The organism is Xanthomonas cissicola, from assembly GCF_008801575.1.
Taxonomy (GTDB): Bacteria; Pseudomonadota; Gammaproteobacteria; order Xanthomonadales; family Xanthomonadaceae; genus Xanthomonas; species Xanthomonas cissicola.
The window spans coordinates 1-49,711 of the sequence record NZ_VZPL01000033.1 but is presented as its reverse complement, the minus strand read 5'-3'; the positions used below and the strand labels follow the sequence as shown (position 1 = coordinate 49,711).

Annotated in this window: 36 protein-coding genes, 1 tRNA gene and 5 pseudogenes; 18 read left to right on the top strand and 24 right to left on the bottom strand. The window is 64.9% G+C overall.

Annotated features, from left to right (window positions below; translation table 11 throughout):
* Window positions 1-260 precede the first annotated feature (260 nt).
* From F7R02_RS14715 to F7R02_RS14675, 8 genes and pseudogenes are all read right to left on the bottom strand, one after another.
* The gene (locus tag F7R02_RS14715) at window positions 261-1,679 is read right to left on the bottom strand and encodes a cryptochrome/photolyase family protein (protein ID WP_167521038.1); all 1,419 of its coding nucleotides are present in this window, start codon (window positions 1,677-1,679) and stop codon (window positions 261-263) included.
* A 105-nt stretch (window positions 1,680-1,784) separates the two neighbouring features.
* Entirely contained in the window at window positions 1,785-3,215 is a 1,431-nt protein-coding gene (locus F7R02_RS14710) for a replicative DNA helicase (RefSeq protein WP_078589876.1), read from the bottom strand.
* Between the two features lie 221 nt (window positions 3,216-3,436).
* Window positions 3,437-3,991, bottom strand: coding sequence for an NADPH-dependent FMN reductase (locus F7R02_RS14705; protein ID WP_003483584.1), 555 nt, complete (start codon window positions 3,989-3,991; stop codon window positions 3,437-3,439).
* A gap of 170 nt (window positions 3,992-4,161) precedes the next feature.
* Window positions 4,162-6,083 (bottom strand): annotated as a pseudogene (gene asnB, locus F7R02_RS14700) (asparagine synthase (glutamine-hydrolyzing)).
* Between the two features lie 184 nt (window positions 6,084-6,267).
* Window positions 6,268-6,906, bottom strand: coding sequence for a glutathione S-transferase family protein (locus F7R02_RS14690; protein WP_005925696.1), 639 nt, complete (start codon window positions 6,904-6,906; stop codon window positions 6,268-6,270).
* Between the two features lie 125 nt (window positions 6,907-7,031).
* Window positions 7,032-9,593, bottom strand: a complete 2,562-nt coding sequence (locus tag F7R02_RS14685) for a DUF3857 domain-containing transglutaminase family protein (protein ID WP_078589878.1) — start codon at window positions 9,591-9,593, stop codon at window positions 7,032-7,034.
* Between the two features lie 62 nt (window positions 9,594-9,655).
* Entirely contained in the window at window positions 9,656-10,819 is a 1,164-nt protein-coding gene (locus F7R02_RS14680; protein WP_078538741.1) for an acyl-CoA dehydrogenase family protein, read from the bottom strand.
* A gap of 156 nt (window positions 10,820-10,975) precedes the next feature.
* On the bottom strand, window positions 10,976-11,767 hold the full coding sequence (locus tag F7R02_RS14675; protein ID WP_015472338.1) for a glycine zipper 2TM domain-containing protein: 792 nt from the start codon (window positions 11,765-11,767) through the stop codon (window positions 10,976-10,978).
* Window positions 11,768-11,912: 145 nt separating this feature from the next.
* Between F7R02_RS14675 and F7R02_RS14670 the strand changes: the two genes are divergently transcribed.
* A complete protein-coding gene (locus F7R02_RS14670; protein WP_005925711.1) occupies window positions 11,913-12,128 on the top strand; it encodes a DUF6116 family protein in 216 nt (71 codons plus the stop codon).
* Window positions 12,128-12,895 (top strand): TatD family hydrolase, encoded by a 768-nt coding sequence (locus F7R02_RS14665; RefSeq protein ID WP_003483568.1) that lies wholly within the window; start codon window positions 12,128-12,130, stop codon window positions 12,893-12,895. Before F7R02_RS14670 ends, F7R02_RS14665 begins: the two co-directional genes overlap by 1 nt.
* Window positions 12,896-12,945: 50 nt before the next feature.
* Here F7R02_RS14665 and F7R02_RS14660 read toward each other — a convergent pair whose 3' ends face one another.
* On the bottom strand, window positions 12,946-13,776 hold the full coding sequence (locus F7R02_RS14660) for a tRNA threonylcarbamoyladenosine dehydratase (RefSeq protein ID WP_005925718.1): 831 nt from the start codon (window positions 13,774-13,776) through the stop codon (window positions 12,946-12,948).
* A 74-nt stretch (window positions 13,777-13,850) separates the two neighbouring features.
* Here F7R02_RS14660 and F7R02_RS14655 point away from each other — a divergent pair, with 74 nt between their 5' ends.
* Together F7R02_RS14655 and F7R02_RS14650 are read left to right on the top strand one after the other, a co-directional pair.
* Window positions 13,851-14,264, top strand: a complete 414-nt coding sequence (locus F7R02_RS14655; protein WP_078591361.1) for a hypothetical protein — start codon at window positions 13,851-13,853, stop codon at window positions 14,262-14,264.
* A 132-nt stretch (window positions 14,265-14,396) separates the two neighbouring features.
* Entirely contained in the window at window positions 14,397-14,876 is a 480-nt protein-coding gene (locus F7R02_RS14650) for a glycine zipper 2TM domain-containing protein (protein WP_005911807.1), read from the top strand.
* A gap of 138 nt (window positions 14,877-15,014) precedes the next feature.
* Here the strand turns inward: F7R02_RS14650 and F7R02_RS14645 are convergent, their stop codons facing one another.
* The gene (locus F7R02_RS14645; protein ID WP_003483561.1) at window positions 15,015-15,230 is read right to left on the bottom strand and encodes a cold-shock protein; all 216 of its coding nucleotides are present in this window, start codon (window positions 15,228-15,230) and stop codon (window positions 15,015-15,017) included.
* Window positions 15,231-15,457: 227 nt separating this feature from the next.
* Here F7R02_RS14645 and F7R02_RS14640 point away from each other — a divergent pair, with 227 nt between their 5' ends.
* Together F7R02_RS14640 and F7R02_RS14635 are read left to right on the top strand one after the other, a co-directional pair.
* Complete coding sequence (locus F7R02_RS14640) at window positions 15,458-15,943, top strand: DUF456 domain-containing protein (RefSeq protein ID WP_078591362.1); 486 nt, start codon at window positions 15,458-15,460, stop codon at window positions 15,941-15,943.
* Between the two features lie 256 nt (window positions 15,944-16,199).
* On the top strand, window positions 16,200-17,333 hold the full coding sequence (locus F7R02_RS14635; protein ID WP_078591374.1) for a phospholipase A: 1,134 nt from the start codon (window positions 16,200-16,202) through the stop codon (window positions 17,331-17,333).
* 362 nt (window positions 17,334-17,695) lie between these two features.
* On the opposite strand, the gene F7R02_RS14630 is transcribed toward F7R02_RS14635, so the two are convergent.
* From F7R02_RS14630 to F7R02_RS14620, 3 genes are all read right to left on the bottom strand, one after another.
* A complete protein-coding gene (locus F7R02_RS14630) occupies window positions 17,696-18,334 on the bottom strand; it encodes a carbonic anhydrase (protein WP_172397300.1) in 639 nt (212 codons plus the stop codon).
* A gap of 194 nt (window positions 18,335-18,528) precedes the next feature.
* The gene (locus tag F7R02_RS14625) at window positions 18,529-19,164 is read right to left on the bottom strand and encodes a glutathione S-transferase family protein (RefSeq protein ID WP_078591363.1); all 636 of its coding nucleotides are present in this window, start codon (window positions 19,162-19,164) and stop codon (window positions 18,529-18,531) included.
* 241 nt (window positions 19,165-19,405) lie between these two features.
* On the bottom strand, window positions 19,406-20,923 hold the full coding sequence (locus F7R02_RS14620) for a fumarate hydratase (protein WP_167521035.1): 1,518 nt from the start codon (window positions 20,921-20,923) through the stop codon (window positions 19,406-19,408).
* A gap of 298 nt (window positions 20,924-21,221) precedes the next feature.
* On the opposite strand from F7R02_RS14620, the gene F7R02_RS14615 reads away from it, so the two are divergent.
* Both F7R02_RS14615 and F7R02_RS14610 read left to right on the top strand, forming a co-directional pair.
* Window positions 21,222-23,102, top strand: a complete 1,881-nt coding sequence (locus tag F7R02_RS14615) for an ABC transporter ATP-binding protein (RefSeq protein ID WP_033484176.1) — start codon at window positions 21,222-21,224, stop codon at window positions 23,100-23,102.
* Between the two features lie 222 nt (window positions 23,103-23,324).
* Window positions 23,325-24,104, top strand: coding sequence for a ferredoxin--NADP reductase (locus F7R02_RS14610; RefSeq protein ID WP_078586434.1), 780 nt, complete (start codon window positions 23,325-23,327; stop codon window positions 24,102-24,104).
* A gap of 150 nt (window positions 24,105-24,254) precedes the next feature.
* Here the strand turns inward: F7R02_RS14610 and F7R02_RS14605 are convergent, their stop codons facing one another.
* Window positions 24,255-24,740 (bottom strand): glutathione peroxidase, encoded by a 486-nt coding sequence (locus F7R02_RS14605; protein WP_078591365.1) that lies wholly within the window; start codon window positions 24,738-24,740, stop codon window positions 24,255-24,257.
* 372 nt (window positions 24,741-25,112) lie between these two features.
* On the opposite strand from F7R02_RS14605, the gene F7R02_RS14595 reads away from it, so the two are divergent.
* Window positions 25,113-27,311 (top strand): M3 family metallopeptidase, encoded by a 2,199-nt coding sequence (locus tag F7R02_RS14595; RefSeq protein ID WP_172397299.1) that lies wholly within the window; start codon window positions 25,113-25,115, stop codon window positions 27,309-27,311.
* Between the two features lie 232 nt (window positions 27,312-27,543).
* On the opposite strand, the gene F7R02_RS14590 is transcribed toward F7R02_RS14595, so the two are convergent.
* The 3 genes from F7R02_RS14590 to F7R02_RS14580 all read right to left on the bottom strand — a co-directional run bounded on the left by F7R02_RS14590 (window position 27,544) and on the right by F7R02_RS14580 (window position 29,274).
* Entirely contained in the window at window positions 27,544-28,044 is a 501-nt protein-coding gene (locus F7R02_RS14590) for a MarR family winged helix-turn-helix transcriptional regulator (RefSeq protein ID WP_011050926.1), read from the bottom strand.
* Window positions 28,045-28,109: 65 nt separating this feature from the next.
* The gene (locus tag F7R02_RS14585; RefSeq protein WP_078591367.1) at window positions 28,110-28,955 is read right to left on the bottom strand and encodes a DUF3298 and DUF4163 domain-containing protein; all 846 of its coding nucleotides are present in this window, start codon (window positions 28,953-28,955) and stop codon (window positions 28,110-28,112) included.
* A 49-nt stretch (window positions 28,956-29,004) separates the two neighbouring features.
* Window positions 29,005-29,274, bottom strand: coding sequence for a GNAT family N-acetyltransferase (locus tag F7R02_RS14580; protein ID WP_172397301.1), 270 nt, complete (start codon window positions 29,272-29,274; stop codon window positions 29,005-29,007).
* A 227-nt stretch (window positions 29,275-29,501) separates the two neighbouring features.
* On the opposite strand from F7R02_RS14580, the gene F7R02_RS14575 reads away from it, so the two are divergent.
* Window positions 29,502-29,690, top strand: coding sequence for a hypothetical protein (locus F7R02_RS14575; RefSeq protein WP_003483521.1), 189 nt, complete (start codon window positions 29,502-29,504; stop codon window positions 29,688-29,690).
* A 306-nt stretch (window positions 29,691-29,996) separates the two neighbouring features.
* Here the strand turns inward: F7R02_RS14575 and F7R02_RS14570 are convergent, their stop codons facing one another.
* Both F7R02_RS14570 and F7R02_RS14565 read right to left on the bottom strand, forming a co-directional pair.
* Entirely contained in the window at window positions 29,997-30,605 is a 609-nt protein-coding gene (locus tag F7R02_RS14570) for a rhomboid family intramembrane serine protease (protein WP_078591368.1), read from the bottom strand.
* A 7-nt stretch (window positions 30,606-30,612) separates the two neighbouring features.
* On the bottom strand, window positions 30,613-32,193 hold the full coding sequence (locus F7R02_RS14565) for a POT-type proton-dependent oligopeptide transporter (protein ID WP_005911772.1): 1,581 nt from the start codon (window positions 32,191-32,193) through the stop codon (window positions 30,613-30,615).
* Window positions 32,194-32,541: 348 nt separating this feature from the next.
* Here F7R02_RS14565 and F7R02_RS14560 point away from each other — a divergent pair.
* From F7R02_RS14560 to F7R02_RS14550, 3 genes and pseudogenes are all read left to right on the top strand, one after another.
* A pseudogene (locus tag F7R02_RS14560) lies at window positions 32,542-34,306 on the top strand (M14 family metallopeptidase).
* A gap of 178 nt (window positions 34,307-34,484) precedes the next feature.
* Window positions 34,485-36,674, top strand: coding sequence for a beta-glucosidase family protein (locus tag F7R02_RS14555; RefSeq protein WP_139371115.1), 2,190 nt, complete (start codon window positions 34,485-34,487; stop codon window positions 36,672-36,674).
* A gap of 141 nt (window positions 36,675-36,815) precedes the next feature.
* Window positions 36,816-36,902 (top strand) — tRNA-Leu (locus F7R02_RS14550).
* A 213-nt stretch (window positions 36,903-37,115) separates the two neighbouring features.
* Here F7R02_RS14550 and F7R02_RS14545 read toward each other — a convergent pair.
* The 4 genes and pseudogenes from F7R02_RS14545 to F7R02_RS14530 all read right to left on the bottom strand — a co-directional run bounded on the left by F7R02_RS14545 (window position 37,116) and on the right by F7R02_RS14530 (window position 41,869).
* Window positions 37,116-38,704: pseudogene (locus tag F7R02_RS14545) on the bottom strand (DHA2 family efflux MFS transporter permease subunit).
* 6 nt (window positions 38,705-38,710) lie between these two features.
* Complete coding sequence (locus F7R02_RS14540; protein WP_078591370.1) at window positions 38,711-39,904, bottom strand: HlyD family secretion protein; 1,194 nt, start codon at window positions 39,902-39,904, stop codon at window positions 38,711-38,713.
* Window positions 39,905-39,914: 10 nt separating this feature from the next.
* Window positions 39,915-41,405, bottom strand: a complete 1,491-nt coding sequence (locus F7R02_RS14535; RefSeq protein ID WP_167521039.1) for an AdeC/AdeK/OprM family multidrug efflux complex outer membrane factor — start codon at window positions 41,403-41,405, stop codon at window positions 39,915-39,917.
* A gap of 23 nt (window positions 41,406-41,428) precedes the next feature.
* Complete coding sequence (locus F7R02_RS14530; protein WP_003483498.1) at window positions 41,429-41,869, bottom strand: MarR family winged helix-turn-helix transcriptional regulator; 441 nt, start codon at window positions 41,867-41,869, stop codon at window positions 41,429-41,431.
* A 122-nt stretch (window positions 41,870-41,991) separates the two neighbouring features.
* Here F7R02_RS14530 and F7R02_RS14525 point away from each other — a divergent pair, with 122 nt between their 5' ends.
* From F7R02_RS14525 to F7R02_RS14510, 3 genes and pseudogenes are all read left to right on the top strand, one after another.
* Window positions 41,992-42,843 carry an AraC family transcriptional regulator gene (locus F7R02_RS14525; protein ID WP_078591372.1) on the top strand — a complete coding sequence of 284 codons (852 nt, stop codon included), beginning with the start codon at window positions 41,992-41,994 and terminating at the stop codon, window positions 42,841-42,843.
* 61 nt (window positions 42,844-42,904) lie between these two features.
* Complete coding sequence (parC, locus tag F7R02_RS14520) at window positions 42,905-45,148, top strand: DNA topoisomerase IV subunit A (protein WP_015472346.1); 2,244 nt, start codon at window positions 42,905-42,907, stop codon at window positions 45,146-45,148.
* Window positions 45,149-45,479: 331 nt separating this feature from the next.
* Window positions 45,480-46,135, top strand: a pseudogene (locus F7R02_RS14510) (thiopurine S-methyltransferase).
* A 275-nt stretch (window positions 46,136-46,410) separates the two neighbouring features.
* Here the strand turns inward: F7R02_RS14510 and bfr are convergent.
* Window positions 46,411-46,896 (bottom strand): bacterioferritin, encoded by a 486-nt coding sequence (gene bfr / locus F7R02_RS14505; protein WP_003485327.1) that lies wholly within the window; start codon window positions 46,894-46,896, stop codon window positions 46,411-46,413.
* A 147-nt stretch (window positions 46,897-47,043) separates the two neighbouring features.
* Here bfr and F7R02_RS14500 point away from each other — a divergent pair, with 147 nt between their 5' ends.
* Window positions 47,044-49,461, top strand: a complete 2,418-nt coding sequence (locus F7R02_RS14500) for a penicillin acylase family protein (protein WP_167521034.1) — start codon at window positions 47,044-47,046, stop codon at window positions 49,459-49,461.
* Window positions 49,462-49,643: 182 nt separating this feature from the next.
* Window positions 49,644-49,711, top strand: a pseudogene (locus F7R02_RS27550) (transposase); the annotation flags it as partial.

Below are 49,711 nucleotides of genomic sequence, written 5' to 3'. Positions count from 1 at the left end.
ATCTCGCGCCGGGTCTGCTTGCGCTTGCCCAGGCCCTCAGCGTCACCGAACGTCAGCTGCATAGATGATCCTCTACATGATGAGGCGGGTAGTGTCGCGTATCTGTGGTGCGTTGTTCAGAGCTTCCCTAATGCACTGACTGATGCATGAAACAGGCGTAGCAGCACATGCGTGCAACGCCTCAGCCTTGCAAAAGAAAACACGCAGAAGCGAGCATCAGCTGACCACGCAATCAGGAGCTCGCTCGCCCTGCCGCGCGCCTAGCTGCGCGTTTTCGCATACGCCGCCAGCGCCGCATCGCGCCCTTCGGCCAGGCCGATGATCGGCGTGCGCGGATACTCCGGTGCCAGCCGCGCCAGCGACAACGGATGCAGCCACGGCGCGAAGCGTTCCTTCACCGCAAGCTTGCCGAGCTCAGGTACCCAGCGCGTGATGTAGGCGGCCTGCGGATCGAACTTCTCCGCCTGCGTGACCGGATTGAACACACGGAAATACGGCGCCGCATCGGCGCCGGTGCCGGCCACCCACTGCCAGCCCAGGGTGTTGTTGGCCAGGTCCGCATCCACCAGCGTGTCCCAGAACCAGCGCGCGCCTTCGATCCAGTGGATGCGCAGATGCTTGCACAAAAAACTGGCGACGATCATGCGCACGCGATTGTGCATCCAACCGGTATGCCAGAGCTGGCGCATGCCGGCATCGACGATCGGAATGCCAGTGCGGCCCCGCTGCCAGGCCTGCAATGCAACCGGATCGACCGTTGCCCAATCGAATCCTGCAAAGCGTGGATTGAGATTCTGGTTGGTGGTGTCCGGGAAGTGATGCAGCAAGTGATAGGCAAAGTCGCGCCAGCCAAGCTGCCGGATATAGGCATCGATTTCTGCGCCATTGCGCGCAGTGCGATGCGTCTCCAGGGTGCTGGCGATCCGCCACGGCGCAATTTCGCCGAAGTGCAGATGCGGCGACAGTTGCGAGGTCCCGACGCGATCGGGGCGATCGCGGTTTTCGCGATATCCAGACAACGCGCCGTCGATAAAGATCTCCAGCATTTCGTGCGCGCCGGCTTCGCCGGGCTGCCAGTGCTCCCAGAAACCCTGGTCCCACTGCAGGCCCGGCACCAACTGCAGCGTGTCGAGCGCATCGGTCTTCAAGCTTGCAGGCAATGGCGGCAGACTGCGCGGCGCACCTATCGCGGCGGGCAATTGCAACTGCGTCAGCGCGTTGCGCCAGAATGGGGTAAACACCTTGTAGGGGCCGCCCTGCTGCGTGGACAACTGCCACGGTTCGAACAGCAATGCGCAATTGCAGCTTTGCACCTCGATGCCGCGCTCGCGCAAATCGCGCTTGATCTGCGCATCGCGCGGCTGGGTGGCCGGCTCGTACTTGCGGTTCCAGTACACCGCCACCGCACCGGTCTGCGCGATCACCTCATCCAGCACCTGCGCGCTGTTGCCGACGCGAATGACCAGCCCGCTGCCGAGCGCGCGCAAGGCACCGTCCAGCGCTGCAAGCGAGCGATGCCGCCAGGTGCGCGATGCGGCGCCAGGCGTCCATTCGCCCTCTTCGTGCGGCGCGTCGATGTACAACGGAATCGGGTGATGCCCCGCATCGAGTGCGGCGCGCAAGGCCGGGTTGTCTTCCAGACGCAGATCGCGACGGAACCAGACGATGGCGTATGACATACGAACTCGGCAGCAAACAATGAGGCTGCGCAGCATAAGCCAGCGGGCGCCACGATGGCGCGATGCCGGGCGGCGGATGACCACCCGGCCGTTCCACGACAGCGCTTACTCGAAACTGCCCACCGAGTCGTGCGCCAGGTTGTCGAAGCGGGTGTATTCGCCGAAGAACTTCAGCTTGCACGAGCCGGTCGGTCCACCGCGGTGCTTGCCGATGATGATTTCGGCCAGGCCCTTGTCCGGCGAATTTTCCTTGTTGTAGTAGTCGTCGCGGTAGATGAAGACGATCATGTCCGCGTCCTGCTCGATCGCGCCCGACTCGCGCAAGTCCGCCATCACCGGGCGCTTGTCGGTGCGCGTTTCCAGCGAGCGGTTGAGCTGGGACAACGCAATCACCGGCACGTTGAGCTCCTTGGCCAAGCCTTTCAGCGAGCGCGAGATTTCCGAAATTTCGGTCGCGCGGTTTTCGCTGTTGCCCGGCACCGACATCAGCTGCAGGTAGTCGATGACGATCAGGCCCAGGTCGTGCTCGCGCTTGAGCCGGCGGCACTTGGAACGCAGTACTTCCGGCGCCACGCCAGGTGTGTCGTCGATGAAGATCTTGGTTTCCTTGAGCATCTTGATCGCGCCGGTCACGCGCGCCCAATCCTCGTCTTCCAGCGCACCGGTACGCAGGCGCTGCGCATTGATGCGGCCATTGGAGGAGATCAGGCGCATGGCCAACTGCGAGGCCGACATTTCCATCGAAAACACCGCCACGCCCTTCTTGGACTTGATCGCCGCATATTCGGCAATGTTCAGCGCAAAGGTGGTTTTGCCCATCGCCGGACGCGCCGCCAGGATGATCAGGTCGGTCGGCTGCAGGCCGGCGGTCATCGCATCGAAATCGGTGTAGCCGGTCGGCAGACCCGTAATGTTGCCGCCGTTTTCGAAGCGGTTGCGCAGCTCTTCGAAGGCATCCTTCAATGCCCCGGGCATGGCCACGAAATCGGTGCGCCCCCGCGCGCCGGCTTCGGCGATCTTGAACACGGCCTTTTCGGCCGAGGACAGCAACTCGACGCTGTCGCGCCCTTCCGGCTGAAAGCCGTCGTTGACGATGGTGGTGCCCACTTCGATCAACTGCCGCAGCACCGCCTTGTCGCGCACGATTTCCGCATACGCGGCGATGTTGGCCGCCGACGGCGTGGTGCTGGCCAGCTCGATCAGGTACGCGCCATCGCCCACCTGCTCCAGCTTGCCCTGCGACTCGAACCATTCGCCCAGGGTCACTGCATCGAACGGGCGGTCTTTCTCGTTGAGTTCGCGAATCGCGCGGTAGATCAGCCGATGGTCGCGCCGGTAAAAGTCGTTTTCGGTGAGCTGGTCGTTGACCCGGTCGAACGCGTCCGGCGCCAGCATCAAGCCACCCAGCACCGCCTGCTCGGCCTCGACCGAATGCGGCGGTACCCGAAGCTGGTCCAGACGCGGCTCGGGACGATCGTAATCGTCGTCGTCGCGATCGCGACTGCGCTTGGAACGGAAACCAGGACGAGCGGACATGGACAAACAAACCTGACGCGAGGAGACGAGGGCAGGAAGCATAGTCATCGGCGCAGCCGGCGACCATGCACAACTCTGTGGATAACTGGTGTATAGCCAGTGCACCAGCGTTCTACGCGCCGGCCGTCGCAAGTACCGAGACCCTTGCGCCGTTTGGGTTTCCGCCCTCACTCAGGTCCCAACGTGGCGCCGCACGTGCGCACGGCGCCGCTGTGGTCAACTCAGCGCTTGAGGTGCCCGATCAGGCCCAGGAACTGGTCGATGAAGCCCTGCAGGAACTTGCGGCTGTCGGCGTTGGCGACCTGGTCGTCGGGCCCGAACAGGCCGTCCTTGTATTGCAGGAACACTTCCGGCTGACCGAGCACATGCATGTCCAGATACGCCAACACGTTACGCAGGTGCTGCTGCGCGGTGGCAGTGCCGATCGCGCCGACCGAGACGCCCACCACCGCCGCCGGCTTGCCGGCAAACGCGCTATCGCCATAGGGGCGCGAGCCGGTGTCGATGGCGTTCTTGAGCACGCCGGGAATGGAGCGGTTGTATTCGGGAGTGACGAACAGCACCGCATCGGCAGCGCGGATCTGCTGCTTCAGGCGCGTGCCTTCGGCGGGATAATCGCCATCGCGGTCCTGGTTGTACAACGGGATATCGCCGATCTCCAGGTACTCGAACACGGCCCTGTCGCCGGCCAGATGCTCCAGCGCGCGCGCCAGCTGGCGGTTATACGACTCGGCGCGCAGGCTGCCGACCAGTACGGCAATGGTGAGCTTGCTCATGGGAATGCTCCGTGGAAAACAGAGCCCCACCCTACCCAGCCGGATGCTCAGGGCTGGTGAAACGCCGCCGGCATCTGTGGCGCAAGAGGCGGTGCATACACGCGAGCGCGGCAACGTTCGCAGGAGGTTTCGCCCACTGCCGACCAGCGTCCACACCGCAGCGCCAGGCGTCAGCGCACCACAGCCGCCCGCTGTTCGCGCCAGTGTGCCTGCCAGGCCTGGAACATCAGCACCGTCCATAGATGCGTATGCCATTTGCGCTCGCCACCGTTGAAGTCGCGCCACAGGCGGGCCACGCTGTCGGCGGCGAACACGCCCTCGCGCTGCAGGGCGCCGTGCGCCAGCAGATCGTCTGCCCAGCCGTGCAGATCGCCGCGCAGCCATGCGCTGACCGGTGCGCCGAAGCCGCGCTTGCCGCGGTAGACCATCGCGTCCGGCAGGTAGCGGCACAGCACGCGCTTGAGCAGATACTTGCTCACTCCATCGCGATACTTCAGCGACAGCGGCAGCGACCAGGCGAATTCGGCCACGCGCCAATCCAGCAGCGGCGCACGCGCTTCCAGCCCCACCGCCATGGTGGTGCGGTCCACCTTGCACAGCAGATCGTCCGGCAAGTAGGCGGCAAAATCGGCCAGCATCATCGCGTCGGCCGGCGTACCGGACCCATGCAGCGGGTCGGCCAGGCTATAGAAACTGTCGGGCTCGGTGGCGCCCAGCACCACCGCGGCCGGATCGCGCCAGCGCGAAATGCGGTTGCGGTAGATATCGCCGATGCCGCGTGCGCCGGCCTCGGCCACCAGCGCGGCCAGGCCGCCGGTGCGCGAGGACTCGCCGTTGCGGCGCGCCGCCACCGCCATCAACCGCCGCAGCGGGCCCGGCACCAGGCCGTGCATGCGCCAATTGCGCAGTGCGCGCTGATACCGACCATAGCCGAAGAACAATTCGTCGCCACCATCGCCGGACAGCGCCACCGTGACTCCGCCGCGCGCCAGCCGTGCGACCAACGCCGTCGGCACTTGCGACGCATCGGCGAAGGGTTCGTCGAACATGTCCGGCAGGTTCGGCACCACCGCCAGCGCATCGGCGCCGCTGACATACAGTTCGGTGTGGTCGGTGCACAGATGCGTGGCCACTTCGCGCGCCAGCGGCGCTTCGTCGTGATGCGAACCTTCGAAGCCGATGCTGAAGGTGTGCACCGGCTGCGCGCTCTGCGCCTGCATCATCGCAGTGACGATGGACGAGTCGGTGCCGCCGGAGAGAAACACGCCAACCGGCACATCGGCCACCATGCGCAAGGCCACCGCATCGCGTAGCACGCGATCCAATTGCTCTTCGGCCTGCGCGTCGGTACCGGTGAACGGCGTCGCCAGCGCGCGTTCCAGAACGGTTGCTGCGCCTGATCGGGACGATGCGCGGCCGCGCCGGCTGCGACGGCTTGTGCATCGATGCGCAGCACGCGGCCGGGCATCAGCTTGAAGGTGTGCTCGTGGATGCAGGCCGGCGCCGGGATATAGCCCAGCCGCAGCAGCAGGGTGAGCGCATCGCGATCCACGCCGTTGTCGAAATCCGGGTGCTGCCACAAGGCCTTGAGTTCGGAACCGAACACCAAGGTGTCGCCGGCCCACCCGTAGTACAGCGGCTTCTTGCCGACGCGGTCGCGGGCCAGGAACAGGCAGTTGTCGCGCTCGTCCCACAACGCGATGGCGAACATGCCGTTGCAGCGGGTCAACGTCTCGTCCAGCCCCCACTCCACCACGGCCGCCAGCAGCACTTCAGTATCGGAGTGGCCGCGGAAGCGATGCCCGAGCGCGGAAAGCGCTGCGCGCAACTGCGCGAAGTTATAGACCTCGCCGTTATAGGCCAGCACGTAGCGGCCATCAGCCGAGCGCATCGGCTGATGGCCGAGCGGCGACAGATCCAAAATGCTCAAGCGCTGATGCGCCAGCGCTACGCCGGCCTGCGCATCGCACCAGGTGCCGGCATCGTCGGGGCCGCGGTGGCGCAAGGCGGCCCCCATCGGCCGCACCAGCGCATCGAGCTGTTCGCCATGCAGGCGCGGCGAGGCCAGCAACATTCCTGCCAATCCGCACATCGTCAGCGCTCCTGCGGGCCGGCCGCGACTAACCGGGCGGCGCCGGCACGCACGACGCGTCGTACGCGCCCGAACAGGCGCACGGCGAATGCCGATGCCGATGCTGATGCCGGAGAGTAAAGACAGCTGTCCGCCGAGCACGCAGCGCTGACGCAGCGCACCACGTGCAGATCGCGCAGACGGCTCATGCCGCCACCGATGCAGCTGCCGGCATCGGCACATAACGCGGCAGCGCCTGCACGCGTTGTAACCAGGCGGTGATCGCCGGCCAGCGCTCCAGATCGAAACCGCCGTCTTCGGCGCAATGGGTGTAAGCGAACAGTGCGATATCGGCGATGCCGTAGTCGCTACCGGTGAACCAGGTGTGCTGCTGCAGGTGCTGCTCCATCACCGCCAGCGCCTGCTCGCCGCGTGCGCGCAGCTGTGGTAACTCGGCGCGGCGTGCGGCATCGCGCGGCGTCCACAGGCTGATGAACCGCGCCACTGCCACATAAGGTTCATGGCTGTATTGCTCGAAGAACATCCAGCTCAATGCCTGCGCACGCTGCCACGCATCGGTGGGCAGATACGGCGTGCCTTCGGCCAGCCAGAACAGGATCGCGTTGGATTCGGTCAATACGCGGCCATCGTCGCGCTCGACCATTGGCACCTTGCCGTTAGGGTTCTTGGCCAGATAGTCGGGCGTGCGGGTCTGCCCGGCCACGCTATCCACCTCGACCCAGTGATAGCGGCTGCCCAGTTGTTCCAGCAGCAGGCGCACCTTGTAGCAATTGCCGGAACCGGACATGCCATGCACGGTCAACGGGGGACGCACGGTCGACATCTGGCTGGCTCCGCGGCAGCAACGAGGGGCTGGCAGTGTCACAGCCCCGCGTGCCTTTGCAAAGCCCTCCACGCAGCAGCGGCGCACCGATGCCAGCTTTGCGTGTACTGCCGCGCCGACCTGCGTCAGGCCAGGACCACTACCGCCACCGGCACACTCAATACCGCGATCAGGATGCCCAGTGCCGCCACCGTCAGCGCCCAGGCGCCGAACGCACGCGTGCGCGCACAGCCGGCGGCGGCGGCGGCGGCCTGTACCGAACAGACCGACCACCACAGCGCCCCCAGCATCAGCAGCAGGATGCATGTCGCCAGTTGCGCCATGCCGGCCGGATCGGTCGCGCCGGTGCGCAGCAATGCGACCTGGCCCTTGAGCGCGACCACGGCCGCCAGCAGGCACACCAGCCACGGCAACGCACAGCCGGCCATTGCCGGCAACACCGTCCCAAACCGGGCGCTGCTGCCCATCCAACGCAGGATCTGCTTCAGCAACACGCATCCCAGCAAGGCGATTGCAACCACAACACTGACGCCACCGGCCTTGGCCCAGAGCGGCAGCGCATGCAGCCACACCCACGCCGACAGCAGCGTGGTGGCCGCAAACACCGCCCAGGCACTCCTGCGCATCCGAGCATGCTGCGGCATCCGCGTCACCGTGGCATGTGGATCGAACACGATTCCGCCCAGGCCACCGCCGCGCCACCAGAAAAAGCATGCCACCAGCAACAACACCAAGGCCGCCAAGCCGGCCACCGGGTAGCCGAGCGCACGCCAGTCAGGAGGCTGCGTGCGCCGCCGCGGCGCGAGATCGTGATTGAAATACAGCAGGTCGCGCGCGCGTTCCATGTCGGCAGCCGCACGCGCCACGCCGCTGGCCGGAATACGGTCGGTGAAGCGCTGCCACTCGCCCACGATGACCAGCTTTCCGTCGCGCATCGCGATGCTGCGCGAGAAGCGGAACCACGGATTGGCGACCACTTGGGTGTCTGCTGCCACCTGGGTCGCCGGGTCGCTTTGCACGCTTACGGTCTGCCGCGCCAGCCGCGGCCCGCCCAGCGCCAGCGGGCTCTTGCGCGCCTCTTTCGGTAACGCATCCATCCACTCGCCAAGCTGGAACAACGGGAAACCCAGCTCATCGCCCTCCTTCGCTGGCCACTCCAGCCGGTAGGCCTCGTGCGTGCGCACATTCAGCGGGTCGGCAGCGTCGATGCTTGGCACGCTCACCTGGGTCAGTGCGGTGTAGTACTGCTGCATGAATTCCAGATAGTGCTCGCCCACCGTCTGCGCACCATCGTCGTCGAAGCTGCTGGCGACACGCTCGCCGCGGCCCTGGCGATAGATGGTGTCCACCGTGAAGCTTGCCCAGCGCTGCGGCGTGCGCAGCGAAATGGAGATTTCTTCGTTCACTTCGATCTGTGGCAACGCGGGCATCGGCGCAGGCACTTCAACCAACGTGTCCTGCCCTGCAATCACGGGCAATCCGCGCACGAACGGCAGTGGCCGCCGCTGTGCCAACGGGCCTTCTTCGCGATCGCGCGTGGCATCCACCCACACCTCGCCCTGCGGCAGATGCGCACGCACCACCACATGATCGAAGGCGTACGGACTGGGCAGCCGCTTTTCCAGCCCATGCCCCTTGTCGCTGTTGACCAGCACCGGCTCGGCGCGGATGCCGGCCAGTTGCAGCAGTGCGATCAGCAGCGTCGCCTTGTCCTTGCAGTCGCCATAGCGGTTGCGCAGCGTCACTTCGGGCGCGTGCGGGGCGTGCGAGTTTTCGCCCATGTCCAGCCCGACGTAACGGATCTCGCCCTGCACGAACGCCACGGCGCGCAGCAACGCCCCTTGCGGGTCGTCGCTGCGCAACGTCAGGCTCTGCGCCATCCTGGCGGCCACCTGCGTCTGGTTGAATGCACGCGGATACAGCTGCGACGCCCAGGCCGCCACCGCGCCCCAACTGCCGGCGGTGGACACTTCGATCGCGCCATACGGGTCCACATCGTCCGGCGCGTCTTTTTCTTCCTGCACCGCCGCGATGTCGCGGGCGCCGATGTCCAACTGCGTCACCCCATCGAGCGTACGCACGTTCCGGCCGAACCCCGGGGCGCTGATGCGCCACTGCAGCGGCATGTCGGCCCGATAGCGCACACGTACCCGGCGCTCGCCCAGCGGCACGCCGTAGCGCGCTTCGAACACGTCGTAATAGCCTTTACCGAACACCGGATTGCTGCCGCTGATGGTCACGCCATAGTCGACGCGATCGCCCACGCGCAGGTCCGGCAAGGTGATCGACAGCGTCAGCGCGCCATCGATCAACCCATTTTCCAGCCCGCTCTCGCGCCGCAATCTGGCGTAATTCGCCTGCGTGCGCATATCGATGCGCTTGCCGGCACGCCAGACATCCAGGCTGTTGAGCTCCAGCTGCTGGTACTGCGGCTGATAGTCGATGGAAATCTGCCCGGCTTCCTCCAGGCTCTTGGCGCGCTGCACGGTGTAGCTGAGCCGGCGGTAAGCCTGCGGCACGCGGCCGGTCAGATCGACCTGGTCTGACACCAACTCGTAGCGCAGCCCCGCAGCGCCGGGCACGTTCTCGGAAACGGCATCTGCCACCACCCAGCCCGGCGTCGGTGCCATGCGTGGCGCCTCGTTGGCCCGTGCTGGCACGAGGCTCGCGCCGACCAGCAGACACATGGTCCAGAAGACGCCGAACAGGCGTCGCATCACATCCTTGCTGATCAAACCCCCACTCCTCGTCAAAACGCATTGAGTCCTGTCAGCGCACGGCCCACCACCAGCTGGTGCACGGTTTCGGTGCCTTCGTAGGTGATCACCGATTCCAGGTTCAGCGCATGCCGGATCGCCACATGCTCGGTGGTGATGCCGGCCGCGCCCAGCAGGTCGCGGCATTCGCGCGCCACATCCAGCGCCATGCGGCAATTATTCCATTTTGCCAGCGAGACCTGCTCCGGCTGCAGCGTCCCGGCTTCCTTCAAGCGCCCAAGCTGCAATGCCAGCAGCTGGGCGGTGGAAATCCGCCGCGCCATGTCGGCCAGTTTGATCTGCGCGCTTTGCGTGGCCGCCAACGGGCGGCCGAACAGGATGCGCTCGCCGGCATAGGCCAGCGCCTCGCGCAGGCAGGCCACTGCCGCGCCGATGGCGCCCCAGGCGATGCCGTAGCGTGCCTGGTTGAGGCAACTCAGCGGCGCCTTCAAACCGGCCGCCTGCGGCAACCGCATCTGCTCGGGCACGAACACGTTGTCCAGGAACAGGCCCGAGGTGACCGACGCACGCAGGCTCATCTTGTGGCTGATGTCGTGCGCGCTGAAACCGGCGCTGTCGGTCTCGACCAGAAAGCCGCGCACGCCATCGTCGGTCTGCGCCCAGATGATCGCCAGCCCGGCGATGCTGCCGTTGGTGATCCACATCTTGGCGCCGTTCAAACGCCAGCCCTCGCCCTCGCGCACCGCGCGGGTGGTCATCGCGGCCGGGTCCGATCCGCCCTGCGCCTCGCTCAGGCCGAAACAGCCGATGACCCGGCCGGCCGCCATCTCCGGCAGCCAGCGCTGCCGCTGTTCGTCGCTGCCGTAGGCGTGGATGGGATACATGCACAACGACGATTGCACGCTGACGAAGCTGCGCAGGCCACTGTCGCCGCGCTCCAGTTCCTGGCAGATCAATCCGTAGGACACCGCGCCAAGGCCCGCACCGCCGTCGCGTACCGGCAGGCTGGCACCCAACAGCCCCAGTTCCGCCAGCTCCGGAATCCACTCGCGCGGAAAGCGCCCGGCATCGAAGGCGTCGCCGATGGCCGGTACAACCCGCGTATCGGTAAAGCGCGCGACCGCGTCCTGCACCGCCCGCTCTTCGTCGGTGAGCAGCGCGCGTACGTCGAACAGGTCATCGGGGTGCACCGGCATGTTGGCTTCCGTCGCAAGCTGAAAGCGCGATTATCTGCCAGTTGCCGGGCCAACATGGCAGTGCACCGCTCCAGGGGATGGCGCAGACGAAAAGAGCCGGCAATGCCGGCTCTTTTCTTACCACTGCGCTGACTGCGCGTCGCTTCGGCCTACCCGTTACTGGCGGGTGCTCAAACCGTCCTGGCGCACGTTGGAATCGCCCGCCGTCGATGCCATCTGGGTCACCAGCTGGCCATCGACCACCGGCAGACGGTCGCTGGTGGGCTTGTCATTCATGCGCACGGTCTTTTCGAAGCCGTCGTAGCGGTAGGTGACGTCATAGGCCACCACGTTGTCGGCGTCGCCCAGCGAGATGCGTTCGCCCGGCTTGCTGTCCATGCGCATGGTGCCGGTGGTGCCATCGGCATTGCGATAGGTCACGTCGTAGCCCACCACGCGCGAGGACTGCGAGTTGGCATTTTCGGTATGACATTGGCGCTCTGTGCGATCGACCACCCGGCCGCCAACGTGGTTGCGGTCGATGCGGTTACCGATAAAGCCGCCACCCACCGCGCCTGCGGCGGTCGCCAGCTTGCGACCGTTGCCGCCGCCCACCTGGTTGCCGATCAGGCCGCCGATGACCGCACCGGCCACGGTGCCGCCCACGTTACCGTCGCGCTCGGGCAGACGCTCCTGCACCACGACATCGCGGCACACTTCACGCGGCGAGGTGCTGGTGGTGGTCTCGCGGACGGCGTTGCTGTTGATCACCTGCGCGTACTGCGGCTCGCGCTGGGTGATCGGGGCAACCTTGACCACATCGGCATATTCCAGGCCGCGCGGCGCTGGCTGGCCGTTGGCGACAAAATCGCCGGACGATGGGCGGTTATTCATGAAAGCGGCAGTGGCGACGCCTCCGACCAGCAAGGCACCAGCAGCGACCAGTATAGTTGTCGTATTGCTCTTCATAACCAGCTCCCTGCGGACGCACCGCGTTGTTGACGGCCGTGATTCCAGCATGGGAACCCTGAACGAAAAGGCGCTCGCTCATGAACACGACGGTTAAGTTCAGCTAGCGGTTACTTCATGCATCTCTAACAGCCGGAGCATTCGCATGCGAAATCCCTTGACCGCACGCGCGCTGGACTGGGCCAGCACGCTGCGATATCCCACCTTGTTCAAGCTGGCCGCCGCGCTGTTTCTGATCGACGTGGTGATGCCGGATCCGATCCCATTCCTGGACGAATTGCTGTTCGGCCTGGCCACGCTGCTGCTGGCGAACTGGAAAACCCGCAAGGCGCCGGTGCCGGCACCGGTGCGCCGCCACTGATGCGGTTGATCGACAGCCATTGCCATCTGGATGCAGGCGAGTTCGACCACGACCGCGCGGCGGTGATCGCGCGCGCGCAGGCCGCCGGCGTCATGCAGCAAGTAGTGCCGGCGATCACCGCTGCCAGTTGGCCGGGCCTGCGTGCGGTCTGCGATCAGGCGCCTGGCCTCCACCCCGCTTACGGCCTGCATCCGCTGTTTCTGGAGCAGCACCGTCCTGCGCACCTGCAGCAGCTGGCCGAGTGGATCGAACGCGAGCGGCCCTGCGCGATCGGCGAATGCGGCCTGGACTTTTTCGTCGACGGACTGGATGCACACGCGCAGCGCGACTATTTCGATGCTCAGCTGCAGTTGGCCAAGCGCTTCGACCTGCCACTGATCGTGCATGCCCGCCGCGCCACCGAGGAGGTCATCGCGCGCATCAAGGCGGTAGGTGGCCTGCGCGGCGTGGTGCACAGCTTTGCCGGCAGCCCCGAGCAGGCGCAGCAGTTGTGGAAACTGGATTTCATGATCGGCCTCGGCGGCCCGGTGACCTACCCGCGCGCCAATCGCTTGCGCGGGCTGGTGGCCCGCATGCCGCTGCAGCACCTGTTGCTGGAAACCGACGCGCCGGATCAGCCCGACGCCGGCATCCGCGGCCAACGCAACGAGCCGGCGTATCTGCGCACGGTATTGGACTGCATCGCCCAGCTGCGCGGGCAAGATCCTACGCACATTGCTGCGCAGACGTCGGCCAACGCACGCAACTTGTTCGGCCTACCGCACTGAGCGCAGCGTGCGCATTAGCGCGCGGTCAGCACGACAGCGCGCAGGCCGCATCACGACGCCGCAACCGCCTCGGCTGCCGGCATCGCCACCGCAGCCTTGGGCTTCAGCAACATGTCCAGCGCCTTGCCCACCGCCACGAATGCAAAGGTGCCGGTGATATGCGTGGCCGCACCGAGCCCTGCCCCGCAATCGAGCTTGAGCGTGGCATCGGCATCGAGCTGTGGGCGGATGCCGCAGACGCTGCCATCGGCCTGCGGGTATTTCACGTTTTCCAGCGAATACACCGCGGGCACGCCGAAGTAGCGCTGCGGGTTCTTGGGGAAATTGAATTCGCTGCGCAGCTTCTTGCGGATGAGCGCCAGCATCGCATCGTGCTCGGTGCGCGAGACATCGCGCACGCGCACCAGCGTGGGGTCGGTGCGCCCGCCGGCCGCACCCACGGTCAGCAGCGGCAACTTGCGCCGACGGCACCAGGCGATGGTTTCCACCTTGACCCGAAAGCTGTCGCAGGCATCGATCACCAGGTCCAAGCCTTGACCCAGCAAGGTTTCGATATTGCCCGAGGTCAGGAAAGCCTCGACCGCGTCGGCTTCGATGTCCGGGTTGATCGCCACGCAGCGCTCGGCCATCGCCCGCGCCTTGTTGCGACCGTACTGCCCGGCCAGCGCCGGCAGCTGCCGGTTGGTGTTGGACACGCACACGTCATCGGCATCGATCAGGCGGATGTGCCCCACCCCGGTGCGTGCCAATGCCTCGACCACCCAAGACCCCACCCCACCCATGCCGACCACCGCCACGCGGCACGCCGACAAGCGCTCGACCGTGCCGACCCCGTACAGCCGGTCGATACCGGCAAAGCGTTCACGCCATTGTGCTTTCATCGGCCTATTTTACGCGCCCCGCTCAGGGCGCGCCCACGCTGCCGCAACGAACGTTGCGTCCCAGGAGCCACCTCATGCACGCCCCGCCTCCCACCCAGTCCCGCGCGGCCCGCTACGCCTTCACGCTGGTGTTGGGCCTGCTGATCGGCCTGGTCGCCACGGTCATGGTGGCCAACGCACTACGAGCGCGGCGCGACCCGGTGCCCGACAGCCTGATGCAGATCATGGCCTACCAGCTACGCACGCTGCGGCCGCACGCAGGCGCCGCCTGCATGCCGGCGCAGCAACAGCGGCGGCTGCTGGCCGACGAAGTCGAGCCGGCCTTCCCCGCGATTGGCGAGGACCGCCGCTTCGGCGAGCACGCACAGGCATTGCGTGCCGTGTTGGATCGGGCCCAGGGCGTGACGCCGACCGATTGCAGGCAGCTAGGCCAACTCCACACCCGCATCTCCGATGCTTGCGAGGCCTGCCATCGCGACTTTCGCTGAGGTTTGATGAATACGACGCTCGGGTTTCGTTAAGCCTGCAGTGACGTAGTTGGCGGGCCGTTCACCTGGACCATCACAGGATGACGTCGCCGCGGCCCCGGCCGCCTTTTCGAACCACCCCGGAGAGATCTCATGAAGACCCGACTGCTCGTCATTGGCCTGGCTGCAACCGCGACCCTGGTTGGCTGCGCCACCTCCCAACCCCAATACGGCAGCTATCGCGGCGATCGCGGTTATGACCAGGGCTACCCGCAGACGCAGCGTTGCGTGGATTGCGGCATCGTGACCCGGATCGACGAAGTCGGCCCGACCCGCACCGCGCCGACCGGCACTGGCGCCGTGCTCGGCGGCATCGTAGGCGCGGTGGCCGGCCGCCAGATTTCCAAGGAAACCGGCGGCAGTACGGGCAACAAGAACGTTTCGGCCGTGGCCGGCGCCGCTGCCGGCGCGCTGGCAGGTAACGCCATCCAGAACAACGTCACCAGCGCCAGCTTCGACGTGCAGGTGCGCATGGACGACGGCCGCGTGATCGTGGTCAACCAGCGCGACCTGGCGGGCGTGCGCGAGAACGCGTATGTGCGCGTGGTCAACGGCAAGGTCGTGCTGCGCTGATCCATCGGCTTGGTGGCCTAGACGTGCCGCCACTGCATTGCCCTTCGGCAACGGCCGCGACAACACAGTCGCCACGCAACAAAAAGGCCCGGCGACGGGCCTTTTTGTTGCGTGGCTACCGCACTCCGCGCAGCCGGCTCAGACCACCTGCACTGCATCGGCCTGCAGGCCCTTCTGGCCTTGCACGACCGTGAAGCTGACCTTCTGACCTTCCTTGAGACTCTTGAAGCCCTGGATCTGGATCGCGCGGAAATGCACGAAGACGTCTTCGCCATTTTCGCGGCTGATGAATCCAAAGCCTTTGGCGTCGTTGAACCACTTCACGACACCATTTTCGCGTTCGATATTGGACATCTCGACTGACTCCCTACGACACTGTGATGGACTAGCGGTGGTGGCTGTGATTGCAAGGAGGAAGCGAGGTACAAGGATGTAGCGGATCAGACGATCTACCGCATCAGGCCACGATTCACGGTGACCTTTGCAAACAGCAGCGGCTGCAACTTAACCTGCGCAAAATGAATTTTCAAGCACCCCTTGCGCCTTTTTGTCAAGCCTGAATCAGGACCTGTGTAACCATTATGGACACCGCCGTCGTTTACTACGTCTTGGCCACAGCGCTGGTGCTGATCGGCCTGGCTGGCGTCGTCCTGCCGGCCCTGCCGGGCCTGCCGCTGGTGTTCGCCGGCCTGCTGGTCGCCGCTTGGGCCGACAATTTCACCCACGTCGGCTGGGTGACGCTGGTCGTGCTGGGGTTGATCACTGCGCTGTCGTACCTGGTCGACTTCTTGGCAACGCTGTACGGAGCGCAGCGGGTAGGTGCGAGCAAGATGGCGTTGTGGGGTTCGGTCATTGGGGGCATTGCAGGCATTTTCTTCATGCCGATCGGGCTGTTCATCGGCCCGTTCGCTGGCGCCTGGCTGGGCGAGTACTACCAGACACGCAAGTCCGGCCAGGCCACCAAGGTCGGGATCGGCACCTGGGTGGGCATCATGCTCGGCACCGCCACCAAGCTGGCGCTCGGCCTGTGCATGCTGGGCGCGTTCGCCATCGGCTGGTTTTTCTAGGGCTTTGGAAAAGCTTGAGGTCGGTGCATGCGCTCTTTGTCCATGAGCGCGTGACGGCCACATGCGCTCAGTGGCTGACGCGTGGCGGGGCAGACCATCCACATGCCCACGTTAGGGCGGCACGTTGCAAGCAAACGCCGAGTTGAGGTGATTCGGTCGAATGTTATGCCGCCGTGTACACACTGCGTATGCAGACGCGACCATTAAGCTGCGCATCTCTGCGCCTGCCTGGCGCCTTCACTTCGGCCAGACTGCCATGTCCAAGCACCACACCCGCCCCCTGATGCTGATCGCACTGGCCGCCGCGCCATTGGCATATGCGCAGGAAATCGCACCGCAGCCGGCCTCGCCGCAAGCCTGCACCTCGGTGACCTCCGATGCCGCTCGTCTGGCCTGTTACGACAAGGCGCTGGGCTATACGCCACAGCAAACCGCAGAGGCAGATGCCGCAGCGCAATTGGCCAAGCAGAAGGAGGCCAAGCCCGACGATACGCGCGCGATCAGCCGGGTCGGCGATTTCTTCCGCGCCGACGGCCAGGACCAACCGAAAGAAGAAGCCATGGCCAATGCCGGCCGCGGCTCGTTGCTGGACCGACGCTGGGAACTGGCCAAGGACTCCAAGCTGGGCACTTTCCAGCTACGCGGTTACAAGCCGGTGTACCTGTTGCCGGCGTTCTGGACCAGCGACACCAACCGCACCCCGCAGTCGCCGAATCCGGCCAACTCGGTCAATACCCCGCAGCAGCTGGACAGCACCGAGCTCAAGTTCCAGCTCAGCTTCAAGACCAAGGTGGTGGAAGACCTGTTCGGCGACAACGGCGATATCTGGATGGGCTACACCCAGAGCTCGCGCTGGCAGGCCTACAACACCGATGCGTCGCGCCCGTTCCGCGAGACCAATTACGAGCCTGAAGCGATGCTGGTCTTTCGCAACAACTACAGCGTCTTCGGCTGGAAGGGCCGCATGAGCGGCATTAGCCTCAATCACATGTCCAACGGGCGCGCCGACCCGCTGTCGCGCTCGTGGAATCGGGTGATCCTGAACTTCGGGCTGGATCGGGAGAACTGGGCGCTCACACTGCGCCCGTGGTTCCGCATCAAGGAAGACCGCGCCGACGACAACAATCCCGATATCGAGGATTACATGGGCCGCGGCGATGCAACGCTGGTGTACAACAAGGATGGCCACGAATTCGCGCTGATCGCGCGCCATTCGCTGCGTGGCGGCGACCGCTCGCACGGTTCGGTGCAGCTGGATTACGGCTTCCCGATCACCAACCTGTTGCGCGGCCATGTGCAGGTGTTCGATGGCTACGGCGAAAGCATGATCGACTACAACCACAAGGCAACCTACATCGGTGTGGGCGTGTCGTTGCTGGAGTGGTTCTAAGCACTCCCAGCACCGGCTGCGCTCACTGCCACACGGGCGCAGCCGGTGTCGGTGTTCGGTGTGTACTACTTCAACTTTGCGAGCCCAATGCGCCCGTGCCCACTGCCGGCCACTTTTCTTGATCGCTCTGGCAGCGGTCAATGGTGTTGTAGGTGCTCACGACAAGCGCTGCTGCCGATGATCGCCTGCATCACGGGCGGCGCATCGTGCGAGGGAGTTGATCGGCAAACTGTACCGAGCCGATCAAATAGAAGGCCGGCATGTGCGCATGTCGGCCTTTTCGTCTTACGCAACCATGCTGCAGGACACGTTACCGGCGGACCAAAGCATATTGCGATGGCCGAGGCTTGCCTGCGCCCGACTCAAACGTCGAAAAAGTCCACCTTGCCGTCCTGCAAGGTGTAGTACGCACCGACCACGCGCACATTGCCAGCGCGCAATGGTTCGAGCAACGCAGGTTCGGACGCCGCGCGCAAGCGGTCGACGGTACGCTTGACGTTGGCCTTGACCGAATCGGCCAGCAGGTCGGTACCGCCCTTGGCCTTGGCGGTCAGCACCGCCGGAACGATCGGCTCGATCATCGAGCCGATGGCGCCCGGGAAGAACGTGTTGTTCTCCACGACCGACACTGCCGCCGCCACCGCACCGCAGCTTTCGTGGCCCATCACCACCACCAGCGGCACGCCGAGCTGGCTGACTGCATATTCGATCGAACCGAGCGCGGTGGTATCGACGGTATTGCCGGCGTTGCGGACGATGAACATTTCGCCCAGGCCGCGGCCGAACAGCAGCTCCGGCGGCACGCGCGAATCCGAGCACGACACCAGGACGACGAACGGGGTCTGGCCCAGCGCGAGCTCCAGACGGCGCTTGCTGTCGGAGATCACTTTCCTGGGCCGGTTTTGGACGAATGCATTGTTGCCGTCACGCAGAATCTCCAGCGCCTGCTCGGCATTCAAATCGGTTTTCTTGGACGGCGCCGCGCGTAAGGCGAACGACAGGGACGCGGCAGCGGCAGCGGCCGCGATCGGCGCGCAACAGGCGCACTGCAGCAATTTTCGACGCGATGCGGAATGCGACATGGACGAGCCCCCCCTGCTGTGTGGTTGGTGTCGCGATCGTACTATGTGGCGGACGCGACCCAACGGGCCGGATGGGCATCTGCGATCAGCCGACGCATTGCGCGGACGCAGGTTCAGGTCCAGTCCGTCAGGCCTTCCCGGCGATAGGTTTCCTGGAATGCTGGGCGCGCCTTCATCTGCATTGCGTGCGCCCGCAGCGCCGGCCAGGTATCGGTCGGCCGCGGCATGTTGCGCGACCAGCGCATCAGCATGGTCAACATGAAATCGGCCGCCGACACGGTCTTGCCGAGCAGATACGGGCCATGGGCCTGCAGATGCGCATCGACCTGGGTCCAGGCCGCTTCGAGCTTGCGGCGGGCGTGCATCTGCGCCGCCTCGGCCTGCCCGGCCCCGGCAGGCTCGCTCGGATAGAACCAGGCGCGGTACGCCGGCTGCAGGGTGTTGGCGCAGAAGAACATCCACTTGTAGTACGCCGCACGCTCGGGCGTGCCGACTGCCGGGGCCAGCCCGGCCTGGGGATGCAGATCGGACAGCTGCAGCACGATGGCTGCGGCTTCCGTGAGCACTTGGCCGTCCAGCACCAGCGTGGGCACCACGCCGGCCGGATTGAGCGCCAGATACTGCGGCGATTTGTGTTCGCCGCGTTCGAAATCCAGCGGGTGCAGTGCGTGCGGGATATCCAGTTCGATCAGCAGCCAATGCACCACCAACGCTGCGGTGCTGGGGGAGTGGTACAACGTGGCGACCATGCGGGCTCCGGGATCGGTAGGGACAGGTACGCAAGGCGGGCAAAGCCTGCGCGGGTCACTGCAATTGTCGCTGCTTTTACCGGGCTGTCGAAGACCTGTGTGCTGCAATCCCCGCTGCACCGGCACGCGCCTCGATATCGCAACGCCCTCAACGCGGTGCCGCATGCGCGCATCGTCCCTGCAACTCACCGGCACCGGCCACGCCTGCGCAACGCAGGTGCAGCCGGTTGGATCGTCGCAGTTACTCCACCACCACCGGAATCTTGCCGATACGCGACTGCCATTGGCGCGGGCCGGTCTTGTGCACCGATTCGCCGCTGGAATCCACCGCGACCGTCACCGGCATGTCCTTGACCTCGAATTCGTAGATCGCCTCCATGCCGAGATCCTCGAACGCCAGCACGCGCGCGGCCTTGATCGCCTTGGACACCAGATAGGCCGAGCCGCCAACCGCCATCAGGTAGACGGCCTTTTTGTCGCGGATCGCGGCAATCGCCGCATCGCCGCGCTCGGACTTGCCGACCATGCCGAGCAGGCCGGTCTGTTCCAGCATCTGCCGGGTGAACTTGTCCATGCGCGTGGCGGTGGTCGGGCCAGCCGGGCCGACCACTTCGTCGCGCACCGGATCGACCGGGCCGACGTAGTAAATGAAGCGGTTGGTGAAGTCCACCGGCAGGGTTTCGCCGCGGTTGAGCATGTCGATCATGCGCTTGTGCGCGGCATCGCGGCCGGTCAGCAGCTTGCCATTGAGCAGGATCGTCTCGCCCGGTTTGAAGCTGGCCACTTCTTCCTTGCTGATGGTGTCCAGATTGACCCGGCGCGCATTGGTCGGGTTGTAGGTGAGCTTGGGCCAATCTTCCAGCGACGGCGGATCCAGCATCACCGGGCCGCTGCCGTCCAGCGTGAAGTGCGCATGGCGGGTAGCGGCGCAGTTGGGGATCAACGCCACCGGCAGGTTGGCGGCATGGGTCGGATAATCCTTGACCTTGATGTCCAGCACCGTGGTCAGGCCGCCCAGGCCCTGCGCGCCGATGCCCAGCGCGTTGACCTTTTCGTACAGCTCAAGACGCAGCTCTTCGGCACGGTTGGAGGGGCCGCGCGCCTGCAGGTCGACGATGTCGATCGGCTCCATCAAGGCTTCCTTGGCCAGCAGCATCGCCTTCTCTGCGGTGCCGCCAATGCCGATGCCGAGCATGCCCGGCGGGCACCAGCCGGCGCCCATGGTCGGCACGGTCTTGAGCACCCAGTCGACGATGGAATCGGACGGATTGAGCATGGCGAACTTGCTCTTGGCCTCCGAGCCGCCGCCCTTGGCCGCGACGATCACCTCGACATGGTCGCCGGGCACGATCTTGGTGTTGACCACCGCCGGCGTGTTGTCGCGGGTGTTGGCGCGCTTGCCGGCCGGATCGGCCAGCACGCTGGCGCGCAGCTTGTTGTCGGGGTGGTTATAGGCGCGGCGCACGCCCTCGTTGACCATGTCTTCCACGCCCAGCGTGGCGTCGTCCCATCGCACGTTCATGCCGATTTCCAGGAACACGGTGACGATGCCGGTGTCCTGGCAGATCGGGCGGTGGCCTTCGGCGCACATACGCGAATTGATCAGGATCTGCGCAATGGCGTCCTTGGCGGCCGGCGATTCTTCGCGCTCGTAGGCGGCGGACAGGTTCTTGATGTAATCGACCGGGTGGTAGTAGCTGATGTACTGCAGCGCATCGGCGACGGACTGGATGAGGTCTTCCTGCTTGATCGAGGTCACGGCTGGCTCTACGGCTGGCGGGGGCAATCCGGCCATTTTAGAGCAAACCGCAGGCGCGTCCGGGCGCAATGTCAATCGATGCGATTGAGCGTTGCCGGAGAGTGCGTTTCGGTCAGTGCGCCACTGCGGTGGCGCTCGGGTGATAGCCAGCGACGAATGCGCCGACCGTTGCCCCTGTAGCGGCTGGCGGTATCTCGGCGCGCCTTGCGCAGGCACGTAATTGGCCCGCGCCCAGCCCCATCAGCCAGTCACCCAGCCCAACACCCCGCGCCCACGCCGGGCGCGGCACACTGGCGCGATGTCAGCTTCCCGTTCCGGCGCTACTGCGCCTGCCGCCCCCCGTACCGGCCCTACCCTGCGCGAGCGCCTGGATGCGCTGCGCAATCTCCCGCCGTTCCTGCAGCAGATCTGGCAGACCAGCCGCTGGCTGAGTGCCAGCAGCATCGGCTTGCGCGTGCTGCGCGCGCTGATGCCGGTGGCGACGCTATACATCGGCAAATTGATCATCGACGAGGCGATCCATCTGGTCGGCCAACCGTCGGCATTCGACTCGTTCGCGCAGGCCCTGGGCAGCGGCCGCCTGAACCGGCTGTTGGAACTGCTGGCGCTGGAACTGGCGCTGGCGATCGGCTCGGACCTGCTCGGCCGGCTGGTCGGCTACGCCGATGCGCTGCTGTCGGAGTTGTTCAACAACGCCGCCAGCGTGCGTCTGATGGAACATGCCGCGCAGCTGGATCTGGAGGATTTCGAAGACCCGGACCGTCAGGACAAGCTGGATCGCGCGCGACGCCAGACCATGAACCGCATGAACCTGATGAGCCAGCTGTTCGGCCAGGTGCAGGACGCCATTACCGTGATCAGCCTGGCGGTGGGCCTGGTGGTCTACGCGCCCTGGTTGATCGTGCTGCTGGCGGTTGCGTTGATTCCGGCCTTCATCGGCGAGGCACACTTCAATGCGTTGGGGTATTCGCTCAATTTCCAGTGGACGCCGGAACGGCGCCAGCTCGATTACCTGCGCCAGGTCGGCGCCAGCGTGGAGACGGCCAAGGAAGTCAAAATCCTCAACCTACACCGCTTCCTGATTGCGCGCTACCGCCGGCTGGCCGACAAGTTCTTTCAGGCCAACCGTGCGCTGGCACGCAAGCGCGCAATGTGGGGGGCGTTGCTGGCCGCGCTCGGCACCCTGGGCTACTACATGGCCTACGGCTACATCGCCTGGCGCACCGTGCGCGGCGACTTCAGCATCGGCGATCTGACCTTTCTGGCCGGCAGCTTCCTGCGCCTGCGGCAATTGCTGGAAGGCTTGCTGATCGGCTTTTCGCAGGTCGCCGGCCAGGCGCTGTATCTGGACGATCTGTACTCGTTCTTCAACATCGTGCCGGAAATCCGCTCGCGCCCGAACGCGCTGCCGGTGCCGCGCCCGATCCGCCAGGGCTTCGTGTTCGAAGATGTCGGCTTCCGCTACCCGGATGCCGAACAGTGGACGGTGCGGCATCTGGATTTCGAATTGCGCGCGGGCGAAGTGCTGGCGCTGGTCGGCGAAAACGGCGCCGGCAAGACCACCCTGGTCAAGCTGCTGGCACGGCTCTACGACCCCGACGAAGGCCGCATCCTGCTCGATGGCCAGGATCTGCGCGACTACGATCTGGACGAGCTGCGCGCCAACCTGGGCGTGATTTTCCAGGACTTCGTGCGCTATCACCTGAGCGTTGGCGAAAACATCGGCGTCGGCCAGGTGGACGCGATGGACGATACGTCACGCATCCGCGCCGCCGCACAACGCGCCATGGCCGGCGAGCTGATCGACAGCCTGCCCGATGGCTACAACCAGCTGATCGGGCGGCGTTTCAAGAACAGCGTGGATCTGTCCGGCGGGCAATGGCAGAAAATCGCCATCGCCCGCGCCTACATGCGCGATGCGCAGCTGATGATCCTGGACGAACCCACCGCCGCGCTGGATGCGCGCAGCGAATTCGAGGTGTTCCAGCGCTTCAAGGAACTCTCGGATAACCGCACCGCGGTGCTGATCTCGCACCGTTTCTCCAGCGTGCGCATGGCCGACCGCATCCTGGTGCTCGCTGCCGGCCGCATCGAAGCCAATGGCACCCACGAAGAGCTGATGGCGCAGGGCGGCCGGTATGCGGAATTGTTCGAATTGCAGGCGGCGGGGTATCGGTGAAGCTGGGAATGGGGAATGGGGAATTGTTAGAAGCGGCGCCCCGGCGGCTGCCAGGTACTGAGCCTGCGGATCCTGAAGGGGCACAGATCTTTCGGCACTGCACCTCATTCCCGATTCCCGATTCCCAATTCCCGATTCCCGATTCCCGCCCAAATGAGAGTTCATCTCATTTGGCCAGCTTGAGGTAGAATTGGCGCGTACTCCTCCCACGACACGACCGGTATGTCTTCCGCTTTTGGCGCCGAAACGGTGCTTGAGGTCCGTCATTGGACCGATGCCTACTTCAGTTTCACCACGACCCGCGATGCCGGCTTCCGTTTCGAAAACGGGCAGTTCGTGATGATCGGGCTGGAAACCGAAACGCGTCCGTTGCTGCGTGCGTATTCGATCGCCAGCGCCAATTGGGAAGAACATCTGGAGTTCTTCAGTATCAAGGTGCCGGACGGCCCGCTGACCTCGCGGCTGCAGCACATCCAGCCCGGCGACAAGGTGCTGGTCGGCAAGAAACCCACCGGCACGCTGCTGATCAGCGATCTGCACCCCGGGCGCAACCTGTATCTGCTGGGCACCGGTACCGGTCTGGCGCCGTGGCTGTCGATCATCAAGGACCCGGAAACCTACGAGCGTTTCGACAAGGTGATCCTCACCCAGGGCGTGCGGTTCGTGCAGGATCTGGCCTACCGCGATTACTTCGAACGCGAATTGCCGCAGCACGAATTTCTCGGCGACCTGCTGCGCGAAAAATTGCTGTACTACCCGGCCGTCACGCGCGAAACCTTCGCCAACCAAGGCCGTTTGACCGAGCTGATGGCCGATGGACACATGCAGCAGACGCTCGGGTTGCCGACACTGGATCCGGCCAACGACCGTTTCATGATCTGTGGCAGCCCGCAGATGCTGGCCGACCTGCGCAGCCTGCTGGATAGCCGCGGTTTCCAGACCTCGCCGCGCATCGGCACGCCGGGGCATTACGTGTTCGAGCGCGCATTCGTCGAAAAGTGACGCGCCGCGCATGCAAGACCCGTGCGGCGCGGCGTTTCGTCTGAAAAACCCGCTGTCGTAGGAGCGCCCCCGGGCGCGACGAAGCGTTCCCGGTAACGCCTCGCCGCGCCCAGGGGCGCCCCTACGATTCCAGCACCACGCCCTGCCGGATCATGCGTCCAGCGCGCGCTCGATCTCGGTAGCCAATGCCTCCGGCTTGGTGGTGGGCGCATAATGTTCCAGCACGCGGCCGTCGCGGCCGATCAGGAACTTGGTGAAGTTCCACTTGATCGCCTCGGACCCGAGCACGCCGCGTTGTTCGTGCTTGAGCCATTGCCACAGCGGATGCGCGCCGTTGCCGTTGACGTCGATTTTCGCGGCCAGCGGAAAATCCACCGCATAGTCGAGCGAGCAGAACTGGCGGATCTGCGCCGCATCGCCCGGCTCCTGGTGCCCGAACTGATCGCATGGAAAACCGATCACTACCAGTCCACGTTCGCGATAACGCTGCCACAGGGCCTGCAGCCCCGCGTATTGCGGCGTAAACCCGCACTTGGAGGCGACATTGACCACCAGCAGTACGTTGCCGGCATAATCGCGCATCGACTGGGTGCGACCTTCCAGGTCGGTGAATGCGAAGGTGGAGATGTCGCTCATGGTTGCCCTGCAGTGTGCGAGACGGGCAGCGTACCGTAGCCGCCTGCACGGCGGCCACGCGGCGGAAGAAGGATGGCAGAGGTCAGTCGTGCGACAGATCGCCTTCCGCGCGACAGGCCGGGATCGTCAAACAGACGGCCGGGATCTTCCAAAGCCAGCCGAAGACAGCCAGCTCGGGCCTGCCACGGAGTGCAGCGGGCGCACGTCCTGCGGCGGTCCATGCTCCGCTTGCATCGACTCGTACCATGCAACGCGAGCGACGGTTGTGCCCGCCTGATGGCGTTGTATTGGCTTGGCAGCCATGCCTTTTGTCACACGCCTGTCCCGACTGGCTGGGTTAGCCTCGGCGGTTCGCACTTTGGAGCAACTCTCTTGACCACCCGTCTCGCTTTTGCCCTGGCCGCCTCCCTGGGACTTGCCATGCCGTCCTACAGCATCGCCGCCCCCGCTGCCACGCAGGCCGCCACCCAAGCCAACCCCTTCTTCGCCGACAGCACGCTGCCGCTGCATTACCCGCAGTTCGACAAAATTAAGGACAGCGATTTCGCACCTGCCTTCGATGCCGGCATGGCCGAGCAGTTGAAGGAAGTGGAAAAAATCGCCAGCCAGAAGGCCAAGCCCAGTTTCGACAACACCATCATCGCGCTGGAAAAGAGCGGTGCCACGCTCGACCGCGCCACCACGGTGTTCTTCAACCTGGTCGGCGCAGACACCAACGACGCACGCAAGAAATTGCAAGCCGACTATTCGGCGAAGTTCGCAGCGCACCGCGATGCGATTTCGCTCAACGGCAAGCTGTTCGCACGCATCCAGACCTTGTACGACCAACGCGCCAAGCTGGGGCTGGATGCGCAGGGCGTGCGCCTGGTCGAGAAGTACTACAGCGACTTCGTGCGCGACGGCGCCAAGCTCTCCGACGCCGACAAGACCACGCTCAAGGCCATGAATGCCGAGCTGGCCAACCTGGGCACCACCTTCAGCCAGAACGTGCTGGCCGAAGTGAATGCTGCCGCTGTGGTCGTGGACGACGTCAAGCAACTGGATGGTTTGTCGCAGGAGCAGATTGCCGCTGCCGCCGAAGCCGCCAAGGCACGCAAGCTCGACGGCAAGTACGTCATCGCGCTGCTCAATACCACCGGCCAACCGCCGCTGACCCAGCTGAAGAATCGCGAGCTGCGCAAGAAGATCTACGACGCCTCGGTGTCGCGCGGCAGCCACGGCGGCCAATACGACAACACCGCGCTGGTGGCGCGCATCATGAAGCTGCGTGCCGACAAGGCCAAGTTGCTGGGCTTCCCAACCTATGCCGCCTACTCGCTGGAAAACCAGACTGCCAAGACCCCCGAAGCGGTCAACGCGATGCTGGGCAAACTGGCACCGGCCGCGGTGGCCAATGCCAAGCGCGAAGCCGCCGATCTGCAGGCGATGATCGACAAGGAACAAAAGGCCGCGCGCAAGCCGACCTTCAAGCTCGAAGCCTGGGATTGGGCCTACTACAGCGAGAAGGTGCGCCAGGCCAAGTACGACTTCGACGAATCGCAGCTCAAGCCGTACTTCGAGTTGAAGAACGTGCTGGAAAACGGCGTGTTCTATGCGGCCAATCAGGAATACGGCCTGACCTTCAAGCAGCGCACCGACCTGCCGACCTACCGCGACGACATCACCGTCTACGACGTGTTCGACGCGGACGGCAAGCAGTTGGCGATCTTCATTGCCGACATGTATGCGCGCGAATCCAAGCGCGGTGGCGCATGGATGAACTCCTATGTGTCGCAGTCGGACCTGACCGGCTTCAAGCCGGTGGTGGCCAACCACCTCAACATTCCCAAGCCGCCGGCCGGCCAGCCGACGCTGCTGACCTGGGATGAGGTGACCACCATGTTCCATGAGTTCGGGCATGCGCTGCACGGCATGTTCTCCGACGTCAAATACCCGTATTTCTCCGGTACCAGCGTGCCGCGCGACTTCGTCGAGTTCCCCTCGCAGGTCAACGAGATGTGGGCCGACGAGCCGTCCATCCTGAAGAACTACGCCAAGCATTATCAGAACGGCACGCCGATGCCGCAGGCCTTGCTGGGCAAGGTGATTGCCGCATCCAAGTTCAACCAGGGCTTTGCCACCACCGAGTACCTGGGTGCGGCAATGCTGGATCAGAACTGGCACCAGGTCAGCGCCAACCAGGTGCCGGACGCCGCTGGCGTGATGGCATTCGAAGCCAAGGCGCTGCAGCAGGACGGCATTGCCTATGCACCGGTGCCGCCGCGCTACAAGACCCCGTATTTCAGCCACATCATGGGCGGTTACGCGGCAGGCTACTACGCCTACATCTGGTCGGAAGTGCTGGACGCCAACACCCAGCAGTGGTTCAAGCAGCACGGTGGCCTGAGCCGCGCCAATGGCGATCGTTTCCGCAAAACCCTGCTTTCGCGCGGCGGTAGCGTGGATGCGATGGAGCTGTTCCAGAACTTCGCCGGGCATGCGCCGCAGATCGAGCCGCTGCTCGAAAAGCGCGGTCTCAGCGCGCAAGGCGGCGATGGTGCGACTCCGGAAGCGCCGCAGTCCAGGCCGTAAATCGGCTGCACGATCCGCGCGCGGTGGTGAGGCCGCGCGTGTGGCGGCAGGATCGGCATGTCCCCTTCGGGCATGCCGATCTTGGACATCAGACGAGACATCAAATGCTCGCGACGGTATCGACAAGTCTTTGGTCGAGAACCGATGAGATGACAACGCCGCCCTGAGCGACCAGGGCGGTTTTTTTGCGTGCTGCGTTTGCAGCGCTTATCGCACGCGCAACGCGCGCCGCTCAGAGTTCGACCGCGTCCACGCCATCCAGAAGCTTTTTCAGCAGCTTCTCCAACCGTAGCTGCTCGGCCTCGCTCATACTGGCGGTCTCTGCATGCAGCAGCGTGCAGGCATCGGGCAACAGGCTTTCGATCAAGGCCGAGCCTGCCGGTTGCAGCGTCAGTACGATCTTGCGCCGATCTTCGGGACTGCTGGTGCGCGTGATCAGGCCTTTCTCGCACAGCTGATCGGTGAGCCGGGTGATGTTGGCCGGCTTTTCGCTGGCGGCTTCGGCCACCTCGGTCGGAGTGATCGACTGCTCCGGCGTGCCATAGAGCATCATCAAGATCTCGTATTCCGGCGGACTGATGCCATAAGGCTTGAGCCGCACGCACCCGAGCGTATGCAGGCGCTTGTAGAGATGCTTGATCAGTCTCACCAATATTGCCGGCTCCCGTGGGAACGCCGGATAACGCACGCAGGTGTGGTCCACGCGACTTGCGGTCGGATCGAAACTACTCATATCACCCGTCGAGTACATTGCTGAATGGCCGGGCCATTCAATCACAACATGCGCGATGCGACACCTCAGCGCGCGAAGAGATGTACATATTCCGGTGCGACCGAAGGCAATAATGTGGAGGCAGCCACCTCTGCCATCTGCGTGCCATCCGAGTAGGGGCCGACCTGATAGGGCGGAAACACAAAGCGCACGGCAGTGATCTGCCCATTTGCATTCAACACCGGCACGAACTGCGCAAAGTTGTCCACCTGCGCGGCAGTGCCTTCGGCAATCATGCGATCGGCCGAAGCCACCTGCTCAGCCTGCTCTTCTACCGGCACGCGATCGGCCTGGACGCGCTGGGTCGCTGCTGCATGCAATTGCGCCGCGACCTCCCGGCCGATCTTTTCCCAGGCTGCCGGATCCGGAATCAGCGCCTGCGCGGTCAATTGCTTGTGCTCCTTGACCAGCCAAACGAAGCGCGCCACCAGCGGCTCGCCATGCGCAGCGCCGGTGTATCTGCTGCCGTCGGCGGAAATCACGATCAGATCCGGGGTCTGCAACACGGTTTCGAATGCCAGCGACAGCTCATACGGCGCGGGCGGCTTGTCGTTGCCCAGACCGGACACGGCCTGCATCAGTTCGGCACGTGCGTCCTGCGCATAGCCGCGAATGAGCGCAGTGAGTTCCGGATATGCATCCAGCCCGTGCGGATAGCTGATGCCCACCATATAGGCCGGTGCATGTTCGATCACATCTTCCAGCGGGCCGCTCTGTACCACGGTCGGCTCTGCAGGCGGCGCTGCCGCAGGCGCCGCATCGGCCGCAGGCGCGTTCGGCTCTGCCGTTGTCGGCGCGCGCTGCGTACACCCTGCCAACACGGCCAGCACCAGCAAGCCCTGCACTGCCTTCACTTCAAGCAACCGCCCCATTACCGCCCGCTCCCCTGTCTGAATCGTGTTACGAAAGGCCCAATGCCGGTCAGGCCAGCAGATCCTGATATTGCGGATGTCGCCGCACATATGCATCGGCATAGCGACATGCCGGAACCACCTTCAAACCATGTTGCCGTGCGAATGCCAAAGCGTCCTCGACCAATGCCGCGGCAATTCCGCGTCCGCTGACGGCGTCCGGCACCTGCGTGTGGGTGATGGTCATGATTTCGCCTTCGCGCCGATAGGCCAGCTCGGCACGATGTCCATCGGTGTCCATGTTGAAACGCTGCCGGGCCGGATCGTGTTCTACGTGCACTGTCGACGCCTCCGTCATGTTCTGCGCCAGCAAGAAGTGGCGTCAGTGTGACCAGCGCGATGCCGCGCCTGCGTGAAAGTGAATCGCTGCTGTGATCGGCCGCGCAGCTTGCGCAACGCGCCCTCAAGTTCTCCCGGGGGGGCGCCGATAGCTGACCTGAAGGCAATCGTGGCAACCGGTGTGCGGAAGCAGCGACGTCTTCGCCTTACCTACGAGGGAGCCACCGCATGAACAACGATTCGGCAGGACACAGCGCAGACAGCGACAGCTCGTTGCTGGAGGGCTTGTTCCAGTTCGCTCTCAAGGGCGACACCCACAATCCGGATTTCACGCAGCTCAACAATACGGTGTACGAGCGCCTGCAGCAGGCCTACGGCGTGGCATCCAGCGCCGACCAGGAACGCAACGCGGCTTGAGCCGGCGCATCGCTGCGCAGCGGTCTCATCCGCTGTGCAGTCGTTGCTCTCATCTGGCAAGTCTGTCGAGACCGTGCCATCGCGCGGGTCTGACCTGGCTCGGCCTCATCAAGCCCCCGGATTTGATCCGCTCCCGCAACGGTCCAGTCCGTACACGCCAGCAGTCGTCGGGCGTGCCACTGCGCTAGCTGCAACCACGCTTTCGGCTTGCAGAAAGCATGCGCCGGCCGGGCACGAAAGTCCACGCCCACCTGCGACGGCGTCCAGCGCGCTGAGCCTGGGTGACCTAACCGCCGCCGGCCGCGCTCAGCCGAAGCGCGGATTGGACAGCTGCTCAAGAAACACCGGCCACACGCGCGGCTCCATGATCAGCATGAACATCACGCCGAACGCGGCGCCGGCCAGATGTGCGCTGTGGTTGATGCGATCGCCGCCGCGGCGGTCCATCCACAGGCTGTAGCCCACATAGAACACCGCATAGAGAATTGCCGGGGCGGGAATGAACAGCACCAGGATGATCGTCCATGGTTGCAGCAGGATGAAGGCAAACAGCACTGCCGACACCGCACCGGACGCGCCCAGGCTGAGGTAATTCGGATTCTTCTGGTTCTTCAGGTAGCTCGGCAGGATCGAGACCACCAGTGCGGCCAGATAGAACAACGGATAGGTCAGCACGCTGCCGGTGAGCTGGGCCATCACGTTCTCGATCACCCGTCCGAAGAAGAACAGCGTGATCATGTTGAAGATCAGGTGCCCCAGATCGGCATGGATGAAGCCATAGGTCACCAGGCGGTCGTATTGCTTGTGCTTGTCTACCGCCGGCGGCCACAGGATCAGCCGGTCGCTCAACTTGCGATTGTTGAACGCCATCCACGAGACGATGCCGGTGATGGCGATCAGGATCAGGGTAATCATGCAGACCTCAGGCAGTACGGTAATTGTCGACCATGCGATACCGGCGCGCGTACAAGCCGAAGGCAAGTGCCGCCAGGAACGCGAAGGCCGCGAAGAAGAACATCAAGAAGGCCGCTTCGCTGAGTCCAGTATCGGCGATATGCGCGGTTACCGTCGCATTGCGCACCGCCACGTTCGACAGCAGCACCCATAAATTGCCGACGGTGGTAGTGAGATACCAGAAACTCATCACCACGCCCTTCATCGACGGCGGCGCCTGGCTGTAGGCGAACTCGATGCCGGTGGCCGACACCAGCACCTCGCCGAAGGTGAGCAGTGCGTACGGCAGGATCTGCCAGGCGATGTGCATCGGCTCGCCACCATCCATGATCATCTGGATCGCGCCCACCGCAATCCAGGCCACGCCACTGAAGGCGATGCCGCTGGTCATGCGGCGCAACGGGGTGGGCTCCCAGCCGCCACGGCGTAGCAGCGGGTACAGCACCAGGTTGTTGAAGGGGATCAGCAGCATCACCAGCAGCGGATTGAGCGCCTGCATCTGCGAGGCGGTGAACCAGGCCGGCATGGTCATCTCGCGCCCCTGCAGCACCCAGGTCGAGGCCTTCTGGTCGAACAACGAAAAGAACGGCGTCACCAGCGCGAAGATCACCAACACCCGCAACAGCGCACGCACGCCTTCCACCGCAACATCCGGATGGGTGCCACGCGCGCGTTCCAGCTGCCACCAGGTCCCGCCGCCGATCCCGGCCAGCAACAGCACCAGCGCAATGCACAGGCACACGACGATGCCCAATGGCTCGACCAGCGCGAAGCCAGCCAGCGCCAGCAGCACCGAGACGACCGCCAGCAGCAGGCCCGGGCGCCCCTGCCCCGGCGCGTGCGTCAGTAACGCGGTGCGCACCACCGCAGCGAACCCATGTGGGTCCTTCGGCGGCAGCGGCACCAGCACATAGCGCTTGCGCCCCAGCCAGAACACCAGCGTGGCCACGAACATCAGGATGCCGGGAATGCCGAATGCCCAGGCCGGGCCCAGATTCTTCAGCGCCAGCGGAATCAGCAGCGAGGCGAACAGCGAGCCGAAATTGATGATCCAGTAGAAAGCGTCGAACACCACCTTGGCCAGGTGCTTGTTGGACTGGTCGAACTGGTCGCCCATGAACGACGCCACCAGCGGCTTGATGCCGCCTGCGCCCAGCGCGATCAGGCCCAGACCGAGAAAAAACCCGTCGCGGCTGCCTTCAAACAGCGCAAGGCAGGCGTGGCCGGCGCAATACACCAGGCTGAACCACAAAATGGTGTTGTACTTGCCGAAGAAGCGGTCGGCCAGCCAACCGCCCAGCAACGGGAAGAAATACACCCCGATCATGAAACTGTGCAGGATGTGCTTGGCCTCGGCCTCGCGTCCCGGCCCGCTGATTTCCTGCAGCAACAGCGAGGTGATCAGAAACTGCACCAGGATATTACGCATGCCGTAGAAGCTGAAACGCTCGCAGGCCTCGTTGCCGATGATGAAAGGAATCTGGAGCGGCAGCCGCGCGCCGGCAGATGCGCCTGGCGAGATGGAGGTGGTCAAAGGCAGTCCGGTCATGCTGAAAACAGGCCCTATCGTACCGGCGCCCACCCGCCGGCCGCCATCGCCCGCCCGGGAGTGCCGGACGCGGGCGCCGAGCGGATGCGGCTGGCGGACCTCACTTCGGCATGATCGATGACCTACAGGCCGGCCGGAAACGACATTGCTCCAAGCGTTGCACAGCCTCCGCGTCGTTTGCGCCTACCTCGAATGTCGCTCAGCTGGTCAACGAAAACCCGCCCCCGCGTCCAGGTGAAACCCACGCACATGGCACCGATCACAGCAGGATCATGACGCAGTGCAGTTTGGCCTTGCACGCTGGCTCGGCTACATTGCAAACGTTTTCCTGGAACACTGGACCGCTGGATGCCCCGCTTCACTCGCCTGGCCCTGAGCCTGTTGCTGCTGACTTCCGCCCCCGCCGCGCTGGCTGCCGCGCCGCTGACCACTCAGGCAGAGCGCAGCGGTTTTATCCAGACCGGCCGCTACGACGAAGTCATTGCATTGTGCGATGCGTTTGCGCAGCGCTACCCGCAGGCCGTGCGTTGCATCCAGTTCGGCACTACGCCCGAGGGCAGGCCGATGAAGGCCCTGATCGCCTCCACCAGTGGCGCGCTCGACCCGCAATCGGCCGCGCAACGCAAGTTGCCGGTGGTCTTGGTCCAGGGCGGCATCCATGCCGGCGAGATCGATGGCAAGGATGCGGGCTTTCTTGCTCTGCGCGAGTTGCTCGACGGCAAGGCCGGCAACGGCGTGCTCGACAAGCTGGTGTGGGTGTTCGTACCGGTATTCAACGTCGACGGACATGAGCGCTTCGGTGCCTGGAACCGCCCCAACCAGCGCGGCCCCGAACAGATGGGCTGGCGCACCACGGCGCAGAACCTCAATCTCAACCGCGATTACGTCAAAGCGGACGCGCCGGAAATGCAGGCCATGCTGCAACTGGTGCAGCAGTGGGACCCGCTGATGGTCGTAGACCTGCACGTCACCGACGGTGCCAAGTTCGAGCACGATGTGTCAGTGCAGGTGGAACCGGTGCATGCCGGCGATACGACCTTGCAGCGCGATGGCACCCGCTGGCGCGACGCAGTGCTTGCCGACCTGAAAAAACAGGGCTCGCTGCCGCTGCCCTACTACCCGTCCTTCGTGCACGAAGACGACCCCAGTTCCGGCTTCGCCGATGATGTGTCGCCGCCGCGCTTTTCGCACGGCTATTTCCTGCTACGCAACCGCTTCGGCATGTTGGTGGAAACGCATTCGTGGAAGGATTACCCCACGCGTGTGCGGATCACCCGCAATGCCATCGTTTCGGTGCTGCAGCAGGCCGCACGCCATGGCAGCCAGTGGCGCGCCGATGCATTGGCTGCCGATCAGCGCGCCACACGTTTGGCCGGCACGACCGAACCGTTGAGCTTCGCTGCGGGCCCAGACGCACGCACCGTCGCGTTTCGTGGCTACGCGTATACGCGCACACCGTCGCCGATTTCCGGCGCGCTGATGACGCGCTACGACGAGAGCAAGCCGCAAGTCTGGAAGGTGCCGCTGCGCGGTCAGATCAAACCCGATGCGGTGGTGGATGCGCCACGCGGCGGCTACCTGGTCCCGGCTGCGCAAGCCGCCTTGGTCGGCGGAAAACTGCGCCTGCATGGCATTCAATTCACGACCATCGGCAATGCGGCGGAGCGGCCGGTGCAAACCTTCCGCGCCGACGCGGTCAAGTTCTCGGCACGCTCCAACGAAAGCCATCAGACAGTCGAACTCAGCGGGCAATGGCGCAATGAAACCCGCAGCGTGCCGGCCGGCTCCTTGTTCGTGCCGATCGCCCAACCCAAGGCGCGTCTGGTGATGGCGATCCTGGAACCGCAGGCGCCGGATTCGCTGCTGCAGTGGGGCTTTTTCAATACCGCGTTCGAGCGCAAGGAATACATGGAAGCCTATGTCGCCGAAGAGGTAGCGCGCGACATGCTTGGGCGCGATGCCGCGTTGAAGGCGCAGTTCGAACAGCGCATTGCCAGCGACCCGGACTTTGCCAACAACCCGCAGGCGCGGCTGGAATTTTTTGCCAAGCGCCACGCATCGTGAGCGCTACCAGCTCTACCCGGTACTCCGCACCGCGCAGACCGACCTCTAACCGTCCGCCGATTCTGCACGCGTCGGCGCGGAATGCTCGCGCCCTCCCGATGTGGGCATTTTGGTGCCCCTCTTTATGTCTTGAACCAGCACTACAAGGAAATCCCGTGCCACAGCTCGATATGAAACCGTTTACATTCCATCAGAATCGTCCGCGCCCCTTGGTTCTGGCGGTCGTGATGGGCCTTGGCATCGCCCTCGCCGCACCGCTGGCAGTCGCGCAGGGCGCGCCATCTTCGCAGCCGTGGATGGACACTGCACTGACCCCGGACCAGCGCGCCGACCGCCTGCTGGCGCAGATGAGCGAGGATGAAAAATTCCAGATGCTGCGCAGTTATTTCGGCCTGGGCACCGACAAGATTCCCAAGCCCGAAGGTGCGCTCGGTTCGGCCGGCTACGTTCCCGGCATCCCGCGTCTGGGCATTCCCGGCCAGCAACTGGCCGACGCCGGCGTGGGCGTGACCAACCCCGGCGGCATCCGCAAGGGCGATTACGCCACCGCGATGCCGTCGGGACCGTCGACCGCATCGAGCTGGAATCGGCAACTGGCGTATACCGGCGGCAAGACCATGGGCCGCGAATCCTGGCAGCAGGGCTTCAACGTGTTGCTCGCCGGCAGCGTCAATCTGCAGCGCGACCCGCGTAATGGGCGCAATTTCGAATACGCGGGTGAAGATCCGTTGCTGGCCGGCACCATGGTTGGCGAATCGATTCGCGGCGTGCAAAGCGAACATGTGCTTTCCACGATGAAGCACTTCGCACTCAACGACATGGAAACGCGGCGCAATTTTCACAGCGCGCAGATCGGCGAGCAGGCGATGCACGAATCCGACCTGCTGGCCTTCGAGATTGCGCTGAAGATCGGCGACCCGGCCTCGGTGATGTGTTCGTACAACAAGATCAACGGTATCTACGGTTGCGAGCACGATTACCTGCTCAACCAGGTGCTCAAGCAGGAATGGAAATACCCCGGGTACGTGATGTCCGATTGGGGCGGCGTGCATAGCGGATCCAAGGCGGCGTTGGCCGGGCTGGATCAACAATCGGCCGGCGAAGTGTTCGACGCGGCAGTGTTTTTCGATGCGCCGTTACGCATGGCGGTGTCTGCCGGCGTGGTGCCGCGCGCGCGTTTCGACGACATGGTCAAGCGCGTGCTGCGCAGCCTGTTCGCGCACGGCGCCTTCGATCATCCTACCCAGCGTCAACCCATCGATGGCAAGGCCGGTCTTCTGGCTGCGCAGCGCGTGGCCGAAGAAGGCAGCGTGTTGCTGCGTAACGAGCAGGCCGCGTTGCCGCTGTCCAATGACGTGCGCCGCATCGCGGTGATCGGCGGCTACGCCGACAAGGGCGTGATGTCCGGCGGCGGCTCTTCGCGCGTGGACTACACCATCAACGGCGGCAACGCGGTACCGGGCATCACGCCGACCACCTGGCCCGGCCCGGTGATCATCCATCCGTCCTCACCGCTGCAGGCACTGCGTGCGGCACTGCCGAACGTGCAGATCGATTACCTGGACGGCACCGACCGCGCCGCGGCCGCACGCGCCGCCAAGGCGGCCGATGTGGCGATCGTGTTCGCCACCCAGTGGGCCGCCGAATCGGTGGATCTGCCGGACATGCGCTTGCCCGACAACCAGGACGCGTTGATCGAGACCGTGGCCAAGGCCAACCCGAAGACCACCGTGGTGCTGGAAACCAATGGACCGGTGCGCATGCCGTGGGCCGAACGCGTGCCGGCGGTGTTGCAGGCGTGGTATCCGGGCATCGGCGGCGGCGAGGCGATCGCCAACCTGCTGACCGGCGCGGTGAATCCTTCCGGCCACCTGCCGGTGACCTGGCCGGTGGACGAGTCGCAGCTGCCGCGCCCGTCGATTCCGGGGCTGGGCTTCAAGCCGGCCAAGCCGGGCGAAGACAGCATCGACTACGCCATCGAAGGCGCCAATGTCGGTTACAAGTGGTTCGCCGCGCGCAAGCTGACACCACGCTACCCGTTCGGCCATGGCCTGTCGTACACACAGTTCCGCATGGGCGGGCTACAGGTGGATGCACGCGGCAGCCAGCTCACCGCCAGCTTCGAGGTGGAGAATACCGGCCCGCGCGAAGGCGCCGCCGTGCCGCAGCTCTACGTCGCCCTGCCCGACAGCCACGCCACCCCGCTGCGGCTGATCGGCTGGCAAAAGCTCACGCTAAAGCCTGGCGAAAAACGCAGCGTGCAGGTCGTCGCAGAACCCAAGACCTTGGCCGATTTCGATGCCAAGGCACGTCGCTGGACGATCGCCGCGGGCACTTACCGCGTGCAACTGGCGCGTTCGGCGAGCGAGCCGGTGCAAACTGCGGAGGTCACGCTGCAGGCGGCACAGTTGCCGTGAGCGCACGTGGTGCAGGCACCGATGCATGCGTGCGCCACCATCGGACTGGTTCGTTGCCGTGCCGCGTATGGGGAGACGAAAAAAATGTGCCGCGTGCGTTGACAGTCTCGCGCGCAGCTTGCACAATTCGCCCCCTGAGTTGCCCAGGTGGCGGAATTGGTAGACGCACTAGCTTCAGGTGCTAGCGGGGGCAACTTCGTGGAGGTTCGAGTCCTCTCCTGGGCACCACGACTCACGGTAGATCGTAAAAAACCTCGCTTCGGCGGGGTTTTTTGCGTTTGGGCATTCGGGTTGCGACATCCGCATTTGCCAGCGTCTGCGGCAGGTCATGCGTCGCATCGACCGGCTCGGCGCTGCGGCAATCGGCCAAGCTCGTCAAATCCGTCACAACGAAAACCCCGCATTCGAGTGGGGTTTTCGTTGTTCAACCCGCAACGTCGCTCAATGCCCCCCGGCCGCCGCCGCACTCCCGGCCCCGGCACCGAACGGCGGTTTTGCCAGCCACAAGAAGAAGATGATCGCCAGGAAGGTCCATCCAAGCAGATAGAAGATGTCGTTGAAACCCATCTGCGAAGCCTGGTGGTTGATCATGTTATTGAGCGATGCCGCGCCGCGTTGCAGGTCGCCCTGCCCCATCGCAGTGACCTGCTCCTGCATGCCGGGCGTGTACACCGAAATGTGCTCGGTGATGTGCGCGTGGTGTACCTGGGTACGGCGTGCCCACAGATACGTGGTCAACGATGCGGCAAAGCTACCGCCCAACGTGCGCAGGAAGGTGGCCAGGCCGGAGCCGGCCGCAATCTCGCGACCGTCCAGATCCGACAACAGGATCTGCAACACCGGCATGAAGAACAATGCCACGCCCACACCCATCACCAACTGGATCGTGGCCACATGGCCGAAGTCCACCTGCAGGTTGAAATTGGAGCGGAAGAAGCTGGTGAAGGACATGAAGATAAAGGCGATGGTGGCCAGCATGCGCAGGTCGAAGCGCAGCGCGTATTTGCCGACGAATGGCGTCATCAGCACCGGCAGGATGCCGATCGGCGCGGTGGCCAGGCCGGCCCAGATCGCGGTGTACCCCATATCGCGTTGCAGCCATTGCGGGATCAGCAGGCTCACGCTGAAGAACGCGGCATATGCGACCACCATTGCCAGCGTGCCAGCGTGCCAGCGCGGAAATTGCGATGCCGGAACAGCTTGAGATCGACGATGGGATCCTTGTCGGTCAACTCCCAGATTACGAACACCACCAACGCTACTGCCGCAATGCAGGCCAACACCACGATCTTGTCCGAAGAGAACCAGTCTTCGTCATTGCCCAGATCCAGCACCAGCTGCAGGGCGCCCACGCCGACCACCAGCAGGATCAGGCCGATGTAATCCATGCGCGGCTTTTCGAGCTGTTCGGGGCGATGCCGCAACTGCGAACCCACGATACTGCTGGCGATGATGCCCAGCGGCACGTTGATCAGGAAGATCCATTCCCAGCTGTAGTTGTCGGTGATCCAGCCGCCGAGAATCGGCCCGGCGATCGGGGCCACCACGGTAATCATCGCCAGCAACGCCAGCGCCTGCCCGCGTTTTTCGCGCGGATAGATCGACACCAGCAGACTCTGGGTGATGGGATACATCGGCCCGGCAACGAATCCTTGCAGCGCGCGCGCCACCACCAGCATCCCCATGCTCTGCGCCAGACCGCACAGCAGCGAGGCAATGGTGAACGCCAGCGTGGACCACACAAACAACCTGGTTTCGCCAAACCGGCGACTCAACCAGCCGGTCAGCGGCAACGCAATGGCGGTGCTGACGGCGAACGAGGTGATCACCCAGGTGGCCTGCTGCGAACTGGCGCCGAGGTTGCCGGCGATGGTCGGCAGCGAGACGTTGGCGATGGTGGTGTCCAGCACCTGCATGAACGAGGCCATGGCCAGGCCCACGGTGCACAACGCCACGCTGGCCGGGCGAAAACCGGCCGCTGGCGCCGGTGCCGCCGGGCCGCCGGAAGCGGTGGGAGCTTGCGAAGACATGGTGGCTTAGCCCGCCTTGCTGGCAGCCTGCGACGGCAGGTTGTCCTGGATGATGCGTTGGATGTCGGCGTCGGCAGCCTTGAGCTGCTGCGCATACACGTCGGTGGCGAACACCGCGCCGTTGGCGACCTTGGTCGGCAGCACACTGCCCTGCTGATCGTGCAGGTTTACATCCACCTTCATCGACAGACCAATCCGCAGCGGATTGCTGGCAAGCTGCTTGGAATCCACCGCAATGCGCACCGGCACACGCTGCACGATCTTGATCCAGTTACCGCTGGCGTTTTGCGCCGGCAATAGAGAGAACGCGCTGCCGGTGCCCAGGCCCAGGCTCTGGATACGGCCGGTGTAGCTGACGCCGCCGCCGTACAGATCAGAATGCAGTTCCACTTCCTGGCCCAGGCGCATGTGCTTGAGCTGGGTTTCCTTGAAATTGGCTTCCACCCGCACCTGCTCCAGCGGCACCACCGCCATCAACACGCTGCCCGGCTGCACGCGCTGACCCACCTGCGCCGAGCGCCGGGCGACATAGCCGGACACCGGCGCCACCACGCCGGTGCGCGCATGATTCAAATACGCCTGACGCAGCTGTGCGGCGGCGGTCTGCACGTCCGGCTGGTTGGCCACCGCGCTGTCGTCCACCAACGCACGGTTACGCTCCAGGCTCTCGCGCGAGCCGCTCACGGCCGCTTCGGCGGCGGCCAGTTCGTCGCGGGCATGTGCCAGTTCTTCGTTGGAGATCGCGCCGGTGGCGGCCAGATCCTTACGCCGCGCGAAGTCCGAACGCGCGCTGCGCAGCGTGACTTCGCGTGCGGACAATTCGGCTTGCGCACCTTCCACGGTGCGATACAGACCGCGCACCTGACGCACGGTCTTGGCCAGGTTGGCTTCGGCCTGCTGCAAGGCGACCTCGGTGTCGGCCGGATCCAGCTGCACCAGCAACTGGCCGCGCTCCACGCGCATGCCGTCTTCGGCGCCGATGCTGACCACGGTACCGCCCACCATCGGGGTGATCTGCACTTGATTGCCCTGCACATACGCGTCGTCGGTGTCTTCGTGCCAACGGCCGACCAGGAAGTACCACGCCACCAGCCCGATGATCGCCAGGATCACCACAATGGCCACGATGCGCAGCGCAGCACGGCGCTTGCTGGGCGCGGCCGGTGCGGGTTGAGGAGAAGTTGAAGTCGTCTGGCTCATCGTCGATGTCTCAGGAATTCGGTTGTGCGGAAGTGGGCGCGGTGCGTGCGGTATCGCGTGCGGGCTCCGGCGTGAATCCGCCGCCCAGCGCACGCTGCAACCTCACCGAGGCGAGAAGTTGTTGCGACTGCAGCCCGGCCATGCGTTGGCGTGCGACGAGCAACTGCTCCTGCACGCTGAGCACGTCCAGATAGCTGCCGATGCCGGCACGGTAGCGCTGCTGCGCCAGATCGAAAGCGGCCGTGGCTGTCTGCACGGCGTCGTTCTGCGCCTGCGCGCGTAGCTCCAGCGAACGCACGGCGGTGACCTGGTCGGCCACTTCGCGCAGCGCGGAGATCACTTTCTGGTTGTAGTCGGCCACGGCCAGGTCGTATTGCGCATCGCTGCCGGCCAGATTGGCGCGCAGCTTGCCGCCGTCGAAGATCGGCAGGCTCAACGCCGGCGCGACCAGTCCGAACACCGAGCCGCTTTCCAGCAACTTGCCGACATCCGGGTTGATCACACCGCCCAGCGCGGTGAGGTTGAGGCTGGGATAGAAGCGGGTCTTGGCGACTGCGATGTCCTTGTCGGCCGCCTCCACGCGCCAGCGTGCCGCCACCACGTCGGGGCGACGGCCCAGCAGATCGGCCGGCAGCATGCTCGGCAACTGCGTGGCGATGCCCGCACCGAATACAGGCCGGGCAATGTCCAAACCGCGATCCGGGCCCTGCCCGACCAAGGCGGCCAGCGCGGTGCGGGCTTCGTCGATCTGCTGCTGCGCCGATTGCAACTGCTGCTGCGCAGCCGGTACGCGCGCTTGCGCCTGACGCACCTGCAACTCGCTGTCGATGCCGGCGCTGCGGCGTTGCCGGGTCAGCTCCAGGGTCTTCTGCGCACGGCTCAATTCGTCGTTGGCCAGGTCGTGCAGGCTCCACGCGTACGCAAGCTGCGCATAGCCTTCGGCAATCGCCGACGACAGGTTCAATCGTGCCGCCTGCGCATCCACTTCGGCGGCATGCGCTTGGTCGACTGCCGCTTCCCACGCGCTGCGCTTGCCGCCCCACAGATCGATGCCGTAGCGGAAATCCAGCACGACCTGCGCGCTGCCGCCATAGCTGCCGCCGAGCTCTTCGCCGACCATGGATTCAGGTAGCTGCAGGCCGGTGTAGCCACCGGACACCGAGAGGCTGGGGCCGCGCTCGGCCTGCGCACTGCCGATACGTGCCTGCCCCTGGTGTAGGCGCGCATCGGCCGCCGCGAGGCTGGGGCTGTGCTGCAGGCCTTCGGCGATCAGCGCGTCCAGCTGCGCATCGCCCAGCGCGCGCCACCAATCGCTGGCCGGCCATGCGGCCGGACTCAGCGTGGTTTGCTGCGCCAGGGTGCGCTCTGCATGCAGCGTGCTCGGATCCAGCACGGTGCCTTGCGGATTCAGGCCACGGCTGCTGGCGCAGGCGGCCAACGCCAGTGCCAGGGCGGTGATGACGAGCGGCTGTGCCAGGCGCATCGAGCGCGGGCGCAGCATCTGGGTCGAAGAACTAGCAACGTTCATGAGTTGAGTGCATCGCGGACACGGATAAGGAGTGAGGTGAGAAGTTCGCGCTCGACCGCGGACAGGTCGCGCAGGCCGTGCTCGATGGCGCGTTCGCCGCGCAGGCGCAGCCGCTCCCATAGCGCCACACCCTGCTCGGTCATGACGATCTGCAGCGCGCGCCGGTCTTGCGCATGCGGCTCGCGCCGCACTGCGCCCAGCGCTTCAAGCTTGTCGAGCAGGCGGGTCACCGCGCTCGGGGTCTGGTCCAGCGCCAGCGCCAGCTCATTGGCCGTGCATGGCGAGCGCACCGCCAAAATCTTCAGGCCCACGTAGTGGCTGAAGCCGAAATCGGGCAGTTCGCCCTTCATCTCGGCATCGAGCTGGCGCATCAGCGCATCGCGCACCTGGCGCAGCAACAGGCCGAACGACGGTGTGGCGGAAGACGAAACATTCATGTGGCACATTTTGTTCCGAAAAATATATTTGTCAACGCAATTATTCCACAAGGGATTAAACCGCCCGCAAGGATCGCCACCTTACGCGGCGCGTGCGCTGGCTCGGTAATACAATTGGGCCAATGAGTATCGAAAACCCGCCAACCCAGATCGACGCCTTGCCGCCAGGCGTACGCGCCAGCTTCGAAAAGGCCGATGGGCCGGTGCTGATCGCCTTCCTGGCAGAACTGCGCGAGGTGTGGGCGCCGGAAACTGCCTGGCACGCGCATGTCCGCGGTCAGCTGATGTACGTGGAGCACGGCGTGCTCACCGTGCACACCGAACAAGGCGCCTTGTCGCTGCCGCCGGGCTGCGCCGGCTGGATGCCGCCCGGGCAGCAGCACACCGTGGAACTGGCCGGACCGATGCGCGGCTGGGGCGTGGTTGTGCGGCCGGATGCCTGCGCCGCCCTGCCTGCGCAAGGCGGGGTGATCCGGCTGACCGGGCTGGCCCGCGAGGCCATCATGCGGGCCGCCAGCTGGCCGCTGGATCAGCCGCTGGATGCCACCCGGCAACGCCTGGCTGCGGTGCTGCTGGACGAGCTATGCCAGGTGCAGATCGACCACCTGCACCTGCCGATGCCCGCCGACCGCCGGCTGCTGCGGATCGCCCGCCAGTTGCTCGACACGCCCGCCGACCCGCGCCCGCTCGACGCCTGGGCCGACTGGGGCGGCTTGTCGCCGCGCAGCCTGAGCCGGCATTTCCGCGACGAGACCGGCCTGAGTTTTGCGCAGTGGCGGCAGCAGGCCCGGCTGACCGAAGGCCTGCGGCGGCTGAGCCAGGGCCACGCGGTGGCGCAGGTGGCCGACCAGCTTGGCTACAGCAGCCCCAGCGCCTTCGTCAGCGTGTTCCATCGCCATTTCGGCGCCCCGCCAACCCGTTATCTGGCCGGCTCCCATGCACGCGGCTTGGCATCCCCCGCCGCATCCGGATAATCGGCGCTCTTCGAGCCCGCGCCCCGGTGCGGGTTCCTCTTCACGCAGGACCTGGCTTTACATGACCGATCTGACCCGCCCCACCTTCCACGGCTTCGAACAGCTACCGCTGCGCGAGTACGCCGAACGCGCCTATCTCGACTACTCGATGTACGTGGTGCTCGACCGCGCCCTGCCGTTCCTGGGCGACGGCCTGAAGCCGGTGCAGCGGCGCATCGTCTACGCAATGAGCGAGCTGGGCCTGAATGCCGCCGCCAAGCCGAAGAAATCCGCGCGTACCGTGGGCGATGTGATCGGTAAGTACCACCCGCATGGCGACAGCGCCTGCTATGAGGCGCTGGTGCTGATGGCGCAGCCGTTCTCGTACCGTTACCCGCTGATCGAAGGCCAGGGCAACTTCGGCTCCACCGACGACCCCAAGTCGTTCGCCGCGATGCGCTACACCGAGTCCAAGCTGACCCCGATCGCCGAAGTGCTGCTGGGCGAGCTTGGCCAGGGCACCACCGATTGGGCGCCCAACTTCGACGGCACCCTGGAAGAACCCACCTGGTTGCCGGCACGCCTGCCGCACCTGCTGCTCAACGGCACCACCGGCATTGCCGTGGGCATGGCCACCGACGTGCCGCCGCACAATCTCAACGAGATCGTCAGTGCATTGCTGCGGCTGCTCGATGATCCCGATGCCAGCGTCGCCGACCTGTGCGAGCACGTGCTGGGCCCGGATTACCCGACCACCGCCGAGATCATCACTCCGGCTGCGGACCTGCGGAACATCTACGAAACCGGTCACGGCAGCGTGCGCGCGCGCGCCACCTACAAGAAAGAGCACGCCAACATCGTCATCGATGCGCTGCCCTACCAGGTCTCCCCGTCCAAGGTGATCGAGCAGATCGCCCAGCAGATGCGCGCCAAGAAGTTGCCGTGGCTGGAAGACATCCGCGACGAGTCCGACCACACCAGCCCGGTGCGGGTAGTGCTGGTGCCGCGCTCCAATCGCGTCGATGCCGAACAGCTGATGGGCCACCTGTTCGTCACCACCGACCTGGAACGCAGCTACCGCGTCAACCTCAACGTGATCGGCCTGGATGGCCGCCCGCAGGTCAAGAACCTCAAGCACCTGCTGAGCGAATGGCTGAGCTTCCGCAGCGATACGGTGACCCGCCGCCTCAACCATCGCCTGCAGAAGGTCGAGCGTCGCCTGCACCTGTTGGAAGGCTTGTTGATCGCCTTCCTCAACCTGGACGAAGTGATCCGCATCGTCCGCAGCGAAGACGAACCCAAGCCGGTGCTGATCTCGCGCTTCGCGCTGAGCGAAGAACAGGCCGAATACATCCTGGAAACCAAGCTGCGCCAACTGGCGCGCCTGGAAGAAATGAAGATCCGCGGCGAACAGGAAGCGCTCGCCAAGGAGCGCGCGCAGATCATGGCGATCCTGGAGAGCAAGACCAAGCTGAAGAAGCTGATCAAGGACGAACTGACTGCCGACGCCAAGAAGTTCGGCGATGCGCGTCGTTCGCCGCTGGTGCAACGGGGCGCCGCGCAGGCCATCGACGAAACCGAAATGGTGGCCAGCGAACCGATGACCGTGGTGCTGTCGCAAAAGGGCTGGGTCCGCGCGGCCAAGGGGCACGAGGTCGATCCGGCCGGCATGTCCTACCGCGATGGCGATGGCCTGCTGGCGGCGGTGCGCAGCCGCAGCACGCACCAGGTGGCGTTCCTGGATTCGGACGGCCGCGCCTATTCCACCGCCGTGCACACCCTGCCCTCGGCGCGTGGCAATGGCGAACCGTTGACCGGACGTTTCTCGCCGGCGTCTGGCGCGGCGTTCCAGGTCATGGCCAGTGCCGACAACGCCACCCGCTTCGTGCTGGCGTCCTCGCATGGCTACGGCTTCGTTACCCGTTTCGAAAACCTGACCGGCCGCAACAAGGCCGGCAAGGCGATGCTCAACCTGACCACCGGCTCGCATGTGCTGACGCCGGCCCAGGTGAGCAACCCGCAAACCGATCGCATCGTCGCCGTGACCAGCGCCGGCAATCTGCTGGCGGTGCCGGCCACCGACGTGCCCGAGCTGGACAAGGGCAAAGGCAACAAGATCATCGAGATTCCCAAGGCCAAGCTCGGCACCGAACGTGTGGTGGCCGTGGTGGCGGTCGCACCGGGCAACACGCTGCTGGTGCGCAGCGGCGCTCGTACCATGAGCCTGTCGTTCAAGGACCTGGACACGTATGTGGGTGCGCGGGCGAGCCGTGGATCGTTGTTGCCGCGTGGGTGGCAAAAGGTGGACGGCCTGGAGGTGCAGTAACGGTTGTTCACCCATGCGGCGCGCGGCGGCGCGGCTGGGATTGCGGTCGTCTCAGGCTGCTGGGGCGCGGCAAAAGGTGGACGGCTTGGAGGTGCAGTAACGGTTGTTCACCCATGCGGCGCGCGGCGGCGCGGCTGTGACTGCGGTCGCCTCAGACTGCTGAGGCGCGGCAGAGGCAATAAAACTGCTGAGGCACTGGCATCAGGGATTCGCTCATTCCAGGCACAACGATGCCATCGCAACGGCCTGCCAACGCTGCGCACCGCTTCAGAACGCACCACGCCCCACTCTCACATGAGCACAGTGGAGACAGCCACTGGCAAGGCAACGCATGGACACGAACTTCTGGTTGGAACGTTGGCAGCTGGGACACACCGGCTTTCATCAGCAAGAGGTGTTGCCGCTGCTGCAAAAGCACTGGCACGCGCTTGATTTGCCGAAGGAATCGCGCGTGCTGGTGCCCCTGTGCGGCAAGACGCTGGACATGCACTGGCTGGCGTCGCAAGGCCATCGCGTGCTTGGCGTGGAACTGTCGCCGCTGGCGGTGACGCAATTCTTCGATGAGGCAGGCCTTCAACCGCAACGTCACACCAGCGCTGCTGGCGAGCATTTCATCGCCGGCCCGATCGAGATCATCTGCGGCGATGCATTCGCGCTGGACGCCAGCGTGCTGGCCGACTGCACGGCCGTCTACGACCGTGCAGCACTGGTCGCGCTACCGGCCGAACTGCGCCAGCGTTACCTGCAAACGGTCTATGTGCAGTTGCCCACACACTGCCGCGGCCTGCTGATCACCCTGGAATATCCGCAGGCAGAGAAGGCCGGCCCGCCATTCTCGGTGGACGCAACGCACGTGCATGCACTTTCGATGCTGCCTGGCAGGTAGACCAGTTGGAACGGCGCGACATCCTCGATCAGGAACCACGCTTCCGCGATGAAGGTGTCACTGGGTTGTCGACTGCCGTCTATCGCCTGCAATGCCGCTGAAACGGCCGTCGGATGTTGCACGCCCATCACGTCGCAATTGCATGGCTTGCATGCGGCGAGCGCCGCCGGCTGATCAGGCCAGCGCGGCATTGCCCCATGCGGCACGCCTGCAACAAAGCACGTCAAAAGCTACTTCTGCAGCCGGCTGCAGGAGTGGCAGGCAGGTCGCACAGACCATCGTCGGGAATGGCCAGGCACGCGTACTTCATGCCGAGCCGGTTCACGCTGCGTCAGCCCGCCAGTCAGCCAGTCGACTGGGCAGCGTCGTTGCCGGCTCAACCGGCGACGTGGCCCTTATCGATCTTCGAGGTCTGGTACAGCTCCAGCCCGATGCGCTTGATCAGGCCAAGCTGCTGCTCCAGCCACCATGCATGATCTTCTTCGGTGTCCTGCAGCTGCTTGAGCAGCACGTCGCGGCTGACGTAGTCGCCATGTTCTTCGCACAGCTTCATGCCGGCAGCGAGCGCAGCGCGCACTTCGTACTCGACCACCAGGTCGCGCTCCAGCATTTCGACCACCGTCTTGCCGGGGGTGAATTCGGCCGGGCGCATGTCCGGGTCGCCTTCCAGGAACAGGATGCGCCGCAGCAGCGCGTCGGCGTGCTCGGTTTCCTCTTCCATCTCATGGTTGATGCGCTCGTAAAGCGCCATCAGGCCCTGATCCTCGTACCGGCGCGAATGCAGGAAATATTGATCGCGTGCCGCCAATTCGCCGCGCAGCAGCTGCTTGAGGTAATCGACGACTTCGGGATGGCCTTTCATGGTGTGCTCCAGCGACGCAATGCGCGCATGGTGCCCTAAGCGGACAGGCAATGATCTAATCGGAATCACTTTCAGTTGCGCTTGCGGCCAGACCCGCCACGGTCATGTCCGCCGGCCACACTTTCACCGGGCTCCAAGGAACCGACAATGCGTCAATGGCTGGGTAGGCTGCTGCTGGGAATCGGGTTGCTGGTCCTGGCGGCCAGCCTGGGACTGTATCTGTTGATGCGCGGCAGCCTGCCGCAGTTGGATGGCGACAGCGCGCTCAGCGGCCTGGCTGCGCCGGTCAACGTGCAGCGCGACCGGCTGGGCGTGGTCACCATCGATGCAGCAAACCAGCTCGATGCGATGCGTGCGCTCGGCTACGTGCATGCGCAGGAACGCTATTTCGAGATGGATCTGATGCGCCGCGCACCAGCCGGCGAGTTGTCCGAGCTGTTTGGCGCCAAGGCCGTGGACCTGGACAAGCGCAACCGCGTGCATCGCCTGCGCGCGCGCGTGCAGGCCAGCCTGGATATCGCCACCGGCAGCCAGCGCACCGCATTGCAAGCGTATACCGATGGCGTCAATGCAGGACTGGCAGCACTGCGCGTGCGACCCTGGCCCTATCTGCTGCTGCGCCAGACACCGCGTGCGTGGACGCTGGACGACTCCATCCTCACCGGCCTCGCGATGTACGCAGACCTGCAGGACAGCGACAACCAGACCGAGCTGGCCGCCGCGCGCATCCGTGCCGTGGTGCCCCCTGCGCTGGCGGCACTGCTCGACCATCAGGGCTCCAGTTGGGACGCGCCGTTGTTCGGGCCGCCACAAGGCAATGCCAGCGTGCCGGATGCGGCCACGCTGGACCTACGGCGTCTACCGCATCCGCCTGCCGCGCCACACGCGGAAACGCCGACGCCGGGCAGCAACAACTTCGCGGTAGATGGCAGCCTCACCGCCGACGGCCGCGCCATCGTTGCCGACGACATGCACCTGGGCCTGCGCGCGCCCAATATCTGGTTCCGCGCACGGCTGCGCTATGCAGACAGCAATGCGCCCGAGGGCAAGGTGGATGTCACCGGATTCACCCTGCCGGGTCTGCCGGCGGTGGTCGTGGGCAGCAACGGGCATGTGGCTTGGGCATTTACCAACAGTTACATCGACACTGCGGATTTCGCGCGTATTCCCGCACCTACACCGGGTCACCCGCAAGCACTGACCAGGCACGTGGAAACCATCCGCGTGGCGGGCGCAGCGCCGGTGCAGTTCGAGGTCCGTGAAGCGGCGTGGGGACCGGTATTGCACGTCAACGCCGACGGCAGCGCGCTGGCATTGCGCTGGGTGGCGCAGTTGCCCGGTGCGATCCGGTTGGACTTCGCCCAGATGAGCACAGCGGGCGATCTGCAGGCGGCGTTTGCGGTGGCCGACCGCTCCGGCATTCCGGCGCAGAACCTGCTGCTTGCCGATCGCAGCGGGCGCATCGCCTGGCGCCTGATCGGCGCGCGCCCTGCGCGCAATGCCGGGTGCGGCCCGAGCGGGATTGCCGAATTGGCGACATCGACGCCCGCACCTGAGGCAGCATCCAGCGCACCTGCAGTGGCGGCTGCAACGCCTTCGATGTCGGGCACCTGCCTGCCATGGTCGCTGCGCAGCGATGCTGCGCCTGCGTTGATCGATCCGCCGTCGCACCGGCTCTGGACCGCCAACAACCGTATCGTCGATGCGCAACAACTGGCCACGCTTGGCAACGCAGGTTACGACCTTGGCGCGCGTGCGCAGCAGATTCGCGAGGATCTTTTCGCAAAGCAGCTCTTCAACGAACGCGATCTGCTCGCCATCCAGCTCGACGATCGCGCCGTGCTGCTCACGCGCTGGTGGCAACTGCTGCGTAGCGTGGTCGAGCACAGCAAGGACCCGGCACTGCAACAGATTGCACACGCCACGCGCCACTGGGATGGGCGCGCCTCGACTGACTCGGCCAGCTATCGCATCGTGCGCCAATTTCGCAGCAAGACCATCGAGGCGGTGGAAGCCGGCCTGCTGGCACCGGCAAAAGCCGCACTTGGCGCGGAGTTCCTGCCGCCACGTCGCGCGCAACTGGAGGGCATCGTCTGGCCGTTGCTGCAACAGCGCCCGGCCCACCTGTTATCGCCCGCCGTCGCTAGTTGGGAGCAGTTACTCGACGATGCCGCGCGCAGTGCGCAGTCAGACCTGATTGCTGAAGACGCACAAAGCGAACCGCGCGGCCAGCACACCTGGGGCCAGCGCAACACCGCCGCCATCTGCCACCCCATCGCGCGTGCACTGCCCGCCCTGGCCAAGCGCTGGCTCTGCATGCCGTCCGATCAACTGCCGGGCGACCGCGACATGCCGCGCGTGCAAGGCCCGGCCTTTGGCGCCTCCGAGCGCATGGTGGTTTCGCCCGGCCACGAGCAGGACGGCATCGTGCACATGCCCGGCGGCCAGAGCGGCCACCCGCTCTCGCCGTTCTGGGGCGCGGGGCACGACGATTGGGTGCATGGCAGACCCACACCATTTTTGCCCACTGCCACGCGTTACACGCTGCAATTGCGTCCGCAGTAAGAGCGGGCGGCAACGCAGCTGCGCAGCGTCCAGCGAAGAAGGAGGAAGACGTTCGAGCATCGCTGCTCCACAAAGCGCCTCTCCCCTTGGGGGGGTGAGGTTACGGGCACCACGCGACGTCCACCCAATTTTGAGTAGCGCCTCAGTTTGGAGTCCAATTCCCTACCCCGAGGAGATTGGACGTGAAGAAACGTTTTACTGACGAGCAGGTCATCGGCTTTCTGCGCGAAGCCGAAAGCGGCGTGGCGAT

Coding starts and splice junctions, on each gene's coding strand:
- F7R02_RS14690 (WP_005925696.1), bottom strand. CDS start 6,906: ATGTCGACCGTGCGTCCCCCGTTGACCGTGCATGGCATGTCCGGTTCC.
- F7R02_RS14665 (WP_003483568.1), top strand. CDS start 12,128: ATGCGGTTGATCGACAGCCATTGCCATCTGGATGCAGGCGAGTTCGAC.
- F7R02_RS14565 (WP_005911772.1), bottom strand. CDS start 32,193: ATGACCGGACTGCCTTTGACCACCTCCATCTCGCCAGGCGCATCTGCC.
- F7R02_RS14570 (WP_078591368.1), bottom strand. CDS start 30,605: ATGATTACCCTGATCCTGATCGCCATCACCGGCATCGTCTCGTGGATG.
- F7R02_RS14585 (WP_078591367.1), bottom strand. CDS start 28,955: ATGGGGCGGTTGCTTGAAGTGAAGGCAGTGCAGGGCTTGCTGGTGCTG.
- F7R02_RS14685 (WP_078589878.1), bottom strand. CDS start 9,593: ATGTGTCTGCTGGTCGGCGCGAGCCTCGTGCCAGCACGGGCCAACGAG.
- F7R02_RS14670 (WP_005925711.1), top strand. CDS start 11,913: ATGCGAAATCCCTTGACCGCACGCGCGCTGGACTGGGCCAGCACGCTG.
- F7R02_RS14680 (WP_078538741.1), bottom strand. CDS start 10,819: ATGCCGGTGCACCCCGATGACCTGTTCGACGTACGCGCGCTGCTCACC.
- F7R02_RS14535 (WP_167521039.1), bottom strand. CDS start 41,405: ATGCTGCGCCCGCGCTCGATGCGCCTGGCACAGCCGCTCGTCATCACC.
- F7R02_RS14710 (WP_078589876.1), bottom strand. CDS start 3,215: ATGTCCGCTCGTCCTGGTTTCCGTTCCAAGCGCAGTCGCGATCGCGAC.
- F7R02_RS14715 (WP_167521038.1), bottom strand. CDS start 1,679: ATGTCATACGCCATCGTCTGGTTCCGTCGCGATCTGCGTCTGGAAGAC.
- F7R02_RS14605 (WP_078591365.1), bottom strand. CDS start 24,740: ATGAGCGACATCTCCACCTTCGCATTCACCGACCTGGAAGGTCGCACC.
- F7R02_RS14610 (WP_078586434.1), top strand. CDS start 23,325: ATGTCTTCCGCTTTTGGCGCCGAAACGGTGCTTGAGGTCCGTCATTGG.
- F7R02_RS14590 (WP_011050926.1), bottom strand. CDS start 28,044: ATGAGTAGTTTCGATCCGACCGCAAGTCGCGTGGACCACACCTGCGTG.
- parC (WP_015472346.1), top strand. CDS start 42,905: ATGACCGATCTGACCCGCCCCACCTTCCACGGCTTCGAACAGCTACCG.
- F7R02_RS14615 (WP_033484176.1), top strand. CDS start 21,222: ATGTCAGCTTCCCGTTCCGGCGCTACTGCGCCTGCCGCCCCCCGTACC.
- F7R02_RS14655 (WP_078591361.1), top strand. CDS start 13,851: ATGCACGCCCCGCCTCCCACCCAGTCCCGCGCGGCCCGCTACGCCTTC.
- F7R02_RS14645 (WP_003483561.1), bottom strand. CDS start 15,230: ATGTCCAATATCGAACGCGAAAATGGTGTCGTGAAGTGGTTCAACGAC.
- F7R02_RS14540 (WP_078591370.1), bottom strand. CDS start 39,904: ATGAGCCAGACGACTTCAACTTCTCCTCAACCCGCACCGGCCGCGCCC.
- F7R02_RS14640 (WP_078591362.1), top strand. CDS start 15,458: ATGGACACCGCCGTCGTTTACTACGTCTTGGCCACAGCGCTGGTGCTG.
- F7R02_RS14660 (WP_005925718.1), bottom strand. CDS start 13,776: ATGAAAGCACAATGGCGTGAACGCTTTGCCGGTATCGACCGGCTGTAC.
- bfr (WP_003485327.1), bottom strand. CDS start 46,896: ATGAAAGGCCATCCCGAAGTCGTCGATTACCTCAAGCAGCTGCTGCGC.
- F7R02_RS14675 (WP_015472338.1), bottom strand. CDS start 11,767: ATGAAGAGCAATACGACAACTATACTGGTCGCTGCTGGTGCCTTGCTG.
- F7R02_RS14500 (WP_167521034.1), top strand. CDS start 47,044: ATGCGTCAATGGCTGGGTAGGCTGCTGCTGGGAATCGGGTTGCTGGTC.
- F7R02_RS14635 (WP_078591374.1), top strand. CDS start 16,200: ATGTCCAAGCACCACACCCGCCCCCTGATGCTGATCGCACTGGCCGCC.
- F7R02_RS14525 (WP_078591372.1), top strand. CDS start 41,992: ATGAGTATCGAAAACCCGCCAACCCAGATCGACGCCTTGCCGCCAGGC.
- F7R02_RS14625 (WP_078591363.1), bottom strand. CDS start 19,164: ATGGTCGCCACGTTGTACCACTCCCCCAGCACCGCAGCGTTGGTGGTG.
- F7R02_RS14530 (WP_003483498.1), bottom strand. CDS start 41,869: ATGAATGTTTCGTCTTCCGCCACACCGTCGTTCGGCCTGTTGCTGCGC.
- F7R02_RS14575 (WP_003483521.1), top strand. CDS start 29,502: ATGAACAACGATTCGGCAGGACACAGCGCAGACAGCGACAGCTCGTTG.
- F7R02_RS14555 (WP_139371115.1), top strand. CDS start 34,485: ATGGGCCTTGGCATCGCCCTCGCCGCACCGCTGGCAGTCGCGCAGGGC.
- F7R02_RS14650 (WP_005911807.1), top strand. CDS start 14,397: ATGAAGACCCGACTGCTCGTCATTGGCCTGGCTGCAACCGCGACCCTG.
- F7R02_RS14705 (WP_003483584.1), bottom strand. CDS start 3,991: ATGAGCAAGCTCACCATTGCCGTACTGGTCGGCAGCCTGCGCGCCGAG.